This is a genomic window from Enterobacter nematophilus (assembly GCF_026344075.1).
GTDB lineage: Bacteria > Pseudomonadota > Gammaproteobacteria > Enterobacterales > Enterobacteriaceae > Enterobacter > Enterobacter nematophilus.
Genome location: NZ_JAPKNE010000011.1, coordinates 57,672 through 102,778, shown reverse-complemented (window position 1 = coordinate 102,778; position 45,107 = coordinate 57,672). Strand labels below are relative to the sequence as shown.

Sequence of the window (45,107 nt, the reverse complement as noted above, 5' to 3'; positions counted from 1 at the left end):
AAGTGAAGAGGCCATCCGTAAGGATGGCCTTTTTGCGTTTCTGAGTTGCACAAACCGTAGGCCGGGTAAGGCGAAGCCACCTACCGGCAAGTCAGACCGCACACCACTTCACAACAAGCTCTGCAATCCCATCCACATCATTCAAATTCAGCACCGGAACTTCAAGCGGCAATACCACATCACTCGCCACCGCAATCACATGCTCATCCAGCGTTAACTCGCTAACATCATGCCCGGCATAGCTTCTGAACAGCAGGATCTTAGGCACGGCCTCATGCTTAAACCCCTCAACCAGCACCAGATCCAGCGTGGTATGATCCATTCGGCTGACCAGATATGCGAGATCCAGCGGCGCCTCATCCGGCGTTTCTGTCATCAAAGCCCAGCGCTGGTTGCTTGCCACCATTGTCTGCGCGGCACCTGCTTTGCGCAGTTCATAGCTATCTTTGCCCGGCTTATCGACATCCATATGGTGGTGCGTATGCTTAATTAATCCGGGGCGAAGACCTTTAGCGCAAAGCGCAGGGATCAGCTTCTTCAGCAGCGTGGTTTTACCTGTGCCGCTCCATGCGGAAATAGCTAAAACGGGTATCATCTCTTCTCCTGCATCCTCTGCAAATCTTCACATGTATTCACGTTCACAAACGCAGACGTGAGATCGCTAAAATCAACCGAATGGCCGCCAGACTGGCGCATAAAGACCATCACCCTGCGCTCTCCCGCCGCCAGATACTCCTGCAGAGCGGGCACCAGCGATCGGTGCATTAAGGCAATAGCAGGATGATCGCGTTCGCCGTCATGCACCCAGACCACGGGCGCAGTGCCACGAAGCTTAACCAGACGCTCAACAAGACAGGATGGAATAAGCGGGGTATCGCAGGGGCAGAACAGGAACCACTCTCCGTTTGACTGCTGCATAACGGAGAGCATACCGGCCAGCGGCCCCGGGTAATCCTCAAGGTTATCCTGATAAACGGCGTACCCGCTGCGCTGATAGGTGTCGATATGCCTGTTAGCGCTGATGGCCATTGTCGTCACCTGGCCTGCGAGCGTATCTGCGACACATTGCCATAAGGGTTTGCCATTCAGGCGCTGGAGCCCCTTATCTTTCCCCCCCATCCGCGTTGCTCTGCCACCTGCCAGAACGACCCCGGTGATTTCCAGGCTAAGATTCACGAATATCGCCTCTTTTATTGTGGGATTGACCCTGCTAACGTGTCACTCTAAATGAAAGGAGCACCACCATGAAATGTAAACGTCTGAATGAAGTCATTGAACTCCTCCAGCCAGCCTGGCAAAAAGAGCCAGAGCTGAATCTGATGCAATTCTTACAGAAACTGGCAAAAGAGTCAGGTTTTGACGGCGATCTGGCAGACCTTTCTGACGACATCCTGATCTACCACCTCAAAATGCGCGACTCAGCCAAAGATGCTGTTATTCCTGGTATTCAGAAGGATTATGAGGAAGATTTTAAAACGGCATTGCTGCGCGCCCGAGGCGTAATTAAAGAGTAAAAGCTTGTAAGCGGAGCCACCGAAATCGCTACAAGATGATATCCTGAATCATTCGTATAATTTCCGGATGATCGGATGAACGACCAGGCTTTTACTTTCCAGACACTACACCCGGATACCATTATGGATGCCCTGTTTGAACAGGGTATTCGTGTGGATTCCGGGCTAACCCCGTTAAATAGCTACGAAAACCGCGTCTATCAATTTCAGGACGAGGATCGTCAGCGCTTCGTCGTAAAGTTCTATCGCCCTGAACGTTGGTCTGCACAGCAAATTCAGGAGGAGCACCAGTTTGCTCACGATCTGCAGGTTGATGACGTTCCCGTTGCCGCGCCGATAAAGTTCAATAACCAAACGCTGCTCACGCACGAAGGGTTTTACTACGCCGTATTCCCCAGTTTGGGTGGCCGCCAGTTTGAAGCGGATAACATCGATCAGATGGAGTGGGTTGCTCGCTATCTGGGACGCATTCATCAGACGGGACGTAAAACAGCGTTCACTGCCCGACCAACGATCGGGATTCAGGAATATCTCACTGAACCGCGTCAGATATTCGAAACGTCTGCGCTGATCCCCGCTGCGTTAAAGGATGATTTCCTTAACGCCACCGATAAGCTTATTGCTGCGGTGAAAACCTGCTGGCGTGATGATATTTCCGTTCTGCGCCTGCACGGCGATTGTCATGCCGGAAATATTCTCTGGCGCGACGGCCCGCTGTTTGTCGATCTCGACGATGCGCGCATGGGACCAGCGGTTCAGGATCTGTGGATGCTGCTGAATGGGGACAAAGCCGAGCAGCGCATGCAGCTTGAAACGATTATTGAAGCCTATGAAGAATTTAGCCCGTTTAATTCAGACGAAATTGCCCTGATTGAGCCTTTACGTGCGATGCGTTTTGTTTATTATCTCGCATGGTTAATCAGGCGTTGGGACGATCCCGCATTTCCCCGTAATTTCCCGTGGCTTACCGGAGAAGATTACTGGCGCAGCCAGATATCTACATTCACTCAGCAGGTTAAGGTTCTTCAGGAACCCCCTCTGCAATTAACGCCGATGTATTAATTGGACACACCCAGGAGAGAGTTAATCATGAAAAAAATTTGGCTGGCGCTGGCAGGTATGATTCTGGCATTTAGCGCTTCTGCTGCGCAGTTTACCGACGGTAAACAGTTTATCACGCTGGAAAAGCCGGTTGCTGGCGAGCCACAGGTTCTGGAGTTCTTCTCGTTCTACTGCCCGCACTGCTATCAATTCGAAGAAGTGCTGCATGTTTCTGACAACGTGAAGAAAAAGCTGCCGGAAGGCACCAAAATGACCAAGTACCACGTTGAGTTCCTGGGCCCGTTGGGTAAAGACCTGACTCAGGCGTGGGCGGTTGCGATGGCGCTGGGCGTGGAAGATAAAATCACTGCTCCAATGTTCGAAGCCGTACAGAAAACCCAGACCGTTCAAACCACTGCGGATATCCGCAAAGTGTTCGTTGATGCCGGCGTGAAAGGTGAAGAGTACGACGCCGCGTGGAACAGCTTTGTCGTGAAATCTCTGGTTGCTCAGCAGGAAAAAGCGGCTGCTGATCTGCAGCTTCAGGGCGTTCCGGCGATGTTTGTTAACGGCAAATATCAGCTGAACATGCAGGGCATGGACACCAGCAGCATGGATATTTTCGTACAGCAGTATGCTGACACCGTGAAATACCTGGTTGAGAAGAAGTAATTTCGTTGATATGAAAACGCCGGTCACTGACCGGCGTTTTTGTATGAAGATTTAATGCTGTCTATCTGTTCGTCTTTCTCTTTCCAGAGCGTATTAAGCCACTGCTGGAAACCACGTTTGAAATTCTTATCGTTTACGTAGTCACCGTGCAGCCCGGCATCTATCGGCACTAAATTCACCCGAACAACAATGCGCGTCAGCTTGCCGCTGAGCATGTCGAAAAATGGCGTCGTGTCATTTTCCGGATAGCAGAGCGTAACGTTCAGAAGTTTATCGAACTGTGCACCCAGCACGTTAAGCGCCATCGCAATACCCGCCGCCTTTGGCGGAAGCAGGTTCTGATAAGGGGAGCGTGTTTGTTGACGTTTATCTTCCGTAAACCGGGAGCCTTCAACAAAGTTCACGATGGTTGTTGGATGCGCGCGAAACTTTTCACAGGAACGGCGCGTGGTCTCCACATCCTTACCGCGACGCTCCGGATGACGAATCAAATAGCTGCGCGAATAGCGTTTCATAAACGGCATATCGAGCGCCCAGCAGGCCAGCCCGATAAAAGGCACCCAGGCGAGCTGCTGCTTCAGGAAGTATTTGTTCATCGGGATATGCTTGCGGAAAAGCACGCATAACACCACGATGTCTGCCCAGCTGTGATGGTTGCAGATCAGCAGGTACCAGTTCTTTTTGTTCAGGCTCTCCAGCCCTTCGACATCCCATTTAAGATGCGGGTTCAGGCACAGCAGGATCGCCAGTCCTTCACACCAGCAATACATCATGAAATTACAAAACGCAGAGACGGATCGCCACACCGCAGGCACAGGCAGCAGCAGTTTAACGATCCCGGCGATAATGATCGGCACAGAACAGGCAACCGTCACCAGAATAGTTAAAATGATGCTTAGCGGTAATGTTATTGCAGCGAGTAATCTCGACATGATGAGCTTTTTCAGGTGGTTAGCTATAATGGCGCGGCCAATAATTCGGCGCAGGGCGCTGATTTTATCAGAAAAATGACAAAATAATGGCGATTTCATATCGTCAATTGACGGCTTTTCCCCTGACGCAGAAGATTTCTCTAATATTGTGCGCTAATCAGGACTTATATCCACATAGACTAAATTGCCATCAGCAGGTTATTATCATGCAGCGTTAGCCATTAACTGAATGATATTAAATGATTTATTCTCAGCGCGCGCCTGCTTTTAGTATCTGTTTTTCATTTGAAGTGAAAATATTCACAAACTTATCCACAGTTTGAATTTTGCGAGCGATCCTCACGATCGCAAAATCTTTTCCTGTATCGAACCTGAATAACTGATGTTTTCATCCTTCTGTGGCATCCTTTACGCATAAATTGATTAAAGGCACGGACATTATGGTTCAGATCCCAGAAAACCCACTTATTCTCGTCGACGGCTCTTCTTACCTGTATCGGGCGTACCATGCGTTTCCTCCTCTGACCAATAGCGCAGGGGAACCTACCGGCGCAATGTACGGCGTGCTGAACATGCTGCGCAGCCTGATCCTTCAGTATCAGCCCACCCATGCGGCTGTGGTTTTTGATGCGAAAGGCAAAACCTTCCGCGATGAGCTGTTTGAGCATTACAAATCCCACCGTCCGCCAATGCCTGACGATCTGCGTGCGCAGATTGAGCCGCTGCACGCCATGGTGAAAGCGATGGGCCTGCCGCTGCTGGCCGTCTCTGGCGTAGAAGCCGACGACGTCATCGGTACGCTGGCGCGTGAAGCAGAAAAAATGGGCCGTCCGGTGCTGATCAGCACCGGTGATAAAGATATGGCCCAGCTGGTGACGCCAGGTATCACCCTGATAAACACCATGACCAACACCATTCTGGGGCCAGAAGAAGTGGTCACTAAGTATGGCGTGCCGCCAGAGCTGATTATCGACTTCCTTGCGTTGATGGGCGACTCCTCGGATAACATCCCTGGCGTCCCCGGCGTCGGTGAAAAAACCGCGCAGGCGCTGCTCCAGGGGCTGGGTGGTCTGGACACGCTCTATGCGGAATCAGACAAAATCGCCGGCCTCTCCTTCCGCGGGGCAAAAACCATGGCCGGGAAGCTGGAAGAGAATAAAGAGGTGGCTTATCTCTCCTATAAGCTGGCAACGATCAAAACCGATGTGGAACTGGAGCTGGGCTGTGAGCAGCTGGAAGTGCAACAGCCTTCCGCTGACGACCTGCTGAGCCTGTTTAAGAAATACGAATTCAAGCGCTGGACCACTGACGTAGAAGCAGGTAAATGGCTGCAGGCAAAAGGGGCTAAACCTGCTGCTAAGCCGAAGGAGACGATTGTCGTTGATGCCGAAGAGCAGGCGGAAGAAGAGGCCGCAGCGCTCTCCTTCGACAACTACGAAACCATTCTGGAAGAGTCGCAGCTGATCGCCTGGATCGAAAAACTGAAAAAAGCGCCGGTCTTTGCCTTTGACACCGAAACAGACAGCCTCGACAACATCTCAGCCAATATGGTGGGATTGTCCTTTGCGACAGAGCCGGGTGTTGCCGCCTACGTTCCTGTGGCGCACGATTACCTGGATGCGCCGGAGCAGATCTCCCGCGAGCGCGTGCTAGAGCTACTGAAGCCGATCCTGGAAGACGAAAAGGCGCTGAAGGTCGGGCAAAACCTCAAGTACGACCGCGGCATTCTGCAGAACTACGGCATTGAGCTGCGCGGGATTGCCTTCGACACCATGCTCGAATCCTACATTTTGGACAGCGTGGCGGGCCGTCATGATATGGATTCCTTATCTGACCGCTGGCTCAAGCACAAAACCATCACCTTTGAAGAGATTGCCGGTAAAGGGAAAAATCAGCTCACTTTTAACCAGATCGCTCTTGAAGAAGCAGGGCGCTACGCGGCGGAAGATGCCGACGTCACGCTGCAGCTGCACCTGAAGATGTGGCCGAAACTGCAGAAGCACGAAGGTCCGCTGAACGTGTTCCAGCATATTGAAATGCCGCTGGTGCCCGTGCTGTCCCGTATCGAACGCAATGGCGTTAAGATCGATCCAACGGTGCTGCATAACCACTCTGGGGAGCTCGCGCAGCGTTTGACCGAGCTTGAGCAAAAAGCGCACGATCTTGCAGGCGAGCCGTTTAACCTCTCGTCTCCGAAACAGCTGCAAACCATCCTGTTTGAAAAGCAGGGCATCAAGCCGCTGAAGAAAACCCCTGGCGGTGCGCCGTCAACCTCTGAAGAGGTGCTGGAAGAGCTGGCGCTGGACTACCCGCTGCCAAAAGTAATTCTGGAGTACCGCGGTCTCGCGAAGCTGAAGTCTACCTACACGGACAAACTTCCGCTGATGATCAACCCGAAAACGGGTCGCGTGCACACGTCGTATCATCAGGCTGTCGCGGCTACGGGGCGTCTCTCGTCGACCGATCCTAACCTGCAGAACATCCCGGTGCGTAATGAAGAGGGGCGCCGCATTCGTCAGGCTTTCATCGCCCCAGAGGATTACCTGATTGTCTCGGCTGACTACTCGCAAATTGAACTGCGCATTATGGCGCACCTGTCCCGCGACAAAGGTCTGCTGACGGCATTTGCGGAAGGGAAAGACATCCATCGTGCGACCGCGGCTGAAGTCTTCGGTTTGCCGCTGGAGAGCGTGACCAACGAACAGCGCCGCAGTGCTAAGGCGATCAACTTCGGTCTGATCTACGGCATGAGCGCGTTTGGCCTTTCACGCCAGCTCAACATTCCGCGTAAAGAGTCGCAGAAGTATATGGATCTCTACTTCGAGCGTTATCCGGGCGTGCTGGACTATATGGAACGTACCCGCGCGCAGGCGAAAGAGAAGGGTTACGTTGAAACCCTGGATGGCCGTCGTCTCTATCTCCCGGACATCAAATCCAGCAACGCGGCGCGCCGCGCTGGCGCAGAACGTGCCGCGATCAACGCCCCGATGCAGGGAACCGCGGCGGACATCATCAAGCGCGCCATGATAGCCGTGGATGCCTGGCTCGAGAAAGAGAAGCCGCGCGTGAAAATGATCATGCAGGTACACGATGAACTGGTGTTTGAAGTGCACAAAGACGATCTCGATATTGTGTCGAAAAAGATCCACGAACTGATGGAAAGCAGCATGACGCTTGACGTGCCGTTGCTGGTGGAAGTGGGAAGTGGTGAAAACTGGGATCAGGCTCACTAAAGGTTCAATGAATAACGCGCGTTTTATGTAAGTTAGCAACATAACAACGCGCGTTTTGTGACGATCATTAGAATTCCCTATGTAAAGAATGAAAAAAAACTACAAAAAGTGCTTTTTCTACAGCAAAAAAAGGGGTAGAGTTATCGACGTAGGGTACAGAGGTAAGATGTTCTATCTTTCAGACCTTTTACTTCACGTAATCGGATTTGGCTGAATATTTTAGCCGCCCCAGTCAGTAATGACTGGGGCGTTTTTTATTGCGGCAAAGAAAAGTTCGGGCAAAAAAAAGCGCGGACATCGCCGCGCTCGGTATTACTCTGCTTCCGCTTCTGTTGCGGGTTCCAGCTCGTTAAACCAGCTGTCGAGCTTCTGGCGCAGCTTGTCTACGCCCTGTTTTTTCAGCGAAGAGAAAGGCTCAACCTGTACGTCGCCATTGAAGGCCAGTACCGCTTCGCGAACCATATTCACCTGCGCTTTACGCGCGCCGCTTGCCAGCTTGTCGGCTTTCGTCAGCAGGACCAGCACGGCAATATCGCTTGCTACGGCCCAGTCGATCATCTGCTGATCGAGATCTTTTAGCGGGTGACGAATATCCATCAGCACCACCAGACCTTTCAGGCACAGGCGTTTTTCCAGGTATTCGCCCAGCGCACGCTGCCATTTGATCTTCATCTCTTCTGGCACCTGCGCATAACCGTATCCCGGCAAGTCGACGAGGCGTTTGCCTTCAGCCACTTCAAAGAGGTTAATCAGCTGGGTACGGCCAGGTGTTTTTGAGGTACGCGCCAGGTTCTTCTGATTGGTCAGCGTATTCAGGGCGCTGGATTTCCCCGCATTTGAGCGGCCAGCAAATGCCACTTCAATACCGGTATCAGAAGGCAGGTGGCGAATATCGGGCGCACTGGTGACAAAATGCGTCTGTTGGTAGTTCCAGGTAGTCACGTGGTCGTCTCCAAAAATCGTAATCTGGAGGGATTATACCCGAATGCGGGCAAAAGGCTTTTCTCATTGCACCAGGCCTGCAGGCGAATGCCCAAACCGTTGTGAGAGATCGGCTAATGTTGCTATGGGAGATTTCAGAGAATTCGCAGGTGTCAAAAAAGCCAAACTGTTTTAAATCATAAGCTTATTTCCGGGTAATTGTCTGAAAATCTCGTTTTGTACCGTTTCGTTGCTTGTCAGTTTACGCGAACAAGGTAAAGTATGCGTCAGGGCGAGGAAGCCAACAGGAATTAGACTTAAGGATTAGGGTCAGGAGCGCCAGGAGGCGAAGACGCAGGACAGTCAGGACGACCAGCGCCTGGAGGCGTTTTAACAGGAAATGGAACCATACACGGACGGTATCAGCCAAAGGATAAACAGGGTGTGTTGTTGGTAAACATGGAATGTCTGACCCGTTAAGGGTTGTGAGTCAGGAAAAAAGGCGACAGATTGCTCTGTCGCCTTTTTTCTTTGCTTGCTTTCTGCTAGATTTCGCCGCAATTCTATACTGAAGAAAACGACTTAAAGATAAAACATCATGAAAAAACCAACCTCCGCTGCGGGCGCGAAACGCCCTGCAAAAGCACGCCGCAAAACGCGCGAAGAACTGAACCAGGAAGCGCGCGATCGCAAACGCGATAAGAAGCATCGTGGCCATGCTGCGGGCAGCCGTGCAAACGGCGGTGGTGCAGCGGGCGCTTCTGCAAAAAGCAAGCAGCAGAAAGATCCTCGTATCGGCAGTAAAACTCCCATTCCACTGGGCGTGACAGACACCCCGGTCACTAAGCAGCACAAACCAAAGAGCGAGAAACCTATGCTTTCACCGCAGGCTGAGCTGGATATGCTGGAGAACGATGAGCGCCTGGACGCGCTGCTGGAACGTCTTGAAGAGGGTGAAACCCTGACCGCCGAAGAGCAGTCATGGGTTGATGCCAAACTGGACCGCATTGATGAGCTGATGCAGAAGCTGGGCCTGTCTTACGATGACGAAGACGACGAAGAGGAAGAAGAAAAGCAGGAAGATATGATGCGTCTTCTGAAAGGTGGAAACTAACATTTGCACCCGGCAGGCACGATAGTCCTGCTTATAACCCTTCCGGTTATATGTTATCTGGTGTGGTTATTCGTTAAACTACGGCGGTTGTCGCGGCGACAGAAGTGGCTGCGCACCCGAATGATGGCCCGCGATGGGGCCAGAACGGGCCGCCGTATACGAACGCGACACCAACGGAAGGAGTGAGCATGTCAGCACCAACTATCGACTGGGATTTGGCCCTAATCCAGAAGTATAACTATTCCGGGCCGCGTTATACCTCATACCCCACCGCGCTGGAGTTCTCCGATGCCTTCGGCGAGGCGGATTTTCAGCAGGCCGTCGCGCGCTATCCAGAGCGTCCGCTGTCGCTCTACGTCCATATTCCGTTCTGCCACAAGCTTTGCTACTTCTGCGGCTGCAATAAAATCGTGACCCGTCAGCAGCATAAAGCCGACCAATACCTCGATGCGCTCGAACAGGAAATTGTGCACCGCGCGCCGCTGTTTAAAGGTCGTCACGTCAGCCAGCTTCACTGGGGCGGCGGCACGCCAACCTATCTGAATAAGGCGCAAATAAGCCGTCTGATGACGCTGCTGCGCGGAAATTTCAATTTTAACGACGACGCCGAAATCTCGATCGAAGTCGATCCGCGTGAAATTGAGCTGGATGTCCTGGATCACTTACGCGCGGAAGGCTTCAACCGTCTGAGCATGGGCGTGCAGGATTTCAATAAAGAGGTGCAGCGTCTGGTGAACCGCGAGCAGGACGAAGAGTTTATCTTCGCCTTACTCAACCACGCACGTAACATCGGATTTACCTCGACCAACATCGACCTGATTTACGGCCTGCCAAAGCAGACGCCGGAGAGCTTCGCCTTTACGCTGAAGCGCGTGGCTGAACTCAGCCCGGACCGCCTCAGCGTCTTTAACTACGCGCACCTGCCGACGCTATTCGCCGCTCAGCGCAAAATTAAAGATGCGGATCTGCCTTCTGCCCAGCAGAAGCTGGATATCCTGCAGGAAACCATCACCTCGCTGACCGAGAGCGGCTATCAGTTTATCGGCATGGATCACTTTGCCCGTCCGGACGACGAGCTGGCGATTGCCCAGCGCGAAGGGGTACTGCACCGTAACTTCCAGGGTTACACCACCCAGGGCGATACCGATCTGCTCGGCATGGGCGTCTCTGCCATCAGCATGATCGGTGACTGCTACGCGCAGAACCAGAAAGAGCTAAAGCTCTACTACCAGCAGGTAGATGAAACCGGCAACGCGCTGTGGCGCGGCATCGCGCTGACCCGTGACGACTGCATTCGTCGCGATGTGATTAAGGCGCTTATCTGCAACTTCCGTCTCGACTTTAGCGACGTGGAAGCACAGTGGGAGCTGACGTTCAGCGAATATTTTGCGGAAGACCTGAAGCTGATTGCGCCGCTGGCGAAAGACGGGCTGGTGGATGTATCGGAGAGTTCAATTGAGGTCACGCCGAAAGGGCGTCTGTTGATCCGTAATATCTGCATGTGCTTTGACGCGTATCTGCGTCAGAAAGCGCGTATACAGCAGTTCTCACGAGTGATTTGAAACGTAGGCCGGGTGAGGCGAAGCCGCCACCCGGCTTTTACGTTTCTAACCCGCTAGCTAAACAGCCCAACCAGCGCCGCACACAGCACCGCCGCAACGGCGGTTTGTGGCGTGTGGCTTTCAACTGCCCCGCTAGAGAGCATATTGACTAATGTTTCCAGCATGATCTACACCCCCAATTTCCGGGCACGATCATACAAAACTCATCGGAACAGTAAAGCGCAAAATAACGGCAATTTGCGCTCAATTAATAACCTTTACACAGCGGAGTGAGATCACTCCATTCCCAGCTCTTTCAGCTTGCGCGTCAGGGTATTACGTCCCCATCCCAGCAGGCGCGCCGCTTCCTGCTTATGGCCCTGCGTATGACGAAGCGCGGTGGTCAACAGCGTACGCTCCATCTCTGGCTGAGCCTCAGACAGCAGGTTTTGATGACCGGAACGCAGCGCGCGGTCGGCCCACTGCGCCAGCAGCGTCGCCCAGCTGTCCGGCAGCGCGTGCCCGGTACTGCTTTCTGGCGCGGTGGCCTCAAACAGCTCGGCCGGTAAATCCTGAATCAGCACTTCCTGACCGGCGGCCATCACGGTTAACCAGCGGCAGGTGTTTTCCAGCTGACGCACGTTGCCCGGCCACGCCAGGCGGGTGAGGGCAGCATCGGTTTCCGGGTGAAGCTGCTTGGCTTCCACGCCCAGCTCGCGGGCTGCCACCTGCAGGAAATGACGCGCCAGGCGAGGAATATCTTCCCGACGCTCGCGCAGCGGCGGCAAATGAACGCGAATGACGTTCAGGCGGTGGAATAAATCCTCACGGAATTTTCCTTCCTGCACGCGCAGCTCCAGGTTCTGGTGCGTCGCGGCGATAATGCGCACGTCCACCTTCACCGGCGCATAGCCGCCCACGCGGTAAAACTGCCCGTCGGCCAGCACGCGCAGCAGGCGGGTCTGAACGTCCAGCGGCATATCGCCGATCTCGTCCAGGAACAGCGTGCCGCCGTCAGCCTGCTCAAAGCGCCCCTGGCGAATGGTATTCGCGCCGGTAAACGCCCCTTTTTCATGGCCGAACAGCTCGGACTCAATCAAATCCTTCGGGATCGCCGCCATGTTGAGGGCGATAAACGGCGCTTTTGCCCGCGGGCTATGGCGATGTAACGCATGGGCCACCAGCTCTTTACCTGTACCCGATTCGCCGTTAATCAACACGCTGATGGACGAACGGGACAGACGGCCGATAATGCGAAACACGTCCTGCATCGCCGGCGCTTCGCCGATGATGTCAGTGGTTGGCCCAAAATCGGGGGCGTGGCGCGGCTGTTGCTGCTCCTGGTAGTGGCTAATCGCGCGCTCTACCAGCGCCACCGCTTCGTCGATATCAAACGGTTTGGGCAGGTAATCGAACGCCCCTTGCTGATAGGCGCTCACCGCGGCATCCAGATCGGAGTGCGCGGTCATTATGATGACCGGGAGCATCGGATGGCGTTGTTTGATCTGCTTTAACAGCGCCAGCCCGTCCATGCCCGGCATGCGAATATCCGAGAGCAGTACGTCCGGCGTTTTGGTGGTGAGTGCGTCGAGCACCTCGCTGCCGCTCTCAAACGTCGTGCAGCTTAATCCTGCCCCTGTGAGCGCGCGTTCAAGCACCCAACGGATGGAGCTATCGTCATCGACTACCCAGACTATCCCTCGTTGCATAAACGTCACCTTTATTTTTTAATCGGCAGGAAAACCGAAAACTCGGTATGTCCCGGCCAACTGGTAAATTCAATTTTTCCGGAGTGCTGATCGATCAGGCTGCGGGCGATAGATAAGCCCAGTCCCGTACCGCCTTCGCGCCCGCTCACCATCGGGTAGAACAGGGTGTCCTGCAGATGAGAAGGAATGCCGGGACCGTTATCCTCAACGTCGATGCGTGCCGCCAGACGATAGCGCACGCCGTGCAGCGTGAGCTGGAAGGCGGTGCGGGTGCGTAAAATAATCTCGCCGCCTTCCGGCCCCAGCGCCTGCAACGCATTGCGCACGATATTCAGCAGGACCTGCTCAATCTGGTCCGGGTCATGCGCCAGTTCCGGCAGGCTTGGGTCGTAATCACGCACCAGCGTGACGTTCTCCGGAAGCTCCATCGAGACGAGCTTCACCACCCGTTCAGCGACTTTATGAATGCTTTCTGAAACGTGCATACCCGGCTGCTGCGGCCCGAGAAGGCGATCGACCAGGTTACGCAGGCGGTCCGCCTGCTCAATGATGACGTTGGTGTACTCCGCCAGCGCGGGATCGGGCAGCGCCTTGGTCAGAAGCTGCGCCGCGCCGCGTAACCCACCCAGCGGGTTTTTGATTTCATGCGCCAGACCTCGCACCAGGTCACGGGCGGCAATTTGCTGCGCATGCTGAAGCTGCTCCTGGCTCAGGCGACGCTGATTATCCATCGGCGCCATTTCCAGCAGGATCAGTCCTTCCGGCAAACGCTGCGCGGTAAGGGAAAGAATATGTGAGCGTCCGTCGATCACCAGCGTGACTTCGTTATCGGTGAACCCCTGACCGGCCTGCAAACTCTCCTGCATCAGGCCAATATTCAGCGAAAAATAGCTCAACAACTCAGGAAGCGGGGTGCCAAACAGTTTGCGTGAACTCTGGGCGAGCAGCTGTTGCGCCGCCGGGTTGGCGTAATGGACGGCCAGCTCGTCGTCGACCAGCAGGATGCTGTTAATCAAAGAATTGAGGATCTGCCCAGCATCGGGCAGCGTGCCAGTTGCCATTCAGCAGTCTCCTGGAGTCGTTGCACTGTTTTAGTGCAGTATAGCGGTTTCGGCGTAAAAAGCGCGTGAGATCAGGTTGTTGGTGGAGAAAAAAGCCCATCCGGAGATGGGCTAAAAGTTTCCACGGCAACTACCCCCGGCGCTTTTCACGCCGGGTAAAACAACTAAATTAAACGCTGTAGTACAGTTCGAACTCAACCGGATGCGGAGTCATACGCACGCGGTCGTTCTCTTCAGTACGCAGGGCGATGTAAGCATCGATAGCGTCGTCAGTGAATACGCCACCCGCAGTCAGGAACTCGCGGTCTGCGTCCAGCGCCTGCAGGGCTTCTTCCAGAGAGCCAGCAACCTGTGGGATCTCTTTCGCTTCTTCTGGCGGCAGGTCGTACAGGTTTTTGTCCATCGCTTCGCCTGGGTGGATCTTGTTCTTGATACCGTCCAGACCGGCCATCAGCAGCGCTGCGAAGCACAGGTATGGGTTAGCCGCTGGGTCCGGGAAGCGCACTTCGATACGACGCGCTTTCGGAGACGCCACCACCGGGATACGGATAGAAGCAGAACGGTTACGCGCAGAGTAGGCCAGCATCACTGGCGCTTCGTAGCCCGGGACCAGACGCTTGTAGGAGTTGGTGGTTGGGTTCGCCAGGGCGTTGATCGCTTTAGCGTGTTTGATAACACCACCGATGTAATACAGCGCCTGCTCGGACAGACCGGCGTATTTGTCGCCAGAGAACAGGTTGGTACCGTTCTTGGACAGAGACATGTGGCAGTGCATACCGGAACCGTTGTCGCCAAACATTGGTTTTGGCATGAAGGTCGCGGTTTTACCGAAACGGTGCGCTACGTTGTGCACAACGTATTTGTAGATCTGAATTTCGTCTGCTTTTTTGGTCATGGTGTTGAAGCGGGTTGCCACTTCGTTCTGACCCGCAGTCGCCACTTCGTGGTGGTGCGCTTCAACAACCAGGCCCATCTCTTCCATCACCAGACACATGGTGGAACGGATGTCCTGTGCAGAGTCGACCGGAGGAACCGGGAAGTAACCGCCTTTCACGCCAGGACGGTGACCTTTGTTACCACCTTCGTATTTGGTGGAAGAGTTCCATGCGCCTTCGATGTCGTCGATAGCCACGTGGGAGCCAGAAATAGAGGCACCGAAGCGGATGTCGTCGAACAGGAAGAATTCTGGCTCTGGCCCGAACAGAACGGTGTCCGCGATGCCGGTAGAACGCAGATACTCTTCAGCGCGTTTTGCGATAGAACGTGGGTCGCGGTCGTAGCCCTGCAGCGTGCCTGGCTCGAGGATGTCGCAGCGGATGATCAGGGTTGGTTCTTCGAAGAACGGATCAATGACCGCAGTGGTTGCATCTGGCATCAGAACCATGTCGGATTCGTTAATGCCTTTCCAGCCACCAATGGAGGAGCCGTCAAACATTTTGCCTTCTTCAAAGAATTCGGCGTTCACCTGATGAGCAGGGATTGTGACGTGCTGTTCTTTACCTTTGGTATCGGTGAAGCGCAGATCAACAAACTTCACTTCATGTTCGTTCAGCATCGTCAAAACGTGTTCAGCGGACATACTTAACTCTCCAGATTGGTCATTGTCGTCGTGGTAACGAGGTCTTCAATTTCTGTTGGTACTGGCTGTTGCCATGTATTTTTTATAAAGCGAAATCTGTGCCAACTTTTAAAACACCCCAAAAAGGCGTTATCATGCGCACCATAGTGCAAAAGGGCTGCACCATGATGGATTTGTTGCACCAGTATAGTGCTTCAATGTGAACATTGAGCACCATATTGGTGCAATTTACGTTAAAGTGCCCTTTTACCGCTCCGTGAAAGCGATCACAAAGCATCTCTGCAATACTTGTTTGCGGGGGATGTTTGTGATCCTGTTTTGTAGTGCGATTAATCCGTGTACAATAACGCGCTATTTCTAAATGCCTGAGGCAAAGTTGTGATCGAAAATTTGCGTAACATCGCCATCATCGCGCACGTTGACCATGGTAAAACTACCCTGGTTGATAAGCTGCTGCAGCAATCCGGTACGTTTGATGCGCGTGCCGAAACCCAAGAACGCGTGATGGACTCCAACGATTTGGAGAAAGAGCGTGGGATTACCATCCTCGCGAAAAACACCGCGATTAAATGGAATGACTACCGTATCAACATCGTTGATACCCCAGGGCACGCCGACTTCGGTGGTGAAGTTGAACGTGTAATGTCCATGGTAGACTCCGTTCTGCTGGTCGTTGACGCAATGGATGGCCCAATGCCACAGACGCGCTTCGTGACCAAAAAAGCTTTTGCCCATGGTCTGAAGCCAATCGTTGTTATCAACAAAGTTGACCGCCCTGGCGCGCGTCCTGACTGGGTTGTTGACCAGGTATTCGACCTGTTCGTTAACCTCGACGCGACCGACGAGCAGCTGGACTTCCCTATCGTTTACGCTTCTGCGCTGAACGGTATCGCAGGTCTGGACCACGAAGACATGGCTGAAGACATGACCCCGCTGTATCAGGCGATTGTTGACCGTGTTCCTGCGCCAAACGTTGACCTGGAAGGCACCCTGCAGATGCAGATCTCCCAGCTCGACTACAACAACTACGTTGGCGTTATCGGGATTGGCCGTATCAAGCGCGGTAAAGTGAAGCCTAACCAGCAGGTCACTATCATCGATAGCGAAGGCAAAACCCGTAACGGTAAAGTCGGTAAGGTACTGACTCACCTGGGTCTTGAGCGTATCGAGAGCGACATCGCTGAAGCGGGCGACATCATCGCAATCACCGGTCTGGGTGAGCTGAACATCTCCGACACCATCTGCGATCCGCAGAACGTCGAAGCGCTGCCAGCCCTGTCCGTTGATGAACCAACCGTATCCATGTTCTTCAACGTCAACACCTCTCCGTTCTGTGGCAAAGAAGGTAAGTTCGTTACCTCGCGTCAGATCCTTGACCGCCTGAACAAAGAGCTGGTGCACAACGTTGCGCTGCGCGTTGAAGAAACCGAAGACGCTGATGCGTTCCGCGTATCCGGTCGTGGTGAGCTGCACCTGTCTGTTCTGATCGAAAACATGCGTCGTGAAGGTTTCGAGATGGCGGTTTCCCGTCCGAAAGTAATCTTCCGCGAAATCGACGGCCGTAAACAAGAGCCGTTCGAAAACGTAACGCTGGACGTAGAAGAGCAGCACCAGGGTTCTGTGATGCAGGCGCTGGGCGAGCGTAAAGGCGACCTGAAAAACATGAATCCAGACGGCAAAGGCCGCGTACGTCTCGACTACGTGATCCCAAGCCGTGGCCTGATCGGCTTCCGTTCAGAGTTCATGACCATGACTTCTGGTACGGGTCTGCTGTACTCCACCTTCAGCCACTACGACGACGTTCGTCCGGGCGAAGTGGGTCAGCGTAACAACGGCGTACTGATCTCCAACGGTCAGGGTAAAGCGGTTGCGTTTGCGCTGTTCGGTCTGCAGGATCGCGGCAAGCTGTTCCTGGGTCACGGTGCTGAAGTTTACGAAGGCCAGATCATCGGTATTCACAGTCGTTCTAACGACCTGACCGTAAACTGCCTGACCGGTAAGAAGCTGACCAACATGCGTGCGTCCGGTACTGACGAAGCAACGGTTCTGGTTCCACCGATCAAGATGACTCTGGAGCAGGCTCTGGAATTCATCGATGACGACGAACTGGTAGAAGTGACTCCACTGTCAATTCGTATCCGTAAACGTCACCTGACCGAGAACGATCGTAAACGTGCTATGCGCGGTGCGAAAGAAGACTAATACGGTCAATCCGTAATAAAAAAAGCCGCTGATCCCTCAGCGGCTTTTTTATTAGAACGAATACCGTAACCCCAGGCGGATCCGGTACTGCTCCCGGTTGTAATCATTCCATCTGTCCAGCCACTGCAGTTCGAGGTACGGCAGCCAGTTTCTGTCTATCTTATAGCTGAATTTATTGGTAATTTCCCAGTGATGGTCTTTGCCATTTTTGCTGTGGTAATCATTCACCCGCTGGAAAAAGTGCGGCTCAAAGGTGTAGAAAAACGCATCCGTCACTTTGAAATTCCAGTAGTTGGCAAACTCGTGCGTGTCATTCTTATCCATCTGCCCGTTATAGTCCGGCGTATCGTAATTGTTATGGTTATAGCGATAGCGGAACGTCAGATTAAACCCGTCCGTAAATTTGTAGTTGGTATCTAAATAAACCGCGCCACCGGACCCCGCGCTGCTGTCGTTAATCAACCCGCCGGGCTGGAAGGTGAGTTTGTCGGTCGGTTTAAAGAGCGGATACCACCCCTCTATTTCGTTATAGCTGTGCTTAAGCTCATCCCATTTGCCCACGTTATAGGCGTTGGTGAACATCAGCCCCGCGCCCATATCAAAGTTATAGCCCGCACGCAGGATCACCTCGTGCAGTTCAGAAGCCGTATTGTAGGCTTCGCGAGTTTCGACATAGGCCCCGGCAAAAACCGGGCAGGACACAGACGACACGATCAGTACAGTGATGATTCTATTCATAATTTGTCCATGTATCAGGTACAGAAAGGCCTCCCTCCTGATAAACAGGAAGGACATAATGGCCGGATTTATAGTTATAAAGTGACTGCTGACGCTTTATTGTTGGTGGTTATCTCAGGGGTATTCGCGGTTTGTTTTTTCCGTTTTCCAATCTCCTCGATAATAAAGGCGAAGCGCGCTTCGTTGAGTTTATAAAACAGCCCCATGGTCACGGCGGCAACAATCGCCAGACCGCACGGCCAGAGGAAAATCAGCTGGCGCAACCCAAGCAGCGTGCCCGCGCTCTGCACCGCATGGGGAACGTAGCCGATCTGGGTCAGCATGATGCCGGGCAGGAAACCGGCGAGCGCGGCGGAGATTTTGCGCGAGAAGGTATAGCCGGTATAAACCGACCCTTCTGCGCGAATGCCGGTTTTCCACTCGCCGTAATCGACGGTATCCGGCACCAGCGCCCAGTTCAGGCTGTTCACAAACGCCGTGCCGAAAAAGGCCATGCAGGAAAACAGCACGAACAGCAGGGAGCTGGTTCCCCAGAAGAAGTTCAGCACGTCGCCCACCGCCCACAGCGTCAGCCCGCCCAGATAGACCGGCTTCTTGCCAAAGCGCTTCACCGCGCCGGGGACCAGAAACACGCCAATCAGAATGCAGCCCATGCTGAAAAAGCCCATCCACGACAGCAGATGCAGATCGTTCAGCACGTACTGGGTGTAATAGACCTGGATCGCCAGCTTGATGTTAAACGCGGCGAGAGTGCACAGGTTGGCGATGCACAGCACCAGCAGCGGCGGATTGCGAAAAATCGCGCAGAACGATTTCAGAATGCCGGGCTTATGGTGATCGGGCGTAAGCTCCACGTAGCGCTCTTTTACCCCGCTGTAGCACCACCACATGCAGAACAGGCCGCCGGTGACGAACGCCAGCGCGGCCGCCAGATAGCCGAGGGAGGGCTGGCTGACGAATAGCGCCTGAATGGGCATAAAGCCGACGGTGCAGAGCAACAGCCCCACCGTTGCGCCGCCCTGACGCCACGCCGCAAGCTGCGCGCGCTCGTTCGGGTTTTTGGTGATGGCGGGGACCATCGCACCGTAGGCGCAGTTCATCAGGCTATAGCAGAGGCCAAACATCATGAAGAGCACGGTGGCGAGCGCCGTTTTCACCGTCAGGCTAAAGTCGTTGGCCATAAACTGCGCCGTCGCAACCAGCGCCACCGGAACGGAGGCGTAAAGAATGAACGGCCGGAATTTTCCCCGCGCGCCGATGTTACGCCGGGAGTCCAGCAGCACGCCGGTCAGCATGTCGGTAAACGCGGTAAAAAACTTTGCCACCAGGAAAATAATGCCGCCATAGAACGCCGGCATGCCCAGTTCATCAGTGTAAAACTTCAGCAAATACAGCGTGCCGATACACAGCATCAGGTTCGAGCCAAAATCGCCCATCCCGTAGGCGCACTTCTCTCGCAGGCTCAATTTCAGGGTTAACGGATCACTGTTATGTGTCATGGTCGATCCTCAGAGCGCCCAGCCGGGCGCTCTATCTCGTCATTTAGGCCGTACGTTTGCGCAGCTCGATCTCTTCAACAATGCGCACATACATCTTCTCGTTGAGGTTATAGAAGCAGCCCATCGCCACGATGGTGATGACCGCCAGCAGGCTCGGGTAGATAAATATCAGCTGCCGCAGCCCTTCAACCGTTCCGGCGGATTGCACCACGTTGGGCACATAGCCGATCTGGGTGAGCATGATCCCCGGGAAGAAGCCCGCCAGCGCCTGGGATACCTTCCTGAAGAAGGTAAAGCCGGTATAGACCGTCCCCTCGGAGCGCACGCCGGTGCGCCACTCGCCGTATTCCACGGTATCGGACACCAGCGCCCAGTTCAGGCTGTTCACAAACGCGGAGCCAAAGAACGCCAGGCAGGAGAACGCCACAAAGCTCACCGAGCCGCCGCCGAAGAAGTAGTTGAGCAGATCGCCCGCTACCCAAATCATCAGCCCGCTGATGTAGACCTTTTTCTTGCCGAAGCGCCGCACCGCGCCGGGCATCATAAAGACGCCGATAAAAATGCAGCCCATGCTGAAGAAGCCCATGTACGACAGCAGGATCGGGTCGTTCAGCACGTACTGCGTGTAGTAGACCTGAATGGCGAGCTTGACGTTAAAGGCGCCCAGCGTGCAGAGGTTAGCGATGCACAGGATAAACAGCGGGCGGTTCCCGGCGATGGCGCGAAACGACTGCAGCAGCCCCGGCTTTTGCGCCGGATTTGCAGGCTGCGTCTCGACGTAACGCTCGGTCACGCCCTTATAGCACCACCACATAAAGAACAGGCCGAACATCGAGAAGAGGGTGGCGGCAAAGATATAGCCGAGCTGGTCGTTGCCCTCGATCAGGTTCATCACCGGCACAAAGCCCACGGTACAGAGCAGCAGGCCCAGCGTGGCGCCGCCCTGACGCCAGGCGGCCAGCGAGGCGCGCTCGTCCGGGTTTTTGGTGATGGCCGGGACCATCGCGCCGTAGGAGCAGTTCATCATGCTGAAGAACAGGCCGTACAGCATAAACAGCACTGTTGCCATCACCGTTTTACCGGTGATTTCAAACGGCGTGCCGACGAAGTTGGCAATCGCCAGCAGGGTTACCGGAAATGCCGCGTACAGCACGAACGGGCGGAATTTCCCTTTCGGGCCAATGTTGCGCCGGGAGTCGAGCATGATCCCGGTGCCCATGTCGGTGAAGGCGGTAAAAAACTTCGCAATCAGGAAGATGATCCCGCCGTAGGTGCCCGGCAGGCCCAGCACGTCGGTGTAGAACTTCAGCAGGTACAGCGTGCCGATATCCAGCAGGATGTTAGAGCCGAGGTCGCCCATCCCGTAGGCGAGTTTTTCTTTAAACGGCAGGCGCAGGGTTGCCGGATCGGAAGTATGTTGACTCATTATTGTTCTCCGTCTGCCCGCAGGTTTCCCTGCGGGCGAGCCTTATCAGATATGACGTAAGGTGCTAAACAGATCTGCCCATTCGCTGTGCTGGCGGTAGAACACAGGCGGCTTGCCGAGCGGGGCATCAACGGTCACGTCACCGCCCTGGCAAATTTCCCCGGTCCACGCGTTGACCCAGCTGTCCTGCGGCAGATAGAGCGTCCAGTCGCGGCGCCCCTCTTCATGAACCGGCGCTACCAGCAGATCGCGGCCAAACAGATACTGATACTTCAGCGTGTAGGCGCGCGCGTCGTCTTCGTAGTGCAGGAACAGCGGGCGCATCACCGGCAGGCCGCTTTTCGCGTTCTGCGCGACGGCGGCTTTGATGTACGGCTTCAGGGTGGTGAAGACGGTGGTCATGCGCGCGAAGTGCGCGATGGTTTCCGCGTCGCCGTCGAACTGCCAGTTATCGCCAGGGCGGTTGCCCTCGTGGGTGCGCATCATCGGCGTAAAGGCGCTGAAGTCGCACCAGCGAAGCAGCAGCTCTTTGCTGCGCTTCATCTCGAAGAGCGTCGTATAGCCGCCAATGTCGCTGTGGTGCAGGCCGTGCCCGGTCATCGCCAGCGAAAGGGCCGCCGGTACGACGGACGCCAGACCGTCGTCCAGGCTCCAGTCGACGTTCTGATCCCCCGCCCACATCATCACCGAGTGTTTCTGGCTACCGGTGTAGCCCGCGCGCATGAAGAACAGGATCTCCCCGAGCTTGCCGGTCTCCTCCAGCGCTTCGTAGTTACATTTCGCCCACAGGGCAGGCCAGGCGTTATGCATAATCTCGGCGCTCACGCCGTTGTGCAGGAAGGTATCGGTCGGCAGATATTCCCCGAAATCGGCCATCCAGCCGCCGCAGCCCAGCGCGATCAGGTTCTTTTTAATGACCTCTTTGTACCAGCCGTAGGCTTCCGGGTTAGTCAGGTCGATAACGCCCGCGTAGAACTCGCCGAACTCGACGTGGTAGTCCTTACCGTCGGCGTCTTTGGTCAGATAGCCGCGCGTTGCCGCCTCTTCGCATAAGTCGCGATCGCTGGCGACGTACGGGTTGATATAGGAGAGGAACTGCACGCCCTCCTGTTTCCACCGCGCGATACGCCCGTCAAGCTGCGGATAGAGCTCGCTGTTCCACTTCCAGTTCCACATCACGCGTTTGCCGAAGGAGGTCATGCGGATGCCGGACCAGTCCTGCGCCCAGATGCCGTTCACCTTCACGCCGCCCTGGCGCATAGCGTCGAGCTTCTGCTGGCACACCTCAGTGCCGCCCTGAATGCCCAGCGTCACGCCGTCGTAAACCCAGTCCGGCAGCTCAGGCTGGCGCCCCAGCAGGCCGGTGAGTTTTTCCAGCAGATCGACGTAGGTTTCCGCACATTCGAAGCGCAGCGTGGCGTTATCTTCCCAGAACGCCAGCTCGTGGAAGTCCGGCGCGCTGAAGTCGAAGTTCATGTAGCAGCTGTTATCCACGTGGCAGTAGTACTTCTGGGTGCTCACGAAGGTAGGCTGCGGGAAGAAGGTCCAGTAGTAATCGCCGCCCGCGTTCTCTTTGCAGTCGGCCTGCCAGGTGACGTAGGTCTGCTTATTACGGCCCACACCCTGCTCGCTGGTCCACAGCGGGAACGGCTTGCCGCGCAGATCGAAGTACGAGAACTGCTCGCCGCAGCCGTAGATATGATCTTCAGGCCGGGCCGCCAGCCGCAGCCAGATGCGGTTATGGTCGGGAGCATCATTTTTAAGCTTCAACTCCAGACGGCCTTGTGCATCGACGCCCACCAGCAGTGTCGCGCTCACCGCGTCGCCGCGGGTAAAGCGGATCGCCCAGCCCGCGCTTTGTTGCGTGACGGTCGCGTCCGTCAGGGCAATCTTTTCGTTGAGCTTGTCCTTGATGCTGAAATTGCCGCGAAACATCTCAATATCGGCCTCGCCTGCGCCGATCCACAGGCAGGGGGCATCCGCGGAGTGGGATAAAATCAGGCGGTTTTCCCAGCTGAGGGTGAAACCATTTTCATTATTTTTCAGATTTATATTGTGTAGGGTACGCATAAAAACTCCGTCTTTATTATTTGGCCAGGCTGTCCAGTAAACCAGCGGCTACGGCAGGGGCTAAGCCCGGCGCCAGCGGCAGGCGGGGGATCACCAGGCAGTGCAGCAGGTGGTAAATATCCTGCTTGCCGTCCCAGACTTTGGTGGTCACTTCGTTATTGGTGTCCAGCTCCTGCCACCAGGAACCGTTCTCATAGTCCATCAGGTACTTGATGCAGTAATCCCACCACTTCTGATACCAGGCTTCGTACTGCGCCTCGCCGGTCACGGTGTAGAGCGCATATGCCGTACCCATCGCCTCGACGATTGGCCAGCGCACGCGTTCGCGCACGATTGGCTTGCCGTCCCAGCCCACGGAGTAGACAAATCCGTCTGCCCCGTCGGGTGCCCAGGCGTCGCGGATAGTGGCGTGGAAAAGCCCTTTCGCATCTTCCAGCAGCCACGCCGGCGGGGTTTCAAAGCGCGCTTCCAGGGCGGCGCGCAGGTGCAGCATCAGGCGGCCCCACTCGATCCAGTGCCCCGGCGTGCCGCCGTAGGCGCGGAAGCGGTGGGCAGGGTTATCGATGTTGTAGTCGCGGATCGGGTTCCAGCTGGCGTCGAAATGCTCGTTAACGCGGTACTCCCCGTTGCGCGCCACGTCGTGAATAATCACCGAGGCGATGCGCAGGGCACGGTCGAGCCATTTCCGGTCGTGGGTCACGTCATAGACGATCAGGAAGGCTTCCACGGCGTGCATGTTGGCGTTACCGCCGCGGTAATCTTCCGTTTTGCTGAAGGCCTCATCCCAGGACTCCAGGCACATCTGCTCCTGCTCGCTCCAGAAGTAGCGCTCAATCACCTCGATGGCATCGTCCAGCAGCCTGCGCGCCTGCGGGTGGCCGGTGGTAACGGCGCTCGCCGCACCCAGCAGCACGAAGAAGTGCTGATAGCCCTGCTTGGAGGCATCCATCACGCCCTCATCGTTAACGCAGGCGTACCAGCCGCCGTGCTGTTTGTCGCGCAGCGGGCCGTTCAGGGCATTGATGCCGTGCTCGACCAGGGCATACGCGCCGGGACGGCCCATGTTCGCCGCCACCGCGTACACGTGCAGCATGCGGGCGGTGATCCACAGATGGGTGCCCATATCGCTGCGAACCTGCCCGTTATTGCCCAGCCAGCCAAAGCCGGTCGGCACGGCGGCGTTTTTACCGAAATCGAGAATGCGATCGGTCTCTTGTTCGAGCCAGCGGTTATGGCTCAGGGTGTTAAACCATTTCATGTTTGGATCCTTTCTCAGCGGCGAGCCATCATTTCGTCGACGATCTCACCCAGACGCTGCAGTTTGGGTACAGATATATCGCGGAGCATCAGTTCGGTGTCCGGCAGGCCAATCACCGATGACCAGACGGCGCGACCGGCTAAAAAGCCCGACGCACCCGCCTGCATCGCTACGCTCACGGCGCGCGGGAATAATTTTTCGTCCACGCCGGAGGAGAGGATCACCCACGGCATCGCGATGTTCTCGTTTAACCTTTGCGAGGCGGCCAGCAGTTCCTGCTGCGTGCCTTTGCCAAACAGCGGCATCTCCACTTTGTAGAGGTCGGCGCCGCTGTCGCCCAGCTCTTTCGCCGCGTCGATAATCGCCTGCTCGCGGTTAAACGCGGCGCCGCGACGCGGGGGACGCACCACCGGCTCGATAATGCTCAGCAGCCCGTTGTCGTGGCACAGGGTGTTGAACGCCTTCACCATCTCCAGACGCTGCTGCGGATCTTCATCGCTGCGCCACAGCACCAGCAGCTTCAGCGCCTTGCCGCCATCGCGTTTGACCGCCTGCGCGTCGATGTTCTTGTCGATCGCCACGCTGTCGACCGGAATACCGTTCCCCGGAATAAACTCGTCGGCCGCCACAATCATCGCGCAGCTTTTGGCTACGGCCTGCTGCTCCACGATCTGGCGATAGCAGAACTGCTGGTCGACGAGAATGGCAGAGGCGTACGGCGACAGAATCTTCGCCGCGTTAACCTTAAAATCCGTCAGGTGCTGGTCGGTTACCGGCACCGGCGCGCCTGCCGCGGCAAACATCAGGCGCATTGCTTCGCGCTGGTCCACGGCCAGCATCGCAAAACCGCCGGAAGGTCGGGTGATATCTTTCAGGGTGTACATCGTCATTCCTCAGTCCTTTCGTATCAGTGTGTTTTTTTCAGCCCGGCAGATGCGCGAACCTGTTCAAGAATGGCCGTCCAGTCTTCGCGCCCGCGCCCGGCGGCGCGAGCCTGGTTGTAAACTTCGCGGGAAGCCGCGCCGAGCGGCATCGGAACGTGGAGCTGGTTGGCCACGTCCAGAGCGATCCCCAGATCTTTATGCGCAAGGTCGATCATGAAGGCGGGTGAAAGATCCCCTTTTAGCACCTTGTTCGGCCAGGATGTCGTGAAGTGGCCTTTGCCCGCCGGCGTGCCGCTCATCACCTTCAGCGCCACCTCAAAGGAGAGCCCAAGCGCTTCACACAGTACCGCCGCCTCGGCGGAAAGCGCGTTCAGGGCGATGCTCATGTAGTTATTGATGAGCTTCACGCGGATGCCCATGCCCGGCCCGCCGGCGTTAATCAGTTCATTGCCCATCGCCATTAAGACGGGGGTGGCGCGTTCCACCTGCTGCGCGGTGCCGCCCGCCAGCAGGAGCAGCGTGCCGGCGATGGCATGGTCAGACGTGCGTCCCACGGGTACGTCCATCAGGCTGAAGCCCCGCTCAGCCATGTCGCGGATCAGCGCGTCGGTTTGCAGCGGGTGGATGGTGGACATATCAATCACCAGCGCGTCGCGGGATAACCCTTCGCACACGCCGTGCTCGCCGAACAGTACGCTGCGCACCAGGTCGCCGTTTGGCAGCATGGTAATGACGAATTCGGCGTCCGTTGCGGCCTGAGCGGGCGTAGCCGCCGCCCGTGCGCCGCTCTCCACCAGCGCCTGAACCGCCTGCGGGTTCACGTCAAAGACGTTAAGCTGGTGACCTTGCTTCAACAGATTCTTCGCCATTGGCGCGCCCATCTGCCCTAAACCGATAAATGCGATTGCTGACATGCCTCTCTCCTGTCACATCGTGTCAATTTTTGCGCGTTTGTGGTGTCTGTTTTTGATCGTATTTGTAATTTATAGTCAAAAAATCGACACGGGTCACTTTTTAAACATTTGATGAAATTAAAATGAAGACATTCGAAATCGCAGAAGGAATCACCATGACTCGCATCGTTTGTGTCGGCATAACCGTGCTGGATCGCATCTGGTATCTCGATGATTTACCTAAGGAAGGTGGGAAATATGTCGCGAAAGACTATACGGAAGTGGGCGGCGGCCCGGCGGCAACTGCTGCGGTGGCGGCGGCAAAACTGGGCGCGGAAGTGGATTTTATTGGCCGGGTGGGGGACGACGATACCGGCAGACGGCTGCTCGCGGAGCTGGAATCCCTGGGGGTGAATACCCGCTACACGCGCATCTTTAAAGGTGCCCGATCGTCACAATCCGCGGTGCTGGTGGACGGCAGCGGGGAGCGTGTGATTGCGAACTACCCCAGCCCCGATCTCCCTGCCGCGGCAGACTGGCTGCGTGAAATCGACTTCTCGCAATGGGATATCATGTTAGCAGACGTGCGCTGGCATGACGGGGCAAAGCAGGCGTTTACCCTCGCCCGTCAGCGGGGCGTGCCGACAGTACTAGATGCGGATGTCACCCCGCAGGATATCGCGGAGCTGATCGCCTTAAGTGACCACGCGGCCTTCTCGGCGCCGGGACTGCGGCGCTTAACGCAGCTGGATGAAACAGAAAATGCCCTGAGAAAAGCACAAACGCTCACAAATGGACATGTGTACGTCACGCAGGGGCGAGACGGCTGCTTCTGGCTGGAAAATGACGCGCTGTGCCATCAGCCCGGCTTTGAGGTGAACGTCATTGATACCACCGGCGCGGGCGATGTTTTCCACGGTGCGCTGGCGTTCAGCCTGGGACAGCATTCCACCGCCGCAGACGCCGTGCGTTTTGCCAGCGCCGTTGCAGCCCTGAAATGCACAAAGCCCGGCGGGCGCGCGGGTATACCCGACTGTGATCAAACCCGCTCTTTTTTGTCACTTTTTGTATAAAATGCGGGGCGTGATGGTTTTCAGAGGACAGCCCATGAGCCTTACCGAACTGACCGGCAACCCGCGTCACGATCAGCTGCTGACGCTGATTGCCGACCGCGGATATATGAACATTGACGAACTGGCGCAGCTGCTGGACGTGTCGACGCAAACGGTGCGCCGGGATATCCGCAAGCTCAGCGAGCAGGGGCTGATCACGCGTCATCACGGCGGCGCGGGCAGGGCATCCAGCGTGGTGAACACGGCGTTCGAGCAGCGCGAAGTGTCGCTTACCGAAGAGAAGCGGGCGATTGCCGAGGCGATTGCGGACTATATTCCCGACGGCTCAACTATTTTCATCACCATCGGCACGACCGTGGAGCACGTTGCCCGGGCGCTGCTTAACCATAATCATCTGCGCATCATCACCAACAGCCTGCGGGTGGCGCATATTCTGTATAAGAACCCGCGCTTTGAAGTGATGGTGCCGGGCGGCACGCTGCGCCCGCACAACGGCGGCATTATCGGGCCTGCGGCAACCGCCTTCGTGTCTGGCTTCCGGGCTGATTACCTGGTGACCAGCATCGGAGCGATTGAGCACGACGGCGCGATGATGGAGTTTGACGTCAACGAAGCCAGCGTGGTGAAAACCATGATAGCCCACTCCCGCCACATTCTTTTAGCGGCCGATCATACGAAATATACCGCTTCTGCGGCCGTTGAGGTGGGTAACGTCTCGCAGGCTACTGCGCTCTTCACCGATGAGATGCCCGGCTCGGCGCTGCAAAACCATCTCAAATCCAGTAAGGTTGAAACGGTGCTGGCCTGTACCAGCGACGATATCGCCTGAAGCAAAAAAGCCGCTGATTTCTCAGCGGCTTTTTATTGTTATTTGAAGCTGTATTTCACCCCCAGCATCCCCTGCGTATCGCGGTAGCCTTTGTCGCCTATCTGCTGAGCCACGTTGCCCCATACGCTAAGCTGTGGGGTAATCTGCCCCTCTATGCCTGTCTTAAGTTCACCGATATTGCGCGTACCGCGCATTTCATTGCTGACGTCATCCATGCGAATGCGCGTGGTCTGGGTATTGTGGATCCAGTTCGCTTCGATAAACGGCTGGAAGTTTCGTGATTTACCGTCATCCATCGCGTTATGTCCGCTGATGTAGGCCTTCACGCCGAGACGCGTCATCAGGTTCCCCTGGGTTTCGTCTTTCACCCGCGTACCGTTACGCTCGCGATGGTCGTCAGCCTGCACGTCCATCCAAACGGCCTGCGCCTTCGGCTGGATCCAGTAGCTGTTGCGGCCGCTTTCACCCACCTTAAGGCTATAGCCTGCTTCGACAGAGGCGGTCACGCCGCTGGAGCGATAATTCTCAGTGGCCTGATCCTGCCCCATGACCTTATTGTCAAACCAGTTATACAACATCCAGCTATCTACGTAGGTGCCGCTTTTATCGGCTTCGTTTGCGTACCAGGTACCGTACAGACCTACGCTATAGCCATTCACTTCGCCACGTGAGTGGTATCCGGTCAGGCTGGAAGCGCTTCGGCTCTGGCTGTTACCGTAGCCTGCCATCAGGCCAAGATGCCAGCGGTCCAGGCCGTCGCTGCTCCACTGGGCGACATCGCCGCCCAGCTGCAGCACGTAACGGTTTGCTGTCGTTTTTAGCTGGCCGCTGCCGTCGTTGAAACGCGCATGCCCGCCGACGTTACGCATCCACAGGCTCGTCACTTTTTGCTCGCCGGTGAGCATGTCGGTGTACTGCGTTTCACCCAGACGATCGTGCAGGCGGGTCATAAACAGCGTATTTGCCGCATAGCTGTTTGCCTGATAGCTGCCAAATTCCGGACGATACTGATGCTCGCTTTTCGGCGGCGCAGGTGGCGGTACCGGTTCTTGCGGCGGAATCACCGGGTCGACGGGCGGATCTACCGGAACGACAGGCGGGTCGACGGGGTCAACAGGTGGATCCACCGGGTCAACAGGCGGGTCGACCGGGTCGACCGGTGGGTCTACCGGGTCAACAGGAGGATCTACCGGGTCGATCGGTGGGTCAACGGGTTCAGCCAGGCTGGTCAGGAACCAGTTCTTACCTTTCTGCACAACGTTATAGTCATAACCTCCCGCCACGATACGGCTGGCCTTCTCAAACGTCCCTTCCGAGTTGCCGCCAACGCTGACAATTTCAATTCCTTCAACGGTTTGTGCGCCAGTACCGCCAATGTTATTCACTTCCACCTCGGTGTGACCGGAGGTGTTGCCTGCAACGATAAGTTTGTCCGTTTCTGAGGTATCGTCAAACAGCACGGTATTGAAAACCAGCTTGCCGCCGTTGCCGATGTAATCCTCGTTGACGGTCAGGGTCTGCCAGGCCGCGTCCTCAGCGTGCTGGAAATTTATCGTGCCGCCCGCATTCAGGGTCAGGCTGGTCAGCGTTGAGCTGTCGCGCATATTCCAGACGGCGTCATTCATCGTAAGCGCGAGAGCACCGGTCCCGGCAGCGTTGCTCTCTATGTAAGACGCTCCGTTCCACAGCGAGCTGTTACCCATCGTCAGCGTAATGGTACTGTTTTGTGCCGGAAGGGTACTGGTGGCCGCGACGCCGCCTGCGGACAGGATATCGCCGTTAAGGATGAATTTTCCGCCCGTGGAGGCATCAATAATTCCACCGTTGCTGGCGTTCAGGGCATAGCTACCGTTGTCGCGCTGGCCTGCGGTGGTAATGGTTGCCCCACCGTCGAGCGTTATCACGCCGCGTGACCAGGCATACATCCCGTGCGGCGCCTGGGCGGAACTGCTGGTTTTCTCGCTGCTGTTGACCGCAATGGTGACGTTATCTCCCACATTTACCGCTGCTGTGTACGCGTAGATACCATGCGCGCTGGCACCGTTGGTGGTGATGGTTGCACCTTCATCAAGAGTGATGGTTGACGAGCCGGTAGAATACACCCCGGAGGCACTGGCTGCGTCGGTGGTAATGGTCGCTTTTTTTCCCAGCTCGATTCTGGAGGCAGAACCCGCATACAGGCCGTAGGCCGAGGTACCGAACGTTTCGATGGTGGCCTCATCTCCCAGACGGACGGATGAGCCGCTCTGGTTAGTACGTATCCCCTCGGCGTAGGTACCCCGCGTTACAATATGCGCACGATCGCCGACGATAATGTTATTTTTAGCCTTCGAGGCGTCATTCAGCGCATAAGCGCTAATACCGCGACCGGTACTGCCGGTGGTTTCGATATAAAGATCATCACCCACATAAATATTGGCGGAGCCGAGAGAGCCCTGACTGAAGGAGCTGTACCCGGCATTAATGCCATCGCCGCTTTGGCCATTAACGTAAATGTGGGTGCGGTCGCCGGTAATGATAAACACCGGGTTATTCGGCGTGTTCATACCGTGGGTACGAATACCGTCGACATCTTTACCGTTATTGGCGGCCACTTTTGACTGGGTACGAATAGTCAGGTCGTCACCAAATATCACCCCCGGGCTGCCGGACGTGGAGTTCTGGATAACGGTCACAGAGTGCTCGAAGGCTTCCGCTCCCGGCCCTTCAAGGGTGATCCCATCCCCGTAGACTGGAATATTGCCCGGGCTATACTGGTAGACATAGTTAGGATCGCTGGTATTTTTGCTAAAGTTCGCGTTGGCCGTTGCAGGAATCAGCGCCTGTATTTCCGCAGGCAAATCCGTTACTGCTCCGGTGGCAGGTAAATTAGCAAAATCGATAACTGCTGCATTCGCGGTAAATAGCGCTGACGAGAGTGCCAGCGAAATCGCAACGGCGACAGGTGAATGTTTCAATAAATATGGCATAACTGCCCCCTTTCTTTCAGGCGTAAAACATCCTCCACACCATTAAATGTGGGTATGTTAATAAATTGAAATTACAAAATAGAAACGAGTATTTTATGAATGCTGGTGCCTAGCTTCCTCTCTAATCGTATTTTATGAACATAAATTTTTTTCACATCAATGCTGGTTGTTTTTATTATCTCCTGTAGGCACATTCCTGACATAAACCTGTTAAGTAAAGTGAATTCAACAGCGTTCAGGGTATTTCCTCGCCTATTGTTCACTCGCCTGCCGGAAAAAAGATGGTTAATTTTTTCTTGCAATAAAGCATCATTGTCATCTGAATAAATAATTCCCTTTATTTCACTGCGGTGAGTGAAAAAGTAATGAGCCAACGCCTCCAGTTTACGGTCCGTGATAAGCACGATGTGCATGTTAGTCATCGCCAGATGGTCAATCCATTGCGGATCGACAAGCAGGCGCAGGTTGTACATCGAAAAATCTACAAAAATAAAGCCGCGTAATAAGTGATTTGTGTTTCCAGATAATATTTTATTTTCAACTGCAAGTTGCAGGAAATGATTTCCCACCGGCCAAACTGCGAAGGAGGCGCTGCCACAGTATTGTGAGCGCACTGTGTTATCCGGGAATAACTGACAGGACAATTCGCAGCTTATACAGCGGACAACCTTTTGCGACGATGTTATCATCCAGTCCACTCCAGTCTTATTTTCATTATCAATATTTCACTGCCTTTCAAATGTGTCAATCTTGAAACATATCCAGCAATCCTGACGTTTTTATGAGAAATAATGGCAGGGAATATAAATTCCTGGCGGTATCTATTCTTGCAGGCCGTAGACATAGCGACATAACATTGGTTGCCTGGTGTTATCCAGGAATATTCATTAAGCCATTAAGATTATTCGGCAAAAACAGCCCCGGAGGGAAATTCACTGAATAGCACTAATAGCTAAAGATTTGTCACCTCGATCTGCCTGAACGTCAGTCGTTTCTCAACGTGTGGCTCAATATAATTATTTAGCCTGGTGAAGTGTAATGAAATCTCATTATGTCCTTTTAGCTGAGGCTCCCCTAAGAAAATCGTCTTGTAACAGATTGAAAAATAATATGATGTTTCTAATCTTAGGTAGGGAGGTGTCGTGTCCTAATCCTTCTGACCTATACTGTTGTTAAATATACGTATGATTTTTGGGTGTGCGTGGTTAAATATTGTTATTGCAGAGGAAAGTAAAATTGTATCTCATTAACAAGGTAGTCGAGTACGACCCGGAAAATAAAACCCTGGTGAATCCTATTACCGGGCGCACGATACTATTGCAGCTTCCTGCCAATCTCTGCTTTCTTTATCTCGTCACCCATCCTGGCGAAATAATTTCGCAAAATCAGTTAATGGTTGTGGGATGGGGTGAGCGTAACGACGTCACCACGCCGAATACTTTTTATCAGGCCATTTTGACCTTGCGCAATGCGCTGGCTGAGGTGGGTTTACCGCGCGATACGGTAAAAACGATTTCACGTCGCGGGCTGACGCTTTCCGAAGCCACTCAGGTTGACGTTTTTACCCCAACCGTCGAGCCGGTAATTGCCGATAAAGACGCGCCAGTAGCCGAGGGCAGTGCGATGAAGAAGCCGGCGTGGTTGATAATAGCCACCGCTGCGCTTTTACTTATCGCGCTTATTAACGGGGTCATATTATATAAACATCACCAGAACATGCCGTTTAGTCACTACATTCCACTTTCAACGGGCAGCACGACCAACGCCTGCCAACTCTTTTATGCCCCTAATGAACATATGCAGGACCAATACCTGCGCTTGTTAAAAAATTACCCTGGCCTGTGTGCCGGAAACCGATACGTTTTTCTCATCGGCTATAGTAAAACGGAGCGAATCGCGGCGTTTGTCTGTAATAACGATGCGCGACATGACGCGGCAGCGTTATGTACCACGCATTATTTTTGGGCACATGAGCAATGACGACACTCGGAAATCGTATTATTTTGCTGGCGGCGTTTCTGGGAGCTGCTATTACCAGCGGCTGGTTAGCGTATTCGCATTTTTCGAGTGCGCCGATACGCTGTACAGGTGATGTGGAGTGGACGATTGGTAAAAACCGATTTGTAGGTACGGTTTCCTGGCGAATGCAGCATCGGGAAGGAACCGCTGTCATTAACGGTAAACTGTTTGGTCACGTGGTTTCTGAAGTCAACCGTACCATCTATTTCCACTACAGCGATCACCAGAACGCGCGCGTATTAAATAACGATCGTATTGTTAAAACCTTCGCCGATAGTGCGGATGAGGCTGATATCAATGCAACGCTACCGGGCTTTTATCGTACGCCGGGAAGAGATCTGAGCCTGATGATTGATGAGTACCGTGGAGCGTGGCTTTTTGCCGCGTCGAACGTCCCTTCGCTGTACTGTCGTAAAAACGCGCCGTAAAAATCGATCGCACACCTTAGATGGCACGCATAGTCAAATCTCGTGATTCCCGCTACAGTTATCTCTCCACGGCGAAAGGAGATAAACATGCTTTATATCTTTGACTTAGGAAACGTAATCGTCGATATCGATTTTAACCGGGTGCTGGGGGCCTGGAGCGACTTTAGCCGTGTGCCGCTGGCGACGTTAAAGCAGGATTTCGCGATGGGTGAAACCTTCCATCAGCATGAACGCGGCGAGATTAGCGATGAAGAGTTTGCTGAACGCTTCTGCCAGGAGATGGGGCTTTCGTTAAGCTATGAACAGTTTTCCCACGGCTGGCAGGCGGTATTCGTCGCGATCCGTCCGGAAGTGATCGACATTATGCACAAACTGCGCGAGCAGGGGCATCGGGTGGTTGTGCTGTCGAATACCAACCGTCTGCACACCACCTTCTGGCCAGAGGAATATCCAGAGGTTAAGGCGGCGGCAGATAAGATCTATCTTTCGCAAGAGATGGGTATGCGTAAGCCGGAAGCGCGAATTTATCAGGCTGTTCTGCAGGCAGAGGGATTCACCGCGGCCGATGCGGTCTTTTTCGACGACAACGCCGATAATATAGAGGGAGCTAATCAGTTAGGCATCACGTCAATTCTGGTGACCGGAAAAGAGACGATACCGAACTACTTTGCGAAGCAGTTATGCTAAAAACCGTTCATCAAAAAGCCACGCATCATACTCGCCCGCTGAGGGCCTGGCTGAAGCTGCTCTGGCACCGCATTGATGAGGACAACATGACCACGCTGGCGGGTAATCTCGCCTACGTGTCGTTGCTCTCATTAGTGCCGCTGGTGGCGGTTATCTTTGCGCTCTTTTCTGCCTTCCCGATGTTTGCGGACGTCAGCCTGCAGCTTCGCCATTTCGTCTTCGCGAACTTCATCCCGGCCACCGGGGATGTTATCCAGAACTACATCGAGCAGTTTGTTGCCAACTCCAGCAAGATGACGGCGGTGGGGGCGTGCGGCCTTATCGTCACCGCGCTGCTGCTGATGTACTCCATCGACAGCGCGCTTAACACCATCTGGCGAAGCAAAAAAATCCGTCCTAAGGTCTATTCCTTTGCCGTCTACTGGATGATTTTAACGCTGGGGCCGTTGCTGGCCGGGGCGAGCCTGGCAATCAGTTCGTATCTTCTCTCCTTGCGCTGGGCGAGCGATTTAAACAGCGTAATTGATAACGTTCTGCGTATTTTTCCGCTGATCCTGTCCTGGCTATCGTTCTGGCTGCTCTATAGCGTCGTACCGACCACGCGCGTGCCTAACCGCGATGCGGTAGTGGGGGCGCTGGTGGCTGCAGTGCTCTTTGAAGTGGGTAAAAAAGGGTTTGCCCTTTACATCACCATGTTCCCCTCTTATCAGCTGATTTACGGCGTGCTGGCGGTGATCCCCATTTTGTTTGTCTGGGTTTACTGGACCTGGTGTATCGTCTTGCTTGGCGCCGAAATAACTGTCACTCTCGGCGTATACCGCGAACTTAAAAAAGCAGCAGAAGCTGAAAAACAATTAGAAGCAGACCAACCATGATTGCATTGATACAGCGCGTAACCCGTGCCAGCGTCACCGTGGAGGGAGAGGTGACGGGTGAAATTGGCCCAGGACTTTTGGTGTTGTTAGGTGTCGAAAAGGATGATGACGAACAAAAAGCGAACCGCTTATGCGAGCGTGTGCTGGGCTACCGCATATTCAGCGATGCGGAAGGCAAGATGAACCTGAACGTCCAGCAGGCGGGCGGCAGCGTGCTGGTGGTTTCCCAGTTTACGCTGGCAGCGGATACCGAGCGCGGCATGCGCCCGAGTTTCTCGAAAGGCGCCGCGCCGGATCGTGCGGAAGCACTTTACGAATACTTTGTTGAGCGTTGTCGCCAACAGGAAATGAATACGCAAACCGGACGATTCGCTGCAGATATGCAGGTCTCGCTGGTGAACGATGGCCCCGTCACATTCTGGCTCCAGGTATGAGCCAACTGGCGGCGTGGCCGCGGGTAACAAGAGAGAGTACAGCTATGTATCACCTTCGAGTACCGCAAACGGAAGAAGAGTTAGAAGCGTATTACCAGTTCCGCTGGGAAATGCTGCGCAAACCACTGCATCAGCCAAAAGGCTCTGAACGCGACGCCTGGGACGCGATGGCCCACCATCAGATGGTGATGGACGAAGAGGGCAACCTTGTTGCCGTCGGGCGACTGTATATCAACGCCGATAACGAAGCGTCGATTCGCTTTATGGCGGTTCACCCGTCAGTACAGGATAAAGGGCTGGGGACGCTAATGGCGATGACGCTGGAGTCCGTCGCCCGTCAGGAAGGCGTTAAGCGTGTCACCTGTAGCGCCCGAGAAGATGCCGTGGAGTTTTTTGCCAAACTCGGTTTCGTTAACCAGGGTGAAATCACCGCTCCGCAAACCACGCCGATCCGTCACTTCTTGATGATCAAACCCATCGCCACGCTGGACGACATTTTGCATCGCGCTGACTGGTGCGGGCAGCTGCAGCAGGCCTGGTATGAACACATCCCTCTGAGTGAAAAGATGGGCGTGCGTATCCAGCAGTACACCGGACAAAAATTCATTACCACCATGCCGGAAATCGGCAATCAGAACCCTCACCACACCCTGTTTGCCGGCAGCCTGTTTTCCCTGGCGACGCTCACCGGCTGGGGGCTAATCTGGCTAATGCTGCGCGAGCGGCATCTCGGCGGCACCATTATTCTGGCCGATGCCCACATTCGCTACAGTGCGCCGATCAGCGGCAAGCCGAGCGCGGTGGCGGACCTTGGCGCGCTGGGTGGTGACCTTGACCGTCTGGCGCGTGGCCGCAAAGCGCGCGTGCAGATGCAGGTTGAGCTGTTCGGCGATGAAACGCCGGGCGCGGTGTTTGAAGGAACTTACATCGTTCTCCCTGCGAAGCCGTATGGCGCGTATGAAGAAGGGGGGAACGAGGAGGAGTAATCGCCTGTTCACTCTCGTCGGATGTGATGAATCCGCCATGCGATATCCCGGATAACGTCTCGCGCTGACTGGCTAATTCCACCAAGCTGGAAGAAGCCGTGGATGACACCCAGCCAGCGCTGAGCGGTACACGTCACCCCTTGTTCCGTGAGGCGTTGGAACAGCGCCTCTCCTTCATCGCGTAGTGGATCGTACTCAGCGGTAATGATATGGACAGCCGGCAGGCCGCTGAAGTCTTCTCGCCACTGCGGGCTAACTTCAGGGTGCTGACGGTCGGCTCCAGCCAGATATATTTCATAGCCGCTCAGCAGGGTATCGCGAGTAATCACGTAATCCATGCCGTTGAGGGTATAGCTTTCAAAACTGGCCGTGGCGTCGAGCATGGGGTAGATAAGGATAAGCTGCGCAGGCTGCCACAGCCCTTTAGCCTTAAGCCGCAGCGCCGTCACCAGCGCCAGATGTCCCCCCGCGCTGTCTCCACAAAGGGTGATCTGATTCCTATCCACGCCCAATTTGTCTGCATACTTCCAGATCAGATCCGCACCTTTTTCGGCATCGTCATGTGCGGCGGGGAAGGTATGCTCCGGTGCCAACCTGTACTGAACCGCAATCACCCGGCAATTGCCGTAGCAGGCTAACTGACGGAGTTGGTTATCATGGGTATCAAAGCCGCCGCTGATAAAGCATCCGCCGTGATAGTAGATGGCAGCAGGCAATATTTCAGGCGCATTGAGAGGTGAAAACACGCGAATGGTCATATTTTCAATAACAAGCGTTTTAATCTGGACGCGCGTTTCTGTCTTCCCGGCAAGACCTGTGCTGAGAACATACCCCGCTCGTCGTAACTCAATAGTCTGACGACGTGATGAGGGGCGACCTGCAGCGATAAATCCTTTAACAAACCGTTCAATACCCTTTTCCAGTGCCATGAAAACCCCCTTAAGCTGTATGGATGTACAGTTTTATAGCCTGGTTTGATTCAAAAGAAAACAAGAATATTGTCGAGGATTATAAGCTAGAAAGCGGCTCGCAAGGGTGAGTGTTGTTATAAGCTGCGCTGTTCTCGCTCCTTATCGAAGAGGGTGTTGATGGTGCCGTTTGCATTTTCCGTGTCGCAGGAGAGGGCGGCAGTGTCCTGCGTCTAATTTGCTTTATTACGCACCACAATACGCACCAGCGAGTTATTCTCCACCACGCTTTCCCCGGTCTGCGCCTATGCGAACGCAGATGCCGTGCTGTCGCCCGTCATTTCGCCAGGTTTGGCATACCGATTCTGATGGGCCTTCATTACAAGTTGTCATGTCAACACCATGCTGACGTGACCACATAACTTCACTCCGGTCATATCCCACAAATTTCTGAAGCGAAAGTGATCATTTTTTTAGCGAATTAGCAACCCATAACATTGAACCAACAAAGCTACCTATACTTACACTTAATTTGATTAACAAAAGAAAAAACCTTGATGAAAAAGACATTTGTATCCCTCTATAAAAAAAGAAAAAAAACTCCCCACATATATATAAAACCACCCCTGTTAGAAAAATTGACACTATGCTAAAAGCAATCAAAAAAATAAAGGGAACATGAAATTTAGTGATTTCATTTACCACCTCCTGCTTTTTTCATTTTGTATTCTTTATATGTACCGCCAACTTCTGAAGATATACTATCTCCAATGTCGCCAATTGAACTGGGAACATTACTTGGCACCATTTCCTTTGAAATCCAGAAATCTCCTTTTATTTCAGTCAGCTGCATTAGCTCTGGGTTGAATTTCGGATCCCATCCAACTTTCCACCAGTTTGCACCAGAGTTTATTCATCACGAAAGGCCCTTACCGATACCATAGCCTGCGACAGAACCCACACCATTGATTAATGCGCCAGACAACGGGACTTTACCATCAATCCAGTTACCCAATGCCCCTCCGGCGGCATTCCAGCCCACAGTACCTACTGCGCCATAACCCCTACTAATTACGTTTACCCAGCCAGCAATAACTGCATTTGCCGGATCAATTGTGCCATCAAACCAATAACTTATACCTGCATTCGCTCCAGCCCCTAATGCCCAAAGTGCCAGTGCCTCCCCTGAGAGAAAAGCCGTTCCTCCAGATGCAATCGCCAGTGTGACAGCATCCCGCTCATTTATTGCTTTCTGACATGCCGCCCCGGACGGGTTATCGGCACATGACGCCATATCCGTTCCGTGTTGTCGTAACCACGCCGCCTGTGCATCTTCATTCCCGGCCATCAGGTTATTCTCCACCGTCGTCTTCCCGGCCTGCGCCCCTTCCACCGCAGATGCCGTGCTGTCGCCCGTCAGCCCGCCCGCGATGCCTGCGGCGAGGGTCGCCAGGGCGCTGATGGTCTGCTTTTCCCTTTCGCTCAGCGCACTAACATCCTTCCCGTACATCTCCAGCGCGAGCGTGCCCGCCAGCTCTCCGGCCGCAGCACCCGCTGAACCCGCAAGCGCGTCTTTCCCCTGCATTGTTGCCAGTGCGGCATTTGCCACCGCGTGGGCAGCGCCTTTTTCCATCCCGTCGTCCAGTCCGGACCGGTGACCGATAATCTCCGCCACGTACGGTGCGGCGGCTCCGGCCAGCGCGGTGGTCGTAACCACGCTGCCTGTGCATCTTCACTCCCGCCCATCAGGTTATTATCAACTATAATTTTTCGTTTTTATAATAAATATACCAGCATCCAATGCCAGCAATGATTGCTCCAAAAGAAAACCCTTTGATTATCCTAAAAAAGCCAGGGAGATACGTACCAAAGGGAATATCGCGAACAAAATAAAGATATATTTTTGCAGCTAAATATATAAAACAACTAAGTATAAAAGATGAAAACATAAAACTTAGCACAAGAAAAATCAGTAATGATAGCCATTTTAAAAATAACATTTTTATTGTTCTCCATTAACGGTATTTTTATTGGGATCAACTAAAACATTAAATCCTTCACCTGCACCACCACCAAAGAAAGTGCCTGTTATACCGGGGGTAGGATTCAAATGTGAGGGCTGGGACATTCCCACCCCAATATCATCCCACTGTAATACTTTCCATGTTGGGTTAATGAAATCATCTAAAGCAGGGGTAAGTATTTTATTACCTAAGCCATAACCGATAGCACCACCGACGCCACTAATAGTGCCATATAAGAATGGGTTTTTTCCATCGATAGAATTAGTTATAGCGCCACTGGCCGCATTTATTAACACAGTAGATTTGTAGCCAGTATTTCTGGTTAAAACTCCAGTCCAGTATGCTGCTATGACATTTTTAGGATCAACTGAACCGTTAAAACCAAAGTCGATAGCACTAACTGCGCCAGCAGTTATAGCTCCAGAAATAACCATCGCTTCAGGAAGAACACCTCCTGACATCACGGTTCCCATTGCAGCCACAGCCATTTGACAGGACATTGGCGTATTCCCACTACACGCCTCCTTAATCGCAGCCTGCTGCTCTTCCTGCCACTTATCTACCGTACCTGATTTATTCGCCTCTGCCGCAGCAAGTACATGCGCCAGCGAGTTATTCTCCACCGTCGTCTTCCCGGCCTGCGCCCCTGCCACCACAGATGCCGTGCTGTCGCCCGTCAGCCCGCCCGCGATGCCTGCGGCGAGGGTCGCCAGGGCGCTGATGGTCTGCTTTTCACTTTCGCTCAGCGCAGTAACATCTTTCCCGTACATCTCCAGCGCGAGCGTGCCTGCCAGCTCTCCGGCGGCGGCACCCGCTGCACCTGCAAGCGCATCTTTCCCCTGCACTGCCGCCAGTACGGCACTGGCCACCGCGTGGGCTGCGGCTTTTTCCATCCCGTCGTCCAGCCCGGACCGGTGACCGATAATCTCCGCCACGTACGGTGCAGCCGCTCCGGCCAGCGCGGCGGTCATATCTCCGCCCGCCAGCCCCTGAGCCGCAGCGGTGGCGGCCTGGATGGCCCGCTGGATGTCGCTGCCCGTGCCGGACTGTGCCTCCCCGTTCAGCTCGCCCTGCGTGCGGGCGATATCAGACACCTGGCTCCCGATGTCGCTGATAAGCTGCGCCTCGTCGAGCCTGCGCTGCTCTTTTTCCTTATCGAATATCGTATCGATGGTGCCGTTTGCATTTGCCGTATCGCGGGAGAGGGTGGCTATGTCCTGCGCCTGATTCGCTTTATCACGGACAATCACCGAGCCATTCTCAATCGCAGCACGCGTGGTGCCTTCCGCGCTGCCGCTGCTGTCTGCCCCGCTCAGCTTGCCGTTTGCCATATTCCCGGCAAACTGTCCCGCAATGCTGCCGCCGGTGCTGATGCCCGCGCTCTGGTGCTCCACGCTGTATTCGGCTGTGTTATGGATATCCCGCCAGCCGAGCGTGCCGGTGTCGAGGCGGTTTTTATCCGCCGTGGCCGCAGAGGCCATCACGCCGCCGTCCAGCTGGGTGTGGCCGCCCACCGTGACGTCAAACCCGCCGGAGCCTGCGAATATCCCGCTCTGCTCCCGTACGGAGGCAAAATCGCTCTCCATTTTATCGCGGCTGTAGCTGATGCCGCCCGAGCCGGTCATGGTGCCGAAGCTGAAGCTGCCGCCTGCGCTGATGTTCTTCTGGCTGCTGTCGTAGTGGTCGGTGTCCTGCTCGCTGGTAATGGTCAGGTTGCGGCCGATATCGGCCAGCACGCTCTCCCCGCTGACCTGCGCCCCGGTGAGATTCGCATCGCGGCCGCTGACGATAGTGAGGGTATCCCCCGCGTTAACCGTGGTTTCGGTGTGGGTGAGGGTGGTGCCGTTCTCCTTACCTTTACCAGCATTCACGCTGGCGGAAATATTGATGCCCGCACCGCCGGATCCAAAGCCAATCCCGATGCCCGCGCTGCCGCCGTGGCTCTCATTTTTACCTTCAAGCGTTGAGGTGTTTTGTGCCGATATGAGGTTTACGTCGCGGCTGGCCTGAAGCAGCAGGTCGTTTCCGGCATCCAGCTGGCTGCCCTGCACCAGCACATCCCCGTCCGTCGCCACCACCGAGAGGTTATTGCCAGCGAAGAGGCTGCTGCCTTTCGCCGTGGTCTCCTTCATGGTCTGCGTCGATGTTGAGGCCTGGCTGCCGTAAGAGAGGCTGATACCGACGGTGTTGTCGTTGCCCGCCTGGTTGCCGGTGGCCTGGTCGCTGAGGACCGCCTGCGCCCCCTGTCCCGCGGTCATTGCACCTTTTACCGCCTGCAGCGCGGCCAGCCGATCGTTATCGGTCTCCCTGGCCTGTTTCAGGGTGCTCACGCTGGTGTTAAGCGCGCTGCCTGCGGAACCGGACAGGGCGAGCGTCAGGCCTGAGGACTTCTGCTCCACGGTATGGCTCTGTGCGCTGCTGTTCGCGGCGGCGGTGATGCTGACATTTTTCCCGGCAAGCGTCATGTCCTGCCCGGCGATCAGGTCTGAGCCGTGCACCGTCAGGTCATTACCTGCGCTGAGCGAGACAGTGCCGTTTACGGAACCGATGGTGCTGCCGCGATGGGTCACCTCCTGCGCATTATCCGCCACCTTCAGGCTCTGGCTGCCGTAGCTGATACCGATGCCGCCCGTGCCGGAGAGGCCGGATTTTTTCTCCTGTCGCTGATGGCTTTCCAGGCCGTGCTCTTCTGCTGAGGTGACGGTCAGATTGTTTCCGGCGGCGAGCCGGACATCGTTATCTCCGACAATATCGCTACCCTGGACCCGTAAATCATGTCCCGCTTGCAGGGTTACGCTGTCGCCGCTGAACAGGGAACCCTGTGCCGTCTCGCTATTTACCGCATCGTGCGTGGTCACGGTTTTTTTCGAGAACGCGCCGCTGCTGCCGGTGGATTGATGGTGTGATTCAAATTCGCTGCTGTCGATGGCGGCGGCGATGGACATGTCGCGACCTGCGCTGACGGCAAGGCTGCTGCCCGCTTCGACGGTCGCGGCCTGAGCGCTAACGTCGCGGCCCGCCATCATCGAGACATTGCCCCCGCCAGCCACCTCGCTACCCACCTGCTGCGTGGTGGACTGCTTCAACCAGTTATTTTTATCCCAGGTCAGGTTATCGCTGGCGGAAGTAGTCACGGTGGTGAGGTTCAGGTCACGTCCTGCGTTAAGCACCGTCTGGCTCTCGCTGCCGCTGTTAACGACCTGCGCCCCGGTCAGGTTGAGATCGCGCCCGGCGTTAAGCACAAGCTTGCCGTCGTCGCCCTGAACGTAGATGCCCGCAACACGCTCAAGGGTGGTGCGCTCAAAGCTGTTTTTCCCGGCGGTGCTTTTGGCGCTACGGGTCGTGGTGGTGAGGTTGATATCCCGCCTGGCGGTTGCCACTACGGAATGGTTACCCGAGATTGTGCCGCCGATGTTTTTAATATCCGTGCGGGCCAACAGGCTGACATCCGCACCGTGAATGGTGCCCGCGCGGTTGGTGAGGGAGTCTGCGCTCAGCTGAACCCTCTCCTTGCCGTGGATCGTGCCGCTATTGACCAGATCGCGGTTCAGGTTCATCACCACGTTCTGCCCGCCCATCAGCGCGCCCGCGCCGTCAACGTCACCCGGCTGTACGCGAACATAAACCTGCGGCACCATCACCGTCTGCCAGCTTCCGTCCGCAAGCTGGACGCGGGTGTTGACCAGCCAAACCATATCTTCCGTCAGCAGACCCATCTGCTCGGCGGTGAGCGCTACCCCTGGAACAAGCTAGGCGATACCGGCATCCATCAGCGCTTTGAACTGCGTTTCGTCGTCACGGTGATCGCCCAGGTAACGCTCGCCGGTAAGCGCAATCACCTGCTCCCGCACCAGCCGCTGCTCGTAATAGCCGTCGCCAAGACGCTTGTGCATATTGTCATGGTCCAGCGCGAACGCGTCCTGCATGTAGTCGCTGCCCAGCCACTCTTTATTGTTCGTGAACCGCGGGTCGGTCTCGATCAGGTAACGGGCATCGGGTGCTGGCAGCGTGTTAAACAGGCTGTTGTCCGGCAGGCGGATGTCGGGGGCGATTGCGCGGATCACATCGCCCTCTGCGCCGCTGGCAGGGGTTTCAATCCATTTTCCTGCCGTATTGCCTGCAGGTAATACAGGAGCAAGCTTTTCCTGTTCCGGTGAAGCCGCGTCCACGTCGACGGACAGGCTACCCGTCCCACTGAGCGCGGCATCTGTTCCGTGCGCGGTGGTGGGCGAAAGGGTCATGCCGCTGCCCTCGGCCTGGCTGTATCCTTCCATTTTTCCTGGCGACAGGGTGATAGACTGGATCACCACGGGTGGCAGATAGTCCGAGGTGCTTTTTCCCTGCGAGTCGCCACCTTTTTTGGTTTTACGGCTGTAGTGAGTAACCGAGCCAGCATCCGTTATCCACCGGCTGCCTTCCGGCATGAAGTTATCGACCGTATCGGCGAAAATACCGAGCGTCCCTCCCGCGACAATCTGGCTTTTGTCGTTCAGAACGTGGTCCGCGCTGATGGTCATTTGTCCGCCGGAGAGGATTTTGCCAGGGTCGCTCTCTGCGATGACCTCCTCTTCGATGGTGCGGGTGTAGCTGTATTCGTAAAAGTTGTCGTTGTTGGCGCCGGTATCGTCCGGCGTGTTGAGGTTCAGCAGGTCGTCGGACGAATTGTGGTCGACAAACACCCCTTCATCATCGGCGCTCCAGCGATTGGGCGACCCGCTGTGCTGGTATTCGTGGATCTGCTCCGTGGAGATCCACGCCACCTCGGTGCTGAAATGGTCGTTGATGTTATTAAGCTGGCTAACGGAGAGCGCCATATCACCAGCGGATTCAATGGTTGCGCTGTGGTTGTTCAGCGTTTGCGCCTGCCCGGTCGCAAAGCCATTTTCATCCACGCGTCCACCGATGGCCAGCACGCCGTCGCTGTAAATCAGCGCGTGGTCACGGTTGTTGATCGTCCCTGCCCCGATGTCCACGCGCTGGCGTCCGGCAATGGTTGCCGCCGTACCGTCCTGGGCGAGGTTATTGAGCGTTGTCGCCTGAAGTGAAATATGGTCGCCATAAAGTCGCCCCGTTCCGACGTTGGACAGCGTGTCAGCTTTGATCCATGTCTGGCTGCCGTCGATAAGACCGTAATTACTGAGTGAAGAGGAGACGGTCAGCCAGGTCGCTCCGGCGGCAATCTCACCGGACGCGGTATTGAGCAGGCTGGCGGCGCTGAGATCAAGTTTTGCCCCTGCCAGCAGGTTACCGCTATTGGTCACGCTACCCGGCGTGGTGAATGTCATGCTGCCGTTAGCGATGACGTCACCCGCGTTGTTAAAACTCTGCTGCGTGCGAACCATCATGTCGCCGAGCGAGAGGATCTGGCCATCGCCGGTCAGGGAGTCGGCTTCAAGTGTGACGTTCTCGCCGCCAATCACGACGCCGTCTGTGTTGATGAGGCGCAGAGCCGCGCCGCTCAGCGACAGCGTGCCCGCGGCGGACAGTTCGCCCTGAGCGTTATTAAGGGTTTCGGCTTGCGTGATGTGCAGCGTATCGCCTGAAATCACGGTTCCCTGCGCGTTATCAAGCTGCTGGCTGACGATGGC

General features: G+C 55.2%; 37 protein-coding genes and 1 pseudogene (1 of these 38 only partly in view). 16 read left to right on the top strand and 22 right to left on the bottom strand.

The features are described 5' to 3' along the window. Window positions 1–91: 91 nt before the first annotated feature. On the bottom strand, window positions 92–595 hold the full coding sequence (gene mobB, locus OSH03_RS20480) for a molybdopterin-guanine dinucleotide biosynthesis protein MobB (protein WP_266179952.1): 504 nt from the start codon (window positions 593–595) through the stop codon (window positions 92–94). After that, the gene (mobA, locus tag OSH03_RS20475) at window positions 592–1,176 is read right to left on the bottom strand and encodes a molybdenum cofactor guanylyltransferase MobA (protein WP_253543454.1); all 585 of its coding nucleotides are present in this window, start codon (window positions 1,174–1,176) and stop codon (window positions 592–594) included. Before mobA ends, mobB begins: the two co-directional genes overlap by 4 nt. A gap of 68 nt (window positions 1,177–1,244) precedes the next feature. Here mobA and OSH03_RS20470 point away from each other — a divergent pair, with 68 nt between their 5' ends. The 3 genes from OSH03_RS20470 to dsbA all read left to right on the top strand — a co-directional run bounded on the left by OSH03_RS20470 (window position 1,245) and on the right by dsbA (window position 3,227). After that, a complete protein-coding gene (locus OSH03_RS20470; RefSeq protein WP_008501866.1) occupies window positions 1,245–1,514 on the top strand; it encodes a YihD family protein in 270 nt (89 codons plus the stop codon). Window positions 1,515–1,589: 75 nt separating this feature from the next. Next, complete coding sequence (locus OSH03_RS20465; protein ID WP_266179951.1) at window positions 1,590–2,576, top strand: serine/threonine protein kinase; 987 nt, start codon at window positions 1,590–1,592, stop codon at window positions 2,574–2,576. A gap of 27 nt (window positions 2,577–2,603) precedes the next feature. Next, window positions 2,604–3,227, top strand: a complete 624-nt coding sequence (gene dsbA / locus OSH03_RS20460; protein WP_028014899.1) for a thiol:disulfide interchange protein DsbA — start codon at window positions 2,604–2,606, stop codon at window positions 3,225–3,227. 23 nt (window positions 3,228–3,250) lie between these two features. Here the strand turns inward: dsbA and OSH03_RS20455 are convergent, their stop codons facing one another. Further along, complete coding sequence (locus OSH03_RS20455) at window positions 3,251–4,159, bottom strand: acyltransferase (RefSeq protein ID WP_061099599.1); 909 nt, start codon at window positions 4,157–4,159, stop codon at window positions 3,251–3,253. A 440-nt stretch (window positions 4,160–4,599) separates the two neighbouring features. Here OSH03_RS20455 and polA point away from each other — a divergent pair, with 440 nt between their 5' ends. Both polA and spfP read left to right on the top strand, forming a co-directional pair. Further along, window positions 4,600–7,392, top strand: coding sequence for a DNA polymerase I (polA, locus tag OSH03_RS20450; RefSeq protein WP_266179950.1), 2,793 nt, complete (start codon window positions 4,600–4,602; stop codon window positions 7,390–7,392). Between the two features lie 166 nt (window positions 7,393–7,558). Next, the gene (gene spfP / locus OSH03_RS22265; RefSeq protein WP_071892919.1) at window positions 7,559–7,606 is read left to right on the top strand and encodes a small protein SpfP; all 48 of its coding nucleotides are present in this window, start codon (window positions 7,559–7,561) and stop codon (window positions 7,604–7,606) included. Window positions 7,607–7,704: 98 nt separating this feature from the next. Here the strand turns inward: spfP and yihA are convergent, their stop codons facing one another. After that, window positions 7,705–8,334 carry a ribosome biogenesis GTP-binding protein YihA/YsxC gene (yihA, locus tag OSH03_RS20445; RefSeq protein WP_061096546.1) on the bottom strand — a complete coding sequence of 210 codons (630 nt, stop codon included), beginning with the start codon at window positions 8,332–8,334 and terminating at the stop codon, window positions 7,705–7,707. A gap of 577 nt (window positions 8,335–8,911) precedes the next feature. Between yihA and yihI the strand changes: the two genes are divergently transcribed. Further along, complete coding sequence (gene yihI / locus OSH03_RS20440; protein WP_061096545.1) at window positions 8,912–9,427, top strand: Der GTPase-activating protein YihI; 516 nt, start codon at window positions 8,912–8,914, stop codon at window positions 9,425–9,427. A 188-nt stretch (window positions 9,428–9,615) separates the two neighbouring features. Further along, on the top strand, window positions 9,616–10,989 hold the full coding sequence (hemN, locus tag OSH03_RS20435) for an oxygen-independent coproporphyrinogen III oxidase (RefSeq protein WP_266179949.1): 1,374 nt from the start codon (window positions 9,616–9,618) through the stop codon (window positions 10,987–10,989). A 53-nt stretch (window positions 10,990–11,042) separates the two neighbouring features. Here the strand turns inward: hemN and OSH03_RS20430 are convergent, their stop codons facing one another. The 4 genes from OSH03_RS20430 to glnA form a co-directional block, all read right to left on the bottom strand. Next, entirely contained in the window at window positions 11,043–11,153 is a 111-nt protein-coding gene (locus OSH03_RS20430) for a YshB family small membrane protein (RefSeq protein ID WP_023331639.1), read from the bottom strand. 111 nt (window positions 11,154–11,264) lie between these two features. Beyond that, complete coding sequence (gene glnG, locus OSH03_RS20425) at window positions 11,265–12,677, bottom strand: nitrogen regulation protein NR(I) (RefSeq protein ID WP_028014893.1); 1,413 nt, start codon at window positions 12,675–12,677, stop codon at window positions 11,265–11,267. Window positions 12,678–12,688: 11 nt separating this feature from the next. After that, the gene (gene glnL, locus OSH03_RS20420) at window positions 12,689–13,738 is read right to left on the bottom strand and encodes a nitrogen regulation protein NR(II) (protein WP_014172250.1); all 1,050 of its coding nucleotides are present in this window, start codon (window positions 13,736–13,738) and stop codon (window positions 12,689–12,691) included. A gap of 169 nt (window positions 13,739–13,907) precedes the next feature. Further along, window positions 13,908–15,317 carry a glutamate--ammonia ligase gene (glnA, locus tag OSH03_RS20415; RefSeq protein WP_008501856.1) on the bottom strand — a complete coding sequence of 470 codons (1,410 nt, stop codon included), beginning with the start codon at window positions 15,315–15,317 and terminating at the stop codon, window positions 13,908–13,910. A 378-nt stretch (window positions 15,318–15,695) separates the two neighbouring features. On the opposite strand from glnA, the gene typA reads away from it, so the two are divergent. Continuing rightward, window positions 15,696–17,519, top strand: a complete 1,824-nt coding sequence (gene typA, locus OSH03_RS20410) for a ribosome-dependent GTPase TypA (protein WP_266179948.1) — start codon at window positions 15,696–15,698, stop codon at window positions 17,517–17,519. A gap of 51 nt (window positions 17,520–17,570) precedes the next feature. Here typA and ompL read toward each other — a convergent pair whose 3' ends face one another. From ompL to yihU, 7 genes are all read right to left on the bottom strand, one after another. Continuing rightward, entirely contained in the window at window positions 17,571–18,257 is a 687-nt protein-coding gene (gene ompL / locus OSH03_RS20405) for a porin OmpL (RefSeq protein WP_266179947.1), read from the bottom strand. Between the two features lie 74 nt (window positions 18,258–18,331). After that, window positions 18,332–19,756: an MFS transporter gene (locus OSH03_RS20400; protein WP_266179946.1), complete on the bottom strand. Its 1,425-nt coding sequence runs from the start codon at window positions 19,754–19,756 to the stop codon at window positions 18,332–18,334. A 43-nt stretch (window positions 19,757–19,799) separates the two neighbouring features. Continuing rightward, window positions 19,800–21,182, bottom strand: a complete 1,383-nt coding sequence (locus OSH03_RS20395; RefSeq protein ID WP_266179945.1) for an MFS transporter — start codon at window positions 21,180–21,182, stop codon at window positions 19,800–19,802. 45 nt (window positions 21,183–21,227) lie between these two features. Beyond that, a complete protein-coding gene (locus OSH03_RS20390; RefSeq protein WP_266179944.1) occupies window positions 21,228–23,252 on the bottom strand; it encodes an alpha-glucosidase in 2,025 nt (674 codons plus the stop codon). Window positions 23,253–23,268: 16 nt separating this feature from the next. Then, window positions 23,269–24,510, bottom strand: a complete 1,242-nt coding sequence (yihS, locus tag OSH03_RS20385) for a sulfoquinovose isomerase (RefSeq protein ID WP_266179943.1) — start codon at window positions 24,508–24,510, stop codon at window positions 23,269–23,271. A 14-nt stretch (window positions 24,511–24,524) separates the two neighbouring features. After that, entirely contained in the window at window positions 24,525–25,400 is an 876-nt protein-coding gene (gene yihT / locus OSH03_RS20380; RefSeq protein ID WP_266179941.1) for a sulfofructosephosphate aldolase, read from the bottom strand. Between the two features lie 17 nt (window positions 25,401–25,417). After that, a complete protein-coding gene (gene yihU / locus OSH03_RS20375) occupies window positions 25,418–26,308 on the bottom strand; it encodes a sulfolactaldehyde 3-reductase (protein ID WP_266179940.1) in 891 nt (296 codons plus the stop codon). A gap of 155 nt (window positions 26,309–26,463) precedes the next feature. On the opposite strand from yihU, the gene OSH03_RS20370 reads away from it, so the two are divergent. Both OSH03_RS20370 and OSH03_RS20365 read left to right on the top strand, forming a co-directional pair. After that, window positions 26,464–27,360, top strand: a complete 897-nt coding sequence (locus OSH03_RS20370) for a sugar kinase (RefSeq protein WP_266179939.1) — start codon at window positions 26,464–26,466, stop codon at window positions 27,358–27,360. A 34-nt stretch (window positions 27,361–27,394) separates the two neighbouring features. After that, window positions 27,395–28,189, top strand: a complete 795-nt coding sequence (locus OSH03_RS20365; RefSeq protein ID WP_061096535.1) for a DeoR/GlpR family DNA-binding transcription regulator — start codon at window positions 27,395–27,397, stop codon at window positions 28,187–28,189. 38 nt (window positions 28,190–28,227) lie between these two features. Here the strand turns inward: OSH03_RS20365 and OSH03_RS20360 are convergent, their stop codons facing one another. Both OSH03_RS20360 and OSH03_RS20355 read right to left on the bottom strand, forming a co-directional pair. Continuing rightward, window positions 28,228–31,158, bottom strand: a complete 2,931-nt coding sequence (locus OSH03_RS20360; RefSeq protein ID WP_266179938.1) for an autotransporter outer membrane beta-barrel domain-containing protein — start codon at window positions 31,156–31,158, stop codon at window positions 28,228–28,230. A 71-nt stretch (window positions 31,159–31,229) separates the two neighbouring features. Next, complete coding sequence (locus OSH03_RS20355) at window positions 31,230–31,847, bottom strand: helix-turn-helix transcriptional regulator (protein ID WP_266179937.1); 618 nt, start codon at window positions 31,845–31,847, stop codon at window positions 31,230–31,232. Window positions 31,848–32,394: 547 nt separating this feature from the next. Between OSH03_RS20355 and OSH03_RS20350 the strand changes: the two genes are divergently transcribed. From OSH03_RS20350 to fabY, 6 genes are all read left to right on the top strand, one after another. Next, window positions 32,395–33,138: a winged helix-turn-helix domain-containing protein gene (locus OSH03_RS20350; protein ID WP_266179936.1), complete on the top strand. Its 744-nt coding sequence runs from the start codon at window positions 32,395–32,397 to the stop codon at window positions 33,136–33,138. Further along, window positions 33,135–33,605, top strand: a complete 471-nt coding sequence (locus OSH03_RS20345) for a hypothetical protein (protein ID WP_151412548.1) — start codon at window positions 33,135–33,137, stop codon at window positions 33,603–33,605. Before OSH03_RS20350 ends, OSH03_RS20345 begins: the two co-directional genes overlap by 4 nt. A gap of 87 nt (window positions 33,606–33,692) precedes the next feature. After that, complete coding sequence (gene yihX / locus OSH03_RS20340; RefSeq protein WP_045260234.1) at window positions 33,693–34,292, top strand: glucose-1-phosphatase; 600 nt, start codon at window positions 33,693–33,695, stop codon at window positions 34,290–34,292. Beyond that, window positions 34,286–35,167, top strand: a complete 882-nt coding sequence (locus OSH03_RS20335; protein ID WP_266179935.1) for a virulence factor BrkB family protein — start codon at window positions 34,286–34,288, stop codon at window positions 35,165–35,167. Before yihX ends, OSH03_RS20335 begins: the two co-directional genes overlap by 7 nt. Beyond that, window positions 35,164–35,601, top strand: a complete 438-nt coding sequence (gene dtd / locus OSH03_RS20330) for a D-aminoacyl-tRNA deacylase (RefSeq protein WP_008501836.1) — start codon at window positions 35,164–35,166, stop codon at window positions 35,599–35,601. The genes OSH03_RS20335 and dtd overlap by 4 nt, the downstream gene beginning before the upstream one ends. 44 nt (window positions 35,602–35,645) lie before the next feature. Beyond that, on the top strand, window positions 35,646–36,587 hold the full coding sequence (gene fabY / locus OSH03_RS20325) for a fatty acid biosynthesis protein FabY (protein ID WP_023331628.1): 942 nt from the start codon (window positions 35,646–35,648) through the stop codon (window positions 36,585–36,587). 8 nt (window positions 36,588–36,595) lie between these two features. Here the strand turns inward: fabY and OSH03_RS20320 are convergent, their stop codons facing one another. From OSH03_RS20320 to OSH03_RS22255, 5 genes and pseudogenes are all read right to left on the bottom strand, one after another. Further along, window positions 36,596–37,516 (bottom strand): alpha/beta hydrolase, encoded by a 921-nt coding sequence (locus OSH03_RS20320; RefSeq protein WP_151412546.1) that lies wholly within the window; start codon window positions 37,514–37,516, stop codon window positions 36,596–36,598. 673 nt (window positions 37,517–38,189) lie between these two features. Beyond that, window positions 38,190–38,348: a hypothetical protein gene (locus OSH03_RS22125; RefSeq protein ID WP_316330806.1), complete on the bottom strand. Its 159-nt coding sequence runs from the start codon at window positions 38,346–38,348 to the stop codon at window positions 38,190–38,192. A 492-nt stretch (window positions 38,349–38,840) separates the two neighbouring features. After that, window positions 38,841–39,203 (bottom strand): annotated as a pseudogene (locus OSH03_RS22225) (VENN motif pre-toxin domain-containing protein); the annotation flags it as partial. Between the two features lie 294 nt (window positions 39,204–39,497). Next, window positions 39,498–43,235 (bottom strand): hemagglutinin repeat-containing protein, encoded by a 3,738-nt coding sequence (locus OSH03_RS22260; RefSeq protein ID WP_266179934.1) that lies wholly within the window; start codon window positions 43,233–43,235, stop codon window positions 39,498–39,500. 33 nt (window positions 43,236–43,268) lie between these two features. Continuing rightward, window positions 43,269–45,107, bottom strand: partial view of a two-partner secretion domain-containing protein gene (locus OSH03_RS22255; protein WP_266179933.1) — the 3' end only. 2,931 nt of this gene lie beyond the right edge of the window; 1,839 of the gene's 4,770 nt are visible here — the last part of the coding sequence; its start codon lies off the right edge, out of view — the gene reads right to left on this strand; it ends in the stop codon at window positions 43,269–43,271.

Excerpts from the sequence above, each read along its gene's own strand:
- yihT (WP_266179941.1), bottom strand. The coding sequence starts at position 25,400 with ATGACGATGTACACCCTGAAAGATATCACCCGACCTTCCGGCGGTTTT.
- yihS (WP_266179943.1), bottom strand. The coding sequence starts at position 24,510 with ATGAAATGGTTTAACACCCTGAGCCATAACCGCTGGCTCGAACAAGAG.
- OSH03_RS22260 (WP_266179934.1), bottom strand. The coding sequence starts at position 43,235 with ATGGGTCTGCTGACGGAAGATATGGTTTGGCTGGTCAACACCCGCGTC.
- ompL (WP_266179947.1), bottom strand. The coding sequence starts at position 18,257 with ATGAATAGAATCATCACTGTACTGATCGTGTCGTCTGTGTCCTGCCCG.
- glnG (WP_028014893.1), bottom strand. The coding sequence starts at position 12,677 with ATGCAACGAGGGATAGTCTGGGTAGTCGATGACGATAGCTCCATCCGT.
- fabY (WP_023331628.1), top strand. The coding sequence starts at position 35,646 with ATGTATCACCTTCGAGTACCGCAAACGGAAGAAGAGTTAGAAGCGTAT.
- mobB (WP_266179952.1), bottom strand. The coding sequence starts at position 595 with ATGATACCCGTTTTAGCTATTTCCGCATGGAGCGGCACAGGTAAAACC.
- polA (WP_266179950.1), top strand. The coding sequence starts at position 4,600 with ATGGTTCAGATCCCAGAAAACCCACTTATTCTCGTCGACGGCTCTTCT.
- dtd (WP_008501836.1), top strand. The coding sequence starts at position 35,164 with ATGATTGCATTGATACAGCGCGTAACCCGTGCCAGCGTCACCGTGGAG.
- OSH03_RS20355 (WP_266179937.1), bottom strand. The coding sequence starts at position 31,847 with ATGATAACATCGTCGCAAAAGGTTGTCCGCTGTATAAGCTGCGAATTG.
- OSH03_RS20430 (WP_023331639.1), bottom strand. The coding sequence starts at position 11,153 with ATGCTGGAAACATTAGTCAATATGCTCTCTAGCGGGGCAGTTGAAAGC.
- OSH03_RS20345 (WP_151412548.1), top strand. The coding sequence starts at position 33,135 with ATGACGACACTCGGAAATCGTATTATTTTGCTGGCGGCGTTTCTGGGA.
- yihX (WP_045260234.1), top strand. The coding sequence starts at position 33,693 with ATGCTTTATATCTTTGACTTAGGAAACGTAATCGTCGATATCGATTTT.
- glnL (WP_014172250.1), bottom strand. The coding sequence starts at position 13,738 with ATGGCAACTGGCACGCTGCCCGATGCTGGGCAGATCCTCAATTCTTTG.
- OSH03_RS20390 (WP_266179944.1), bottom strand. The coding sequence starts at position 23,252 with ATGCGTACCCTACACAATATAAATCTGAAAAATAATGAAAATGGTTTC.
- yihI (WP_061096545.1), top strand. The coding sequence starts at position 8,912 with ATGAAAAAACCAACCTCCGCTGCGGGCGCGAAACGCCCTGCAAAAGCA.
- OSH03_RS20370 (WP_266179939.1), top strand. The coding sequence starts at position 26,464 with ATGACTCGCATCGTTTGTGTCGGCATAACCGTGCTGGATCGCATCTGG.
- OSH03_RS20320 (WP_151412546.1), bottom strand. The coding sequence starts at position 37,516 with ATGGCACTGGAAAAGGGTATTGAACGGTTTGTTAAAGGATTTATCGCT.
- OSH03_RS20455 (WP_061099599.1), bottom strand. The coding sequence starts at position 4,159 with ATGTCGAGATTACTCGCTGCAATAACATTACCGCTAAGCATCATTTTA.
- OSH03_RS20360 (WP_266179938.1), bottom strand. The coding sequence starts at position 31,158 with ATGCCATATTTATTGAAACATTCACCTGTCGCCGTTGCGATTTCGCTG.
- OSH03_RS22125 (WP_316330806.1), bottom strand. The coding sequence starts at position 38,348 with ATGCAGCTGACTGAAATAAAAGGAGATTTCTGGATTTCAAAGGAAATG.
- OSH03_RS20465 (WP_266179951.1), top strand. The coding sequence starts at position 1,590 with ATGAACGACCAGGCTTTTACTTTCCAGACACTACACCCGGATACCATT.
- OSH03_RS20400 (WP_266179946.1), bottom strand. The coding sequence starts at position 19,756 with ATGACACATAACAGTGATCCGTTAACCCTGAAATTGAGCCTGCGAGAG.
- OSH03_RS20335 (WP_266179935.1), top strand. The coding sequence starts at position 34,286 with ATGCTAAAAACCGTTCATCAAAAAGCCACGCATCATACTCGCCCGCTG.
- OSH03_RS20470 (WP_008501866.1), top strand. The coding sequence starts at position 1,245 with ATGAAATGTAAACGTCTGAATGAAGTCATTGAACTCCTCCAGCCAGCC.
- hemN (WP_266179949.1), top strand. The coding sequence starts at position 9,616 with ATGTCAGCACCAACTATCGACTGGGATTTGGCCCTAATCCAGAAGTAT.
- glnA (WP_008501856.1), bottom strand. The coding sequence starts at position 15,317 with ATGTCCGCTGAACACGTTTTGACGATGCTGAACGAACATGAAGTGAAG.
- yihU (WP_266179940.1), bottom strand. The coding sequence starts at position 26,308 with ATGTCAGCAATCGCATTTATCGGTTTAGGGCAGATGGGCGCGCCAATG.
- OSH03_RS20395 (WP_266179945.1), bottom strand. The coding sequence starts at position 21,182 with ATGAGTCAACATACTTCCGATCCGGCAACCCTGCGCCTGCCGTTTAAA.
- dsbA (WP_028014899.1), top strand. The coding sequence starts at position 2,604 with ATGAAAAAAATTTGGCTGGCGCTGGCAGGTATGATTCTGGCATTTAGC.
- OSH03_RS20365 (WP_061096535.1), top strand. The coding sequence starts at position 27,395 with ATGAGCCTTACCGAACTGACCGGCAACCCGCGTCACGATCAGCTGCTG.